The organism is Salsuginibacillus halophilus (assembly GCF_003014715.1).
GTDB lineage: Bacteria > Bacillota > Bacilli > Bacillales > Marinococcaceae > Salsuginibacillus > Salsuginibacillus halophilus.
In genome coordinates this window covers 1-57,671 of record NZ_PYAV01000015.1, presented here as the reverse complement: position 1 = coordinate 57,671, position 57,671 = coordinate 1, and the positions used below count along the sequence as shown (strand labels likewise).

At 46.6% G+C, this 57,671-nt stretch carries 53 protein-coding genes, 2 rRNA genes and 3 riboswitches (1 of these 58 running past the window's edge); of the genes, 24 read left to right on the top strand and 31 right to left on the bottom strand.

Going from position 1 to position 57,671, the window contains the following annotated elements:
* The 7 genes from B0H94_RS13140 to B0H94_RS13110 form a co-directional block, all read right to left on the bottom strand.
* A protein-coding gene (locus tag B0H94_RS13140; RefSeq protein WP_106589734.1) for an ABC transporter permease crosses the window boundary here: on the bottom strand, positions 1-742 show its start. Its footprint begins 929 nt before the window's first position; 742 of the gene's 1,671 nt are visible here — the first part of the coding sequence; its start codon is at positions 740-742; the stop codon falls past the left edge of the window.
* Positions 743-779: 37 nt separating this feature from the next.
* Entirely contained in the window at positions 780-1,913 is a 1,134-nt protein-coding gene (locus B0H94_RS13135; RefSeq protein WP_106589733.1) for an extracellular solute-binding protein, read from the bottom strand.
* 385 nt (positions 1,914-2,298) lie between these two features.
* Positions 2,299-3,354 carry an ABC transporter ATP-binding protein gene (locus tag B0H94_RS13130; protein ID WP_106589732.1) on the bottom strand — a complete coding sequence of 352 codons (1,056 nt, stop codon included), beginning with the start codon at positions 3,352-3,354 and terminating at the stop codon, positions 2,299-2,301.
* A 203-nt stretch (positions 3,355-3,557) separates the two neighbouring features.
* Entirely contained in the window at positions 3,558-3,944 is a 387-nt protein-coding gene (locus B0H94_RS13125; RefSeq protein ID WP_106589731.1) for a DUF302 domain-containing protein, read from the bottom strand.
* A gap of 84 nt (positions 3,945-4,028) precedes the next feature.
* Positions 4,029-5,294: a hypothetical protein gene (locus B0H94_RS13120; protein WP_106589730.1), complete on the bottom strand. Its 1,266-nt coding sequence runs from the start codon at positions 5,292-5,294 to the stop codon at positions 4,029-4,031.
* Positions 5,275-5,826 (bottom strand): RNA polymerase sigma factor SigX, encoded by a 552-nt coding sequence (locus tag B0H94_RS13115; RefSeq protein WP_106589729.1) that lies wholly within the window; start codon positions 5,824-5,826, stop codon positions 5,275-5,277. The genes B0H94_RS13120 and B0H94_RS13115 overlap by 20 nt, the downstream gene beginning before the upstream one ends.
* Before the next feature lie 1,028 nt (positions 5,827-6,854).
* Positions 6,855-7,001 carry a BH0509 family protein gene (locus tag B0H94_RS13110; protein WP_181315409.1) on the bottom strand — a complete coding sequence of 49 codons (147 nt, stop codon included), beginning with the start codon at positions 6,999-7,001 and terminating at the stop codon, positions 6,855-6,857.
* 262 nt (positions 7,002-7,263) lie between these two features.
* On the opposite strand from B0H94_RS13110, the gene B0H94_RS13105 reads away from it, so the two are divergent.
* Both B0H94_RS13105 and B0H94_RS13100 read left to right on the top strand, forming a co-directional pair.
* The gene (locus B0H94_RS13105; protein WP_106589728.1) at positions 7,264-7,980 is read left to right on the top strand and encodes a GerMN domain-containing protein; all 717 of its coding nucleotides are present in this window, start codon (positions 7,264-7,266) and stop codon (positions 7,978-7,980) included.
* A gap of 614 nt (positions 7,981-8,594) precedes the next feature.
* The gene (locus tag B0H94_RS13100) at positions 8,595-9,194 is read left to right on the top strand and encodes a cell wall hydrolase (protein ID WP_245894033.1); all 600 of its coding nucleotides are present in this window, start codon (positions 8,595-8,597) and stop codon (positions 9,192-9,194) included.
* A gap of 599 nt (positions 9,195-9,793) precedes the next feature.
* Here the strand turns inward: B0H94_RS13100 and wrbA are convergent.
* Positions 9,794-10,414, bottom strand: coding sequence for an NAD(P)H:quinone oxidoreductase (wrbA, locus tag B0H94_RS13095; RefSeq protein WP_106589727.1), 621 nt, complete (start codon positions 10,412-10,414; stop codon positions 9,794-9,796).
* 229 nt (positions 10,415-10,643) lie between these two features.
* On the opposite strand from wrbA, the gene trhA reads away from it, so the two are divergent.
* Both trhA and B0H94_RS13085 read left to right on the top strand, forming a co-directional pair.
* Positions 10,644-11,288, top strand: a complete 645-nt coding sequence (gene trhA / locus B0H94_RS13090; protein ID WP_106589726.1) for a PAQR family membrane homeostasis protein TrhA — start codon at positions 10,644-10,646, stop codon at positions 11,286-11,288.
* 80 nt (positions 11,289-11,368) lie between these two features.
* Entirely contained in the window at positions 11,369-11,980 is a 612-nt protein-coding gene (locus B0H94_RS13085; protein WP_106589725.1) for a nitroreductase family protein, read from the top strand.
* Between the two features lie 70 nt (positions 11,981-12,050).
* On the opposite strand, the gene B0H94_RS13080 is transcribed toward B0H94_RS13085, so the two are convergent.
* Both B0H94_RS13080 and B0H94_RS15270 read right to left on the bottom strand, forming a co-directional pair.
* Positions 12,051-12,872: a CAP domain-containing protein gene (locus tag B0H94_RS13080; RefSeq protein ID WP_146139953.1), complete on the bottom strand. Its 822-nt coding sequence runs from the start codon at positions 12,870-12,872 to the stop codon at positions 12,051-12,053.
* A 171-nt stretch (positions 12,873-13,043) separates the two neighbouring features.
* Positions 13,044-13,193, bottom strand: a complete 150-nt coding sequence (locus B0H94_RS15270; protein WP_181315408.1) for a hypothetical protein — start codon at positions 13,191-13,193, stop codon at positions 13,044-13,046.
* Positions 13,194-13,447: 254 nt separating this feature from the next.
* Between B0H94_RS15270 and B0H94_RS13075 the strand changes: the two genes are divergently transcribed.
* Positions 13,448-14,284: an STAS domain-containing protein gene (locus B0H94_RS13075; RefSeq protein ID WP_106589723.1), complete on the top strand. Its 837-nt coding sequence runs from the start codon at positions 13,448-13,450 to the stop codon at positions 14,282-14,284.
* Positions 14,285-14,321: 37 nt separating this feature from the next.
* Here B0H94_RS13075 and B0H94_RS13070 read toward each other — a convergent pair whose 3' ends face one another.
* Positions 14,322-15,002 carry a TVP38/TMEM64 family protein gene (locus tag B0H94_RS13070; RefSeq protein ID WP_106589722.1) on the bottom strand — a complete coding sequence of 227 codons (681 nt, stop codon included), beginning with the start codon at positions 15,000-15,002 and terminating at the stop codon, positions 14,322-14,324.
* A 141-nt stretch (positions 15,003-15,143) separates the two neighbouring features.
* On the opposite strand from B0H94_RS13070, the gene B0H94_RS13065 reads away from it, so the two are divergent.
* The 3 genes from B0H94_RS13065 (at position 15,144) to B0H94_RS13055 (ending at position 19,400) form a co-directional block, all read left to right on the top strand.
* The gene (locus B0H94_RS13065) at positions 15,144-16,037 is read left to right on the top strand and encodes a Cof-type HAD-IIB family hydrolase (protein ID WP_106589721.1); all 894 of its coding nucleotides are present in this window, start codon (positions 15,144-15,146) and stop codon (positions 16,035-16,037) included.
* An 82-nt stretch (positions 16,038-16,119) separates the two neighbouring features.
* A riboswitch (Lysine riboswitch) is annotated at positions 16,120-16,299 on the top strand.
* Between the two features lie 88 nt (positions 16,300-16,387).
* Positions 16,388-17,926, top strand: a complete 1,539-nt coding sequence (locus B0H94_RS13060; RefSeq protein ID WP_106589720.1) for a Na+/H+ antiporter NhaC family protein — start codon at positions 16,388-16,390, stop codon at positions 17,924-17,926.
* A gap of 38 nt (positions 17,927-17,964) precedes the next feature.
* Positions 17,965-18,066, top strand: a riboswitch (purine riboswitch).
* 59 nt (positions 18,067-18,125) lie between these two features.
* A complete protein-coding gene (locus tag B0H94_RS13055) occupies positions 18,126-19,400 on the top strand; it encodes an NCS2 family permease (protein ID WP_106589749.1) in 1,275 nt (424 codons plus the stop codon).
* Here the strand turns inward: B0H94_RS13055 and B0H94_RS13050 are convergent.
* From B0H94_RS13050 to B0H94_RS13040, 3 genes are all read right to left on the bottom strand, one after another.
* Positions 19,376-19,738: a hypothetical protein gene (locus tag B0H94_RS13050; RefSeq protein WP_106589719.1), complete on the bottom strand. Its 363-nt coding sequence runs from the start codon at positions 19,736-19,738 to the stop codon at positions 19,376-19,378. The genes B0H94_RS13055 and B0H94_RS13050 overlap by 25 nt on opposite strands.
* 106 nt (positions 19,739-19,844) lie before the next feature.
* On the bottom strand, positions 19,845-20,948 hold the full coding sequence (locus B0H94_RS13045) for an ABC transporter ATP-binding protein (RefSeq protein ID WP_106589718.1): 1,104 nt from the start codon (positions 20,946-20,948) through the stop codon (positions 19,845-19,847).
* Positions 20,949-21,065: 117 nt separating this feature from the next.
* The gene (locus B0H94_RS13040) at positions 21,066-21,941 is read right to left on the bottom strand and encodes a PucR family transcriptional regulator (protein WP_106589717.1); all 876 of its coding nucleotides are present in this window, start codon (positions 21,939-21,941) and stop codon (positions 21,066-21,068) included.
* A gap of 89 nt (positions 21,942-22,030) precedes the next feature.
* On the opposite strand from B0H94_RS13040, the gene B0H94_RS13035 reads away from it, so the two are divergent.
* Positions 22,031-22,216, top strand: a complete 186-nt coding sequence (locus B0H94_RS13035) for a hypothetical protein (RefSeq protein WP_106589716.1) — start codon at positions 22,031-22,033, stop codon at positions 22,214-22,216.
* Positions 22,217-22,258: 42 nt separating this feature from the next.
* Positions 22,259-22,753, top strand: coding sequence for a GNAT family N-acetyltransferase (locus tag B0H94_RS13030; RefSeq protein ID WP_106589715.1), 495 nt, complete (start codon positions 22,259-22,261; stop codon positions 22,751-22,753).
* A gap of 41 nt (positions 22,754-22,794) precedes the next feature.
* On the opposite strand, the gene B0H94_RS13025 is transcribed toward B0H94_RS13030, so the two are convergent.
* Positions 22,795-23,709, bottom strand: a complete 915-nt coding sequence (locus B0H94_RS13025) for a helix-turn-helix domain-containing protein (protein WP_106589714.1) — start codon at positions 23,707-23,709, stop codon at positions 22,795-22,797.
* 188 nt (positions 23,710-23,897) lie between these two features.
* Between B0H94_RS13025 and B0H94_RS15435 the strand changes: the two genes are divergently transcribed.
* A complete protein-coding gene (locus tag B0H94_RS15435; protein WP_282432549.1) occupies positions 23,898-24,029 on the top strand; it encodes a hypothetical protein in 132 nt (43 codons plus the stop codon).
* 55 nt (positions 24,030-24,084) lie between these two features.
* On the opposite strand, the gene B0H94_RS13020 is transcribed toward B0H94_RS15435, so the two are convergent.
* The 3 genes from B0H94_RS13020 to betB form a co-directional block, all read right to left on the bottom strand.
* On the bottom strand, positions 24,085-25,215 hold the full coding sequence (locus B0H94_RS13020) for a S8 family peptidase (protein ID WP_106589713.1): 1,131 nt from the start codon (positions 25,213-25,215) through the stop codon (positions 24,085-24,087).
* 683 nt (positions 25,216-25,898) lie between these two features.
* Positions 25,899-27,110, bottom strand: a complete 1,212-nt coding sequence (gene gbsB / locus B0H94_RS13015; RefSeq protein WP_106589712.1) for a choline dehydrogenase — start codon at positions 27,108-27,110, stop codon at positions 25,899-25,901.
* Between the two features lie 100 nt (positions 27,111-27,210).
* Positions 27,211-28,683, bottom strand: coding sequence for a betaine-aldehyde dehydrogenase (betB, locus tag B0H94_RS13010; RefSeq protein ID WP_427909956.1), 1,473 nt, complete (start codon positions 28,681-28,683; stop codon positions 27,211-27,213).
* Between the two features lie 267 nt (positions 28,684-28,950).
* Here betB and cudC point away from each other — a divergent pair, with 267 nt between their 5' ends.
* Both cudC and B0H94_RS13000 read left to right on the top strand, forming a co-directional pair.
* Positions 28,951-29,520, top strand: coding sequence for a choline uptake/conversion transcriptional regulator CudC (cudC, locus tag B0H94_RS13005; RefSeq protein ID WP_106589710.1), 570 nt, complete (start codon positions 28,951-28,953; stop codon positions 29,518-29,520).
* 727 nt (positions 29,521-30,247) lie between these two features.
* Positions 30,248-30,871 carry a DUF4269 domain-containing protein gene (locus B0H94_RS13000; protein ID WP_106589709.1) on the top strand — a complete coding sequence of 208 codons (624 nt, stop codon included), beginning with the start codon at positions 30,248-30,250 and terminating at the stop codon, positions 30,869-30,871.
* On the opposite strand, the gene B0H94_RS12995 is transcribed toward B0H94_RS13000, so the two are convergent.
* Positions 30,820-31,416 carry a TetR/AcrR family transcriptional regulator gene (locus B0H94_RS12995; RefSeq protein WP_106589708.1) on the bottom strand — a complete coding sequence of 199 codons (597 nt, stop codon included), beginning with the start codon at positions 31,414-31,416 and terminating at the stop codon, positions 30,820-30,822. The genes B0H94_RS13000 and B0H94_RS12995 overlap by 52 nt on opposite strands.
* Positions 31,417-31,506: 90 nt before the next feature.
* Here B0H94_RS12995 and B0H94_RS12990 point away from each other — a divergent pair, with 90 nt between their 5' ends.
* A complete protein-coding gene (locus tag B0H94_RS12990; protein ID WP_106589707.1) occupies positions 31,507-31,983 on the top strand; it encodes a hypothetical protein in 477 nt (158 codons plus the stop codon).
* A 38-nt stretch (positions 31,984-32,021) separates the two neighbouring features.
* On the opposite strand, the gene B0H94_RS15265 is transcribed toward B0H94_RS12990, so the two are convergent.
* The 3 genes from B0H94_RS15265 to B0H94_RS12980 form a co-directional block, all read right to left on the bottom strand.
* On the bottom strand, positions 32,022-32,198 hold the full coding sequence (locus B0H94_RS15265) for an SE1832 family protein (RefSeq protein ID WP_181315407.1): 177 nt from the start codon (positions 32,196-32,198) through the stop codon (positions 32,022-32,024).
* Positions 32,199-32,304: 106 nt separating this feature from the next.
* Positions 32,305-32,571 (bottom strand): hypothetical protein, encoded by a 267-nt coding sequence (locus B0H94_RS12985; RefSeq protein ID WP_106589706.1) that lies wholly within the window; start codon positions 32,569-32,571, stop codon positions 32,305-32,307.
* Positions 32,572-32,833: 262 nt separating this feature from the next.
* Positions 32,834-33,475, bottom strand: coding sequence for an HD domain-containing protein (locus B0H94_RS12980; protein WP_106589748.1), 642 nt, complete (start codon positions 33,473-33,475; stop codon positions 32,834-32,836).
* Between the two features lie 83 nt (positions 33,476-33,558).
* Between B0H94_RS12980 and B0H94_RS12975 the strand changes: the two genes are divergently transcribed.
* From B0H94_RS12975 to B0H94_RS12960, 4 genes are all read left to right on the top strand, one after another.
* Entirely contained in the window at positions 33,559-34,029 is a 471-nt protein-coding gene (locus B0H94_RS12975; RefSeq protein ID WP_106589705.1) for a hypothetical protein, read from the top strand.
* A 752-nt stretch (positions 34,030-34,781) separates the two neighbouring features.
* A complete protein-coding gene (locus tag B0H94_RS12970) occupies positions 34,782-36,398 on the top strand; it encodes a GGDEF domain-containing response regulator (protein ID WP_106589704.1) in 1,617 nt (538 codons plus the stop codon).
* 221 nt (positions 36,399-36,619) lie between these two features.
* On the top strand, positions 36,620-36,976 hold the full coding sequence (locus B0H94_RS12965; RefSeq protein ID WP_106589703.1) for a response regulator transcription factor: 357 nt from the start codon (positions 36,620-36,622) through the stop codon (positions 36,974-36,976).
* Positions 36,977-39,808 carry an ATP-binding protein gene (locus tag B0H94_RS12960; protein WP_106589702.1) on the top strand — a complete coding sequence of 944 codons (2,832 nt, stop codon included), beginning with the start codon at positions 36,977-36,979 and terminating at the stop codon, positions 39,806-39,808.
* A gap of 1,044 nt (positions 39,809-40,852) precedes the next feature.
* Here B0H94_RS12960 and B0H94_RS12955 read toward each other — a convergent pair.
* On the bottom strand, positions 40,853-41,893 hold the full coding sequence (locus B0H94_RS12955) for a ribonucleotide-diphosphate reductase subunit beta (protein WP_106589701.1): 1,041 nt from the start codon (positions 41,891-41,893) through the stop codon (positions 40,853-40,855).
* Positions 41,894-41,907: 14 nt separating this feature from the next.
* On the bottom strand, positions 41,908-44,103 hold the full coding sequence (locus B0H94_RS12950; protein ID WP_427909955.1) for a ribonucleoside-diphosphate reductase subunit alpha: 2,196 nt from the start codon (positions 44,101-44,103) through the stop codon (positions 41,908-41,910).
* A 184-nt stretch (positions 44,104-44,287) separates the two neighbouring features.
* Positions 44,288-44,467, bottom strand: a riboswitch (cobalamin riboswitch).
* A gap of 630 nt (positions 44,468-45,097) precedes the next feature.
* Between B0H94_RS12950 and B0H94_RS15040 the strand changes: the two genes are divergently transcribed.
* Together B0H94_RS15040 and B0H94_RS12940 are read left to right on the top strand one after the other, a co-directional pair.
* Positions 45,098-45,343 (top strand): hypothetical protein, encoded by a 246-nt coding sequence (locus B0H94_RS15040; RefSeq protein WP_146139952.1) that lies wholly within the window; start codon positions 45,098-45,100, stop codon positions 45,341-45,343.
* A gap of 95 nt (positions 45,344-45,438) precedes the next feature.
* A complete protein-coding gene (locus tag B0H94_RS12940; protein ID WP_106589698.1) occupies positions 45,439-46,086 on the top strand; it encodes a hypothetical protein in 648 nt (215 codons plus the stop codon).
* Positions 46,087-46,128: 42 nt separating this feature from the next.
* On the opposite strand, the gene B0H94_RS12935 is transcribed toward B0H94_RS12940, so the two are convergent.
* From B0H94_RS12935 to B0H94_RS12915, 5 genes are all read right to left on the bottom strand, one after another.
* Positions 46,129-49,461, bottom strand: a complete 3,333-nt coding sequence (locus tag B0H94_RS12935; RefSeq protein WP_106589697.1) for an efflux RND transporter permease subunit — start codon at positions 49,459-49,461, stop codon at positions 46,129-46,131.
* A 1,039-nt stretch (positions 49,462-50,500) separates the two neighbouring features.
* Positions 50,501-50,944: a MarR family winged helix-turn-helix transcriptional regulator gene (locus B0H94_RS12930; RefSeq protein WP_106589696.1), complete on the bottom strand. Its 444-nt coding sequence runs from the start codon at positions 50,942-50,944 to the stop codon at positions 50,501-50,503.
* 68 nt (positions 50,945-51,012) lie between these two features.
* Entirely contained in the window at positions 51,013-51,642 is a 630-nt protein-coding gene (locus B0H94_RS12925; protein WP_181315406.1) for a precorrin-2 dehydrogenase/sirohydrochlorin ferrochelatase family protein, read from the bottom strand.
* 73 nt (positions 51,643-51,715) lie between these two features.
* Positions 51,716-52,372 (bottom strand): peroxiredoxin, encoded by a 657-nt coding sequence (locus B0H94_RS12920; protein WP_106589694.1) that lies wholly within the window; start codon positions 52,370-52,372, stop codon positions 51,716-51,718.
* Positions 52,373-52,481: 109 nt separating this feature from the next.
* The gene (locus B0H94_RS12915; protein ID WP_245894031.1) at positions 52,482-53,903 is read right to left on the bottom strand and encodes a phospholipase D-like domain-containing protein; all 1,422 of its coding nucleotides are present in this window, start codon (positions 53,901-53,903) and stop codon (positions 52,482-52,484) included.
* Between the two features lie 260 nt (positions 53,904-54,163).
* Here B0H94_RS12915 and B0H94_RS12910 point away from each other — a divergent pair, with 260 nt between their 5' ends.
* The 4 genes from B0H94_RS12910 to phnE all read left to right on the top strand — a co-directional run bounded on the left by B0H94_RS12910 (position 54,164) and on the right by phnE (position 57,118).
* The gene (locus B0H94_RS12910; protein ID WP_106589693.1) at positions 54,164-54,388 is read left to right on the top strand and encodes a hypothetical protein; all 225 of its coding nucleotides are present in this window, start codon (positions 54,164-54,166) and stop codon (positions 54,386-54,388) included.
* A gap of 191 nt (positions 54,389-54,579) precedes the next feature.
* Complete coding sequence (locus B0H94_RS12905) at positions 54,580-55,500, top strand: PhnD/SsuA/transferrin family substrate-binding protein (protein WP_106589692.1); 921 nt, start codon at positions 54,580-54,582, stop codon at positions 55,498-55,500.
* 38 nt (positions 55,501-55,538) lie between these two features.
* Positions 55,539-56,306, top strand: coding sequence for a phosphonate ABC transporter ATP-binding protein (gene phnC, locus B0H94_RS12900; RefSeq protein ID WP_106589691.1), 768 nt, complete (start codon positions 55,539-55,541; stop codon positions 56,304-56,306).
* Positions 56,307-56,308: 2 nt separating this feature from the next.
* Entirely contained in the window at positions 56,309-57,118 is an 810-nt protein-coding gene (phnE, locus tag B0H94_RS12895) for a phosphonate ABC transporter, permease protein PhnE (protein ID WP_245894029.1), read from the top strand.
* A gap of 154 nt (positions 57,119-57,272) precedes the next feature.
* Here the strand turns inward: phnE and rrf are convergent.
* Both rrf and B0H94_RS12885 read right to left on the bottom strand, forming a co-directional pair.
* Positions 57,273-57,389, bottom strand: a 5S ribosomal RNA gene (gene rrf / locus B0H94_RS12890).
* An 83-nt stretch (positions 57,390-57,472) separates the two neighbouring features.
* Positions 57,473-57,671: ribosomal RNA gene (locus tag B0H94_RS12885) — 23S ribosomal RNA — on the bottom strand; the annotation flags it as partial.

The following is a 57,671-nucleotide window of genomic DNA, read 5'->3' as shown; positions in this document are numbered from 1 at the left end:
CTCCAAAGTCTGACAACACGTATAAAGAAACAAGGATCGCACCTGCCCCCATTGCAGGGCGAAGAAATGGAACATTCACTTTCCAAAAAATTTGTGATGTGCTCAAACCTTGCGACCTTGCCACCTCTTCATAATTGCGATTCATCTTTCGCAAAGAGGCCATCGTAATTAAAAAGACATATGGAAACGTAAAAATTGTAAGAACGAAAAAGACACCGGCAAAAGAGTAAATATCAAGTGGATACTCACCAGGATCAAAGAAGCCGGCGAGCCACCCGACCGGACCAGCCACAATTATATAAGCCGCCGCTCCCACATACGGAGGAATCACAAGCGGCACGGCAAGCAGCCACTGCCACATCCGCCGCCCCGGTAAATCGGTCCGGCTGACAAGCCATGCAAGGGACACACCTAAAACAAGGGTAGCCCCGGTAACTGCGACCATTAAGGTGCCGGTGTTCCATAAAAGATCAAGCAGGCGGCCGTCCATTAAGTTCTCCCACCGATCCGCACCGGCAAACATCGCACGCCAGATCACATAAAAGATCGGCACGCCCATTAAGAGTGCGGTAAGGAGGCCAAACCCGAGCAGCACACCACCTGGCGGACGACCATTCCAATGAGAGGTCCAAACGCCTTTGAAAGGAAGTTTCTTAAAACGACGAGAGGCCGGAGACGATTGTCCGTCTCCAGCCTGTTGTTCACCTTGATGCTTCTGTTTCTCGTGTTGCCTCCATTTCATGATCTCAACTCCGCTTCATACGTTGATTATGCTGTTTCTAGCGGATTTCCAAGTCCATATCCGAATCTTCAATCAGCTCACGTGTATCTTCCCAAACTTCGCCGAGCTCACGGAGCGGCATGTCATGGGTTTCATAATCATCAATGCTGGCTGCTTCATCATATGGTTCGATATCCGGGTTGATTGGTACTTCCAGAGAATCATAAGAGAATTCCCGCTGGTTTTCTTCCTCAAGCGCCCAGTCCATAAACACTTGCGCATTTTCCTCATTTGGTGCACCTTCAATCATACCGATGCCTGCTGCGTTCAAGACTGCACCCATTTCACCTTCGCCCTGGTCAGGATATACAATACCAACGTTGTTATTATCCGGCTCTTCAAGCTGCTGGTGATAGTAGTAATTGTTCACAAGGCCAAACGCAAATTCACCTTGTCCGACAACGTCACGAATATCACTGTGGCCGGATAGAATTGCGCCTGCATTTTCGGAAATATCACCGAGCCATTCTTTCGTTTCTTCATCGCCCCACTCTTGGCGGAGTGCAGAAACGTGAGCAATCATGCTTCCGTTCGCACCGCGTGTAATTGCAAATTCACCTTCGTATTCATCGTTTGCAAGATCTGCGATGTTATTTGGCACATCTTCTTCGTCAACGATATCTTTATTGTACATGAAAGCACGGGTTCTTGCCGAGAGGGCAACCCAGGAATCATCTTCGGCACGATATTCTTCACCGATGCTGTCGACATTTTCAGGTTCATACCCTTGTAGTAGACCTTCCATCCGCAAGAATTCAAGTGCACCAATATCATTTGAGATAAACATATCCGCCTGCACGTTTTCACTTTCTTCCTGAATCAAGTTTACTGCATTATCATCAGCGTGCAAGGCGTTAACTTCAATGCCTGTATCTTCTTCAAAGCTTTCGAGCCACTGATCTACAAACGTCTCGTTACGTGCAGAATAAACTGTAAGCTCTCCGTCATGTTCGGCTTCATCAACTGCTTCACCATCGTCATTGTCTTCATCTTCTTCTACTTCTTCGCCTTCGCTCTGAGCTTCATCGCCGCCATTTTCTTCTACACCATTTTGCTCTTCCTCACCACAAGCAGCTAATGTCACCATAACTGCAGCCATTGTTGCTGGTACCATTCGGTTAAATTTACGCATGAAAGTCGCCTCCTGAAATTTTATGTAAAGTTTTGTTGAGAACTGTTTTCAACCTGCAAATACATTGTAATGTCATTGATAATCAATGTCAACTACAAATGAGAACGATTTTCAACTAAAGTTTTAAAAAACTGCCCCGGCTTAAGTGCACCTGACTTTGCCGAAGCAGTCAAAGGGGGGGAGTCTAGGTGTGCCTCCATTTAGTTGAAGAAGGCAGTGCATTAGTTGAGAACTGTTATCAATTAACTAAATTCTATCCTAATTGATAATCAGTGTCAATGATAATGATAACCTTTTTCAATTACATCCTCAAAAAACTGCTCCGGTTGCGGCGGTCCACCGTACCGGAGCAGTTTCAATTCGCGTTTATGCAGCTGCTTACACTTTAATCGACAAGCGCAACAAGTTCAGGCGTGATATCAAACGATACGACGGCACCAACTTCTACATCCTGCTCGATCGGAGCGTATATAATCATCGGTTCAGCTTCCGCTCCGGAATTATTCAAACGGACAGAAAGCTCCTGAAACTCGCCTCCGTATGTGACGTACTCTACGTGACCAGAATACATCCCCTGCTCGGCTAAACGGCAACCTTCCGGACGAATCGATACTTTTACATCTTCAATAATTTCACTCGTTTGTTCTGGCAGTGAAACTTTACCAATATGCGTGTTGACATGCTTTAAATCCGGGCACATTTCACCATCAAGCAAGTTCGTCTTTCCGACAAATTGTGCAACAAAGCAGTTTTTCGGACAGCGGTACATTTCCTTCGGCGCTGCAATCTGCTGCACTTCACCTTCATTCATGACAACAACGCGGTCAGAAACAGCAAAAGCGTCCTTTTGATCGTGTGTAACAATGATCCCGGTTGTTTCCGCTTTGCGGAGAATATTTGTTACTTCAAAGCGCATCTTTTCACGTAAACCTGCGTCTAAGTTACTGAATGGCTCATCCATTAAGACTACGTGCGGCCGTGGTGCCAAGGCCCGTGCTAAAGCAACACGCTGCTGCTGACCACCAGAGAGCTCGTTTGGAAAGCGCGCTGCGTAATCTTCGAGCCCAACAAGCTCAAGTACTTCTTTCGCACGCTTCTTACGCTCACGCACGCGCCATTTGTTCAAACCGAACATGACGTTTTTCTCGATGTTTAAATGCGGAAACAATGCGTAATCCTGGAATACCATGCCAATGCCGCGCTTTTCCGGCGGAATTGATTTTCCGTTAGCAAAAACGACTTGATCGCCAATTTTAACTGTTCCTTCTGTCGGCTGTTCAAAACCGGCAATCATACGAAGCGTTGTCGTTTTTCCACAACCACTTGGACCGAGCAGTGTTAAAATCTCCCCTTTTTCAAGCTGAAGACTCATATCATGGACGGCGGCTTTTTGACCCTTTTCAAAGGTTTTTCCGACTTGCTGCAGCTGCAAAAAACTCATGGGTGCTAACCTCCAAACGAACATTTACGTTTATTATTTAGAATTATTATTAATAAGTGAGAATGATTTTCATTTCAGCAAGTCAAATTATAGCACGGAGGGGTGTGACCGTCAACGAAGTAAACGTGTTACTCGTGAATATTTTCTGACTTTTACATCAAAAAACTGAGGCCCGCCCCAAAAAGGCAGTCCCCAGCTTTTCATTAAGCTAATGCTTTTTTCAACGATGCTGCCATCCGGTCTTCTACCGTCTGAGCCACTTCCGCAATTTTGTCTGATTCAAAACCGTGAAACAGCGCTGTCGGACGCGGCATCGTCACGTAGGTATGATCGTTCTCTGTGTAAAGTACAACTTTACATGGCAAAAACGCAACCGCACGTGGATCTTCGTCGAGAATGGACTTTGCTTCAACAGGGTTACAAACTTCAAGCACCCGATATTTTTCATCCACAGAAATTTCTTTCTCGGTCAGCTTTTCATGAATATCAAGCTGCCAAAGCACCCCGAATTGATTCGCTTTCAATTCCTCCTCAACGCTTGCAGCAACTTCTTCTAACGGCTTTTTAGTTTGCAGTACTTCACCGATCATTTACATTCCTCCTATTTCACATTCAAAATATGCTCATACCGGTATACGTTTACCCGTTTTTAGTGCTTCCTATGCACCAATTTACTAAGATTCCGGCGGTGGGATTTCGTTTGGCGCTTCAAAAGCACGCATTCCTTCTGCCAGCACCTCATCTTCCAACCGTAAAGTGACCTCGTCATACCCATAAGCCCCGGCAGTTAACTGCACCGCCTGCATCATCACTTCTTTTTCAGCCTCAGTTAACTCGACTTCTTCCTCTGTTGTAAACCGAAACGTCACATGCTGTGCTTCAACCTCTTCAATTTCCGGCGCGGCAAACGCTGAAGGTACAGGGGCTTGGAGATCTTCATCAGCTTGTTCACCTTCGACCCAGCTCGCGGCCGCCTCTTCAATTGTAGGTGGTGCGTCTCTTCCGGCAGCAGCTGCTGTTAAGAACACTGCTTCTTCAGGGGCGTACTCATAAAGAAAGTAAGCCCCCGGCGCTGCAGCATAAATGGTTTCGACAGCACCAAAAGCACCCAGCTCCGTTGCTTCGCCCGAACCATCAATAACAGAGGCTTCATCAACGCCCATAAAACGAAGGATCTCCTGAATACTCCGGTAGAGGAGATCACTCTCACTGCTGCTTAAGCTTTGCAAATGTTCTTCTACTTGAATCGCAACCCCGTCGCTATTTTCTTGAAAAGATAAGGCTTCCAGCTGATTCGGTTCAAGACCTAAAGCATCAGCTGGAGCAGAGCCATCTGCAGCATTGATAACTTCCCAAACGTCATCCTGTTCAGAAATCGGAAAAGAAAATGGGATAACGTAGCGGGCCTCAGGATCATAAGCAGTTGTAACCCCCCACGTGTTTTCAGCCTCAACAGTTTCTGGAACTGGTTCTTGTACTTCCGGAATCTCATCTGCTTCCGGTGACGGGGCCGCTTCCGGCTCTTCTACCTGTTGTGTTTCAGATTCACTAGCACTCTCCTCATCACGGGCGAGCTCTGGCTCCTCTTCTGATTCCTGCGACGCATCCGTCTCGCCTGATCCGTCACCTTCTTCACTAACATCCGGTTCTTCCTCAATACCGGCGCCTGTGATGTCCTCGGATTGTGTTTCCTCACGCTCTCCTTCGTCTGCAATTTCATTCTGCGGACTTAGCATGACAAAAGTAGCTGACAATCCTATAAAAAGCGCAGCTGCAGCGGCCCCGGCAGCGTAGGGAAGGGCACGACGCCGCGTTTTAACCGGCTCATTCTGCCGGCGGCGTGTTAAGCTTTCATAGATCTCATCTTTGGAGCGGTGATCTTCAGGCCCCTGTACTTGTTGTAAATGTGCTTTAATTTCTTCATCTGTCCACTTCCCCATCGCTGCCGCCTCCTTCCTCTTGCTCAAGTAATTTCTGCAGCTTTTTAATCGCCCTGTGCTGGGTTGTCTTTACCTTGCTTTCACTCCATTCAAGAATTTCAGCACTTTCTTTCACGTTAAAACCTTCAATATAACGGAGAATCAAGACGTGCCGCTGTGCTTCAGAGCAGCCGTCAAGCAGGCGGTAGACACGCTCAGCATCTTCATTGGCGAGTACCACCTCTTCAGGCAGCGCCACCGGGTCCCGCACTTCTTCATTATGTACTGGACTTAATGTGCCGAGCCACTTCCGTTTTTTCCGGTTTTCTTTTCGAACCCAGTCAACGACTGCGTGCCTTGCAATGGAAAACAACCATGTTTTTTCTTTACTTTTTCCCTCAAACGTACGATAAGACCCCAGCACTTTAATGTAGACTTCCTGTACCAATTCTTCTGCAGCGCTCCGGTCTTTTAACATATGATAGATAAACTGAAACAGCGCTGCATGATACTCCTCGTACAGGCGCTCGAATTCTTCGCGCTCATCGCGCACTATCGAGCCCTCCTTCCTTGTCTATGTCGCTTTTCTACTTAAAACGTTACACCCTTAAACAAAAAGAAAGCCGCCCGAAAGTTTCGGACAGCTTACACCGCTTGTCCAGCGAGCTGTCGTTTGGCTCCGTTATTCAGCCGGCTTCCCGGACAAAAACGAACAGCCAGTACAAAACGCCGTACATGACGACAAGAAAAGAAATAAAGATAAACAATTGTTTATTCGAAAGTCGCTTCACACCCATCACCTTTTCATAAAATTAACAAATGACGCTTTCTACTTCGGTTTATTATAGCATAAGGCTTCTTTGCGCCCAAAAGCATAGAATAAAGGGCGCTAAAAAAGAGACCGGCCAGATAGGCGGTCTCTCAGACTGTCGACAAAGTACAAAACCTAACATTCATGGACAGCTTATTGCTCCGTGCTCCGCAGCCTGCCGTATTAAGAAGATAAAAACGGGATATTGAACGTGACCTTCCCTCCAAACGGACGCTTTCCCGAGGGCTTGCCTTCAGCTAACTTGTTCGAATGAAGACCATTCGAACAAGTGGATCTTCAGGCTGCGCTTGATCCTCGGGGAGTCGCCGTCTTTCGTTTCGGTCACTCTTCAATTTAAGTCTTATCAAACATTTCTTAGATATATGGCTCGTTGTATCTTTCATCAAACGTCGTTATGAAATTGAATTATGTAGATATTGCTTAATCAAATGGGTCTCTATCATTTATAACGATCAAATAACGTAAGGCTGACGAGCACCGGCGGCGACACCTATGGGAACAGTACGAGCCGAAAATCCCGTAAACAGCGGTTGTCTGCCGAAAAAGTTGAGGCGGCACAAGAGGCTAAGAAGACACGGTAAGATCAAGCGATAGCGCATATCAAACCGATATCGCACTTGTGCCCTCCGGGTGCAAGCGTCCGCCGAAAAGCAACGTCAGCCTTCACTTTTTCAAAGGTTTGTCTACACGCTGAGAGACCGCCCGTATAGGCGGCCTCTTCTTACATTCTTTACCTGCAACGCCTCGCTTTACTCTGTATGTTCATGCTCGCGATACGTTGCCTCATAAATATGCTCAACTTCAGCGTCTGTCATCACCATCAACTTCTGCTCCTGCAACCCCCGCATTCTTGAAATAAAAGTGATCATGTTCTCGCGCTCCCGACGATTCATCATTGAGCATCCATCCTTTCTGTTTGAAACAGTTTGTGTTTATTTGAATCTATTATATAACAGTTTAAACCTAGCGTCAATCATATTTTTGATTTTTTCAGAATTTTTATTGTGTTGAACAAAAAGGCGGTATGACAGTCACTTTAAGCACAAAGCCCTTTGACACGTTAGAAGAATTTTTCTAAACTTTTCTTGTAACTTCCGTTAGAAAAACTCGTCTTATGAAGTAGAACATACAAATTGTTTGGAAAGAAGGGTTCTTGTTATGAAAAAATTTCATCTTAGTACAGCCGTGATTGCCGCTTCTGCGCTCACACTGGCAGCTTGCGGTCAAGGTGGCGAAGATGCAGAAGAAAACGGTACTGCTACAAACGGCGAAGTCGAAGAAACAACCGAAGGCGCAGATGAAGAGACGGACCTGACCGACGAGGATGAAGATGAAGATGATGATGACAACGGTGAAGAAGAGACTTCTGAAGAAGGGGTCTCGGAAAATGGCGAAGCAGATACAGATGAAGAAGCTGCAGAGGAAACAGAAAGTGAAGAAGCTTACACAGAAACCGTAAAGCTTTATTACTCTGATGAAGAACTAATGAATTACTACTACGAAGAAGTGGAAATCACAGCAGACCATGAAGGTGAAGCTCCTGTGGAATCCTTGAGCGCTTGGCTCGCCGGACCACAAACGGACGGATTGGTACAGGCCCTGCCTGAAAACGTTGAAGTCCAATCTGTTGAAAGTGACGGCGAAACCGCTATTGTTTCTTTCAACGAAGCACTGCTCGAAACCCATATGGGCTCAAGTTCAGAGATGGCCCTGTTTGATCAGGTCGCTTTAATTATGGAGCAATTCGGCTATGAAAATACCCAAATTGTCATTGATGGCGAAGAACAGGAGCAGCTTTTCGGTCATATGACCGGAACAGAGGCTGTTGAGGCTCCACCTGCTGATGAATACGAATCCGCTGAAGCCATCCAGTAAATTTAGTGATTTACGAAAAAAGCGCCTTGAAACCAAGGCGTTTTTTTCGTCTCAAACTGTCGACAAACTAGAAAACCTAACATTCACGCACAGCTTACTGCTCCGAACCCCGGACTGACATATGAATTAAGATAATAACCGAATCATGAACGTGACCTTCCCTCCAGACGGACGCTTTCCCAAGGGCTTGCCTTCAGCTAACTTGTTCGAACGAAGACCATTCGAACAAGTGGATCTTCAGGCTGCGCTTGATCCTCTGGGAGTCGCCGTCTTTCGTTTCGGTCACGTTTCCATTTGTATATGGGTCGTTTGATCACTCATTAAGCGTCGTTATGAAATTGATTCATGTAAATGTTGTTTGATCAAAAGGATCTCAATCATTGATAACCATCAAATAATGCAAGGCTGACAAGCCTCGGCGGCGACGCCACCAGGAACAGCGTGAGCCGAAAAGCGATGTCAGCCTTAGCTTTTTCAAGCGTTTGCCTACACGCTGTTACGAAAAAAGCGCCTTGAAACCAAGGCGCTTTTTTATTGGAAACAACTCCCGCTCCAATAGTTTCAAAGGTTCTGCTATGATGGCTTCGAAACTTTTTATAACAGGAGGGAAACGCATGACTCGATTCATGAAAACATATGCAGCAGCGCTTAGTGCGGTCATTTGCGGAACCATCGCTTTTAGTACAAACGCCGCTGCAAACGAGAGTTACACGGTTGAAGCTGGTGATTCACTGTGGACGATCGCTGTAGATGAAGGTGTTTCTGTCCAAGATCTACAAAACTTAAATGGCTTATCCAATGACGAGATTCACCCAGGAACGCAGCTTGCCCTCCCGGAGACAATTACAAATGAGGAGCGCGATCTGCTTGCCCAGCTGGTACACGCTGAAGCTGTCGGCGAACCTTACGCCGGTAAAGTTGCTGTGGCCACTGTCGTTTTAAACCGGGTCAATGATAATGACTTCCCTGATTCGATTAGAGGAGTCGTTTATGACGTCACACCGAGCGGCCATTATGCTTTCAGCCCTGTACTTGACGACAGCATTTATGCGCAGGCTGATGCTGATTCTTATCAAGCTGTGGATGAGGCGCTCGCATTTGAAGGACAAGGCCAAGGGTCACTCTTTTTCTACAACCCGGAAACTGCCGAAAATAACTGGAATGCAACACGCACAGAAACGATTACGATCGGCAGCCACGTCTTTTCAAAATAACAATACCACCTAAAAAAGCCAGGGCATTTTCCGCCCTGGCTTCAGACTGTCGACAAAGTACACAACCTAAGATTCACGCAAAGCTTACTGCTAAGGACTCCGGGACTGCCCTACAAAACCGAATCATGAACGTGACCAACACTACCGACGGACGCTTTCCCGAGGGCTTGGCCCTCTGGGAGTCGCCGCCTTTCGTTTCAGTCACTTTTACATTTGTGAATAGTTCGTTTTATCACTCATAAAGCGTCATGATGAAATTGATTCATGTAGATGTTGCTTAATCAAAAGAATTTCTACGATTCATGACCATCAAATAACGCAAGGCTGACGAGCATCGGCGGCGACGCCACCAGGAACAGCACGAGCCGAAAATCCCGCAGGCAGTGAATTTCTGCCGAGGAAGTTGAGGCCGTGACGGGGGCTAAGAAGACACGGTGAGATCAAGCTTTAGCGTAGATCAAACCGATGTCGCACTTGTGCCCTGCGGGTGCAAGCGTCCGCCGAAAAGCGATTTCAGCCTCCGCTTTTCTTGAAAGTTTTTCTACATGCTGAAGCCAGGGCATTTTCCGCCCTGGCTTTTTATAAAATTTGTTGCTTTTTTAATCGTGCAGCTTGCTTGCCACATTGGCAACGCGCTCACCTAGCCGTTCAGCCATTGTGAATTCACGCTCATCCGGCTGATTTGAACCATCTGGCCCAGCGACCGTTGAAGGTCCATACGGTGATCCGCCGATGCCATCAGTTGTTAGCATCTCCTGATTCTCACCATAAGGCAGGCCAACAAAAATTAAGCCGAAGTGGAGAAAGTTCACAAGAGAAGTAAGGATCGTTGTTTCCTGGCCGCCGTGAATTGAGCCTGTGCTTGTAAAAACAGCCGTCGCTTTTCCTTCAAGTTCCCCGTTCATCCAAAGGCTACCCGCTGTATCTAAATACTGTTTCATCTGTGCCGGCATACTTCCGTAACGCGTCGGAATCCCCCAGATAATTGCATCTGCCCAACGCAGGTCGTCATGGGTTGCTTCTTCTACTGCTTCTTGATCTTTTTGCGATTGAGTATAAGCGTCATTTTCAGCCATAGCCGCTTTAGCATCTTCAAACTCTGGCACTTTCACCATTCGAACTTCAGTGTCAGAAAGTTTGCCCGCTCCTTTCGCGACTGCTTTTCCCATTTCATATACATGACCAAAGGCACTGTAATAAACGATTAATACTTTTGCCACTTGTGCACCTCTCCTTTATCGTATATTGCCGTAATTTTTTATCATTTATAGGTGTTCCCTTCGTATAAGCGAATTAAACACCGCACATATGCTATACTATGATTAGAAACATGAGCTTAATCGTGTAATATAGCACAGAAAATACAGTAGTTATTGTTAGCAGCTTTCTGTTCTAGCTTGCGCAAAAATTTCAAGATGAATTTACCTGTTCATTGAAAGGACGGTTTTCATGGGCGTAACCCATACCTTTTCCAAACGCGAAGAAATCGCCAACGCTATCACACATGGCATCGGTGCCTTATTCAGTGTTGCCGCTCTTGTCATTCTTGTTGTTTACGCTGCACTTGAGGCAACATCTCTTCATATCGTAACAATGTCGATCTACGGCGTTTCGATGCTGCTTTTATATGTCTCATCAACTTTGCTGCACAGCTTTCCGGCCGGCAAAGTGAAAAACTTGTTCGAGATTTTTGATCACGCCTCCATTTACTTGTTTATTGCCGGAACGTATACCCCTTTACTGTTTCACGTCATCGACGGCACACTTAGCTGGACGCTATTTGGTGTCGTTTGGGGCATTGCTGTTGTTGGAATTGTATTTAAAGCCTTTTTTGTAAAGCGATTCCTTTTCCTTTCTACGCTCTTTTACATTTTGATGGGCTGGATCATTGTGATCGCCTGGGGTCCGCTTACCGCATCAATGCCAAGCGGCGGCCTTGTTCTCTTGATTACTGGGGGGCTTTTTTATTCCCTTGGAACCATCTTTTATATGTGGCGCAGCTTTCCTTATCATCACGCTGTATGGCATATTTTTGTGCTTGCCGGCTCCTGCACCCATTTCTTTGCCATCTATCAGTACGTGTTACCGATGTAAGCAGATCATTTGAAAAAACAGCTGAGGTTATGTCATAGTCACTAACGGTACACTTTGTATGGAAAAAGGAGAGATTTCGCATGAGCGGAATAGACATTATGAAAGAACGCCGTTCCATTCGTAAGTTTGATCCTGATCACACGATGCCTGAAGAAGACTTACAGGAGATCATTGAAGCAGCAATCGAAGCACCTTCCTCTTGGAACCTACAGCATTGGAAGTTTCTTGCCATTCAGTCTGATGAAAAGAAGCAGGAAGTTCTTCCGATTGCTTATAATCAAAAGCAAGTGGCAGACGGTGACGTAACAATTGCTGTGCTTGGCGACCGCGAAGCTAATCACAATGCAGAAGCAGTTTTTCAAGCAGCTGTTGATGCAGGCGACATGACCGAAGAGATTCGGGATAAAGTCGTTGCTTCTATCCACGGTGCTTACGATAATGAAGGATTCGGGCACAATGAAGCACTCATTAACGCCTCCCTTGCAAGTATGCAGTTAATGCTTGCAGCTAAAGAAAAGGGTTACGACAGCGTACCTATGGGTGGCTTTGACGGCGCCAAGCTGCGCGAAGCCTGCAACATCCCAGAGCGCTATGAGCCTGTGATGCTGATTGCAATCGGTAAAGCAACAGGAGATGCACGTCAGTCCTTCCGCTTTTCTTGGGAAGACGCGGTCATCCGTGATAGCTTCTAATTCATAATTTTATATTATGAACTAAAAAGCCCGTCGGCTCAGAGCCGGCGGGCTTTTTACTAGTTATCTATTATTCAGCTAAGAACATTTGTGTCCAGTAGTGTTGGTAGCTTCCACCTTCAGCGTGACCGATACCGATGTGCGTGTAGCTTTCATCAAGAATGTTGGCACGGTGGCCGTCAGAGTTCATCCAGCCATCTACTACCTCTTCAGGTGTACGCTGTCCGGCTGCAATATTTTCACCAGCTGTCCGGTAGTTCACACCGTACGTTTCCAGCATATCGAACGGGCTGCCATACGTTGGGCTGTCGTGGGAAAAGTAGTTGTTATCCCGCATGTCTTCTGACTTGATTTCTGCAACATTAGCAAGCTCGTTATGAGGCTCTAGAGGCGCTAGACCTTGTGCAGCACGCTCTTCATTTGTAAGGTCAACAACTTCTTGTTCAAATGCAGACATTTCGCTTGACTCAACTTCACTATTGCCTGCCTCTTCTTCAGAAGGCGCTTCTGCCGGCTCGGCTGCTTGTGGTTCTTCCTGTTCATTTACTGCTTCTTCACTGTCTGCACCTTCATGCGATGCTTCGTCTTCAGCAGGTGTATCCTGCTCATTTACCGCTTGTTCACTGCCCGTTGTTTCATCATCTGCTTGCTCCGGCTGAGAGGATTCTTCCGGCACATGCAGGGTCTCACCTGGGTGAATGACTTCGAGGTTCCCCCACATGCCGTTGAAGCTGTCGAGCGCATCGATTGAAACATCGTATGACTCTGCAATGCTCCAGACGTTTTCTCCCGGTGCCACTGTATGCACCTCAACCTCTGTTTCTGCTGCTGCTGTATGGGCAACCGCGGTTGCAGCTACACCTACGGCTATACCTGTGATATATTTTTTCACAGTTTCCTCACCTCCATGTCTCACATTGTGCCACAAGTTGATTGAGACGTAAGGGGAGGGGAAGGGTTTACCAATATGTAAGTTTTTCCTTCAGTCTATTTTTCGATAATAGACTATTACAATATAAGAAAGGCGCCCTGTTTAGAGCGCCTTTCGCGTTTACTTTTTTAATTAGCCGTCGAGATCGCCGCCGTCTTCTTCCATGCCATCGTCGTCCATTCCGCCATTTTCTTCAAGGTCATCCATGTCTCCGCCGCAAGCAGCCAATACACTTGTTGCAAGCATTCCGGAAAGTAGTGCGTAAAGAAACTTCTTATTCATGTAATCGTCCTCCTCGAGATTAATCTTTGCTGAAGCTGTAATTACAAGATACCACGCATGAGCCTATCTTAAATCCTTCCGAATGCCATTTTTATACTTTTTGATATTGTTATCAAAATTGTGCGAACATTGGGCAGGATTCTCACAAACTTTAAAAAGAGATTTTTTAGTTTTAAGGGTTTCAGATTCGGGTAACGCCCACGAGAAAGGTTTTGACCGTAAAATTTTATTTGCCTATAAAGGAGCAGTTAACGATGACAGAAAACAACGAGATTCACTACGCGGTGGGAACTTTTATTAAAGAAAACAGCGAAACCTTGAATACAGAAACAAAAAATGAATTACATACACATGATCCCCATCTGTATAACGCATTCAGCCTACAAAACGATGACGTCCTCGGACGTAAAGGGTACGAGTTTTTCACCGCCGTCGGTAATGGATTTCAAGGAAACTGTGGAACTGAAGAGCTTCAAACTTGGGTCAAGCAAATGACCGAAAAGTTGACCTCGGCTGGCTATACATTGGATCAAGTGATTCATTTAATTCCGTATTATCGCCAGACGATCCGCACGGCAATTAAAGATGTACTGAAATCAAAGGATGCATCTATCGAAACAATATTTGAAATTCTAGGCTTTATGAACGAAGCGATTGATGAAGCTTTTATGACGATCAGCAAGACGTTTGTGAGCTCGCAGATGCAGACGCTTGATTATACAAGACAAGTACTGCAGGAGTTATCTGTACCACTTGTCCCTGTAAAAACGGATGTTGCTGTACTTCCGATTATCGGCGATATGGACCATGAGCGATCACACTATATTCAACAGCACACCCTTGACCGCGCTGCCAACATGGACTTAAATTACATCATCATTGATCTATCTGGTATGCACCGTATTAACACCGAGTTTGCTAAACACCTTTTAAACTTGCTTCAAGCATTGAAACTGCTTGGTATTCAAGTCAGTGTCTCTGGTGTACGACCTGAACTTTCTCAAACAATTGTGCACTTAGGCATTCCAATGGAGGGCATTCAAACCTACTTAACCCTTGAACAAGCCCTTGCCCACGACCCTGTACGTTAAACGAACTGGCTGAATGCGCAAAAAACCCTAAGCAGCTTCATGGCTGCTTAGGGTTTTTTTCTTCCGTAGTGTCTATCCATTCCGCCGCCCGGCCTTTTGCTTTTTTACGTACAATGACCGGAATCAAAAGCATCACGATAATGACCGAAATGCCAATGATAAAAATTGTAGGCTCTCCCTCCACGACCCCCGCACCTAAAAAGGTGAAGCCGAAAGCTCCCGGAATAATGCCAACAAGTGTTGCGGCGAGAAATGAGCGATACTTCACTTTCGATATCCCGCTTAAATAACTGACGATGTCAAAGTTAAGCACCGGTATCAAGCGCAAAAACAAAATGTAATAAAACCCGTTTTTCTCAAGCTGCCGCTGTACCACCGCCATACGCCCGGTCCACTTCGCGCGAACGATCCGAAACCCGGCCAAACGCGAAATCCAAAAAGCAATGGTAGAACCAGTCACAGAGCCAATATATGTGAGCGGTACTGCCCATAAACCAAATGCGAGACCGCCAGCCATCGCATACAATGACGAAGGAAAGAGTACGAGCGGACGAAGCGCATAAAACAATATATACAACAAAGGCGCCCACCAGCCAAACGACAAAAACCAAGCCTGTACATCTTCAGGATGCCATTCTATATCTCCTCCTTGCAGGTACCAAAATCCCCCTGCAAGAAAGCCGCCTAATAATAAAAGCGGACCCCACTTTTTCAACATCCGCTCACCTCCTCCGGCGTTTTCATTTCTCCTTTATTATGAGGGATGTCCACATTTTTCACAAAAATTCACGGCACGGTCATCTGCGTATGTACTTAATATATGATACAGTAAAGTATATCCAAAAAAGCAGGTGATGAAATGGAGAGCATTGCAATTGATATGGACGGCACACTGCTGTCCTCCGACAATAAAATCAGCCAAACAAACGCTGAAGCACTAAAAAAATGGCAGGCAGACGGACGCCGGTTTATTATTGCAACCGGACGAGGCTTGAATGATGCTAAGCGGCTACTCGCTGAAGCCGGGGTCGAAAGTGATGGCTTTGTCTGCGCTAATGGCGGGATTATCGGCACAAGTAACGAAATTCTGCACCGCTTTACGATGAATCAAAAACTCGCCTACGATGTTGCCAGCTGGCTTAGCGACAATAACTATTACTATCACATGTTCACAGAAGAAGGCATTTTCACAACAACTGAGGCTTACCATATCTTTTTAAAAGAAATGGAGCATTTTGCCAAAACATATGAAGACCCGGAAGCTGTTAAAAAAAGCATTCAAAACCAGGCAGATATGCATATAAAAAACTTGGGTTTAAAGGAAATTCCGAACCCCTCCACCATTATTGAATCTGACATGACGGTTTATAAGTTTCTCGTCGTTTCTTTGTTTTCTGACAAGCTAGAAACGATTTCTACGGTTTGGGATGAACACGGCGGCGTGCTTATCACCTCTTCCGGCAAAGAGAACATTGAAATTATGGCGCCTGAAGCAGAAAAAGGCACCGGATTAAAACGGCTCTTGCCAACGTTAAACACCTCTATTGAGGAAACGGTCGTCATTGGCGACAGCTACAACGATTTATCAATGTTTCAAGCAGCCGGTACAAGTGTTGCGATGGGTAACGCCAATCCTGATGTAAAAGAAGCTGCAGATTATGTCACTGCCCACCATGATGAAGATGGCGTTGCCCAAGCCATTGAAGCAATACTCGCCGGACAGACACCTTCGCAGGAAACTTCTACAACCTAAAATTCTTCTCTTTTCTTAAGTGAAAGAATTTGATACAATCCTTTTCGTGTGACAAAAGAATTCGACCGCCTCACCGCTAGACAAGTGAGGCAGAGGCGCGGGCCGCATCAGTATGCAGATGAATGAACGGAGAGATTCTCATTTGCAAAAAGGGCGTACCGCCGAAGCTTTGCTGACTCACTCCGGAGAAAGCGGGCTGGAAAAATGGCTGAACAAGTCTTTTTCTGTCACAGCGTTACAGCTGTGGAGGGCTGCTGGTCACTGTTCGGAAAGTGCGTTCGGTTGAAAGTGACAGGCTCTGCCTGTCACTTTTTTTATTGTTGAAACAAAGCGTAGAAAGGAGATTCATCATGGAAGAACCGAATTTTTGGTCTGTCATTCCCCCGTTAATCGCGCTCGGTTTAATTCTTTTAACCCGCCGGGTGCTGCTCTCTCTTGGTGCCGGAATTATCGCAGCAGCGTTTATTGTACACGACGGTAATCCAGCGGCAGCCATAAGCGACATTGCTTTAACAATTACCGGCTTTTTCTATACAGACGGTGCGTTAAATACATGGGAGCTTTATATTTTATTGTTTTTATTTATGCTTGGGATTATGACTGCGCTCATCACTTACACCGGCGGGAGTAGAGCCTTTGGAGAATGGGCGCTGCGCCGCGTGAAAACACGGGCCGGCGCTCAAGCTGCAACCCTCTTGTTTGGTATCATTGTCTTTATTGATGATTACTTTAACAGCTTAACTGTCGGGCAGGTAAGCCGGCCTGCAACGGATCGTTTCCGCGTTTCACGGGCGAAGCTTGCCTATATTGTAGATTCAGCTGCCGCGCCAATTTGTGTTCTTGCGCCGCTTTCGAGCTGGGGCGCTTATATTATCACAATCATCGCCGGCATTTTAGCTGATGAAGGTATTACCGCTTACTCTGGGTTTGAAGCATTCATTTACATGATTCCGATGAACTTTTATGCCTTAACCGCAATTCTTTTTGCATTTCTTGTCATTGTTTGGCGCGTCAATATCGGTCCGATGAAAACGCATGAAACACGTGCCTTAAATACCGGCGAACTTTTAAACCCTGCCCGGGGCGCAGTACCTGGCGGCGGCCAGACAGAAGCTGTGCACACAGGCCGCGTAAGGGATTTAGTTGTGCCTATTATTGTTTTAATTGGAAGCACCGTTTTCTTCATGCTTTGGACTGGTGCCCAAGCCGCCGGCAGTGGTGCAGGGATTCTCGATATGTTTGCAGATACTGATGTCGCAACGTCTCTCTTATACGGTGGTGCCATTGGCGTGCTAACTGCGGTTGGCCTCACATTGACGTACAAACCAGCAGGCCGTGAGCTTGCACGCACAACGGGTGCCGGTATCCAATCGATGCTGCCGGCTGTCTACATTCTGCTGTTTGCTTGGACGATTGCCGCCTTTATTGATGCCCTTGGTACAGGTGAATATTTGGCAGGTGTCGTTGATGGTGCCATTGCACCAATGTGGCTCCCGGCTGTCCTCTTTGTTGTTGCCGGCTTTATGGCCTTTTCAACCGGCACAAGCTGGGGTTCATTCGGCCTCCTGCTTCCGATCGCAGGCGAAATGGCTGCAGTCATCGATCCATCCATGATGCTTGTCATGCTCGCCTCTGTGTTGGCCGGTTCAATCTTTGGTGACCACTGTTCGCCGATTTCAGATACAACAATTCTCTCAAGTACTGGTGCAGGCAGCCACCATATCGATCACGTCTTAACGCAGCTGCCTTACGCTTTGATCGTTGCCGCGACATCCATTGCAGGCTTCATTTTAACCGGGGCCACCGGAAGCACTGCCATTGGCTTAACAGCTTCTCTCGGCCTCGCAATTGTGATCGCCTGGCTCCTGCGTGGAACTCGGGAAAGCTAAACGGTTGCATTCAGCTTAAATTTGCGGTATAACACGATAGGAACAACTATGACACAGCTCGTATAACTTGGACAATAAGGGTCCGAGGTATCTATCAGGAACCGTAACATCCCCTGGCTACGAGCTTTCTGCTGAACATGGCGGAAAGCTTGTAGCTTTTTTTCTTTCCGCCTTCAGTAAACAGGAAAGGAGCAGGGTTATGTTTCAAAAACTTTTTCAGCTGCAAGAAAACGAAACCACCATCCGCCAGGAGCTTACAGCTGGGCTCACTGCGTTTTTCACAGTCGCCTACATTTTAGCGGTCAACCCCGCCATTTTATCCGATGCCGGCATCCCATACGGCTTTGCCTTGATGGCGACAATTCTTGCCACCGTCTTCGGCTGTGTCATTATTGCCTTTTGGGGAAACGCCCCACTCATCCTCACCCCAGGGATGGGCATTAACGCCTTTTTCGCTTATACGTTAGTTGAAAGCTTAGGCTTAACGTGGCAGCAAGGCCTTGCCGTCGTCATTTTAAGCGGCATCTTGTTTATGATCGCTGCCTTCACACCGATCGCACCGATGCTGGCTGCTGCCGTACCAGATTCCTTAAAAAAAGGGATCACCGCCGGGGTCGGGATCTTTTTAACCTTTATCGGCCTGCAGATGGGCGGGTTAGTTACCGGTGATGCGGAAACATTTGTGACGCTCGGCTCACTCGCCGACCCAGCTGCTCTTGTAACACTCAGTGGCCTCGTCGTTATGCTGATCCTCGTCGTCCGCGGCGTCCGGGGCGGATTCTTGATCGGCCTTATGATCACCGGGGCAGCAGCTTTATTCGTACTCCCGTCTGGAAGCGGTGACGCCGGGACTGCCTCTTTCAACGGATACTTTTCCGTGTTGAGTTCTGCTGACTTTTCCGCAGCGTGGCAGATTCCATTCTGGACCGCGGTATTTTCAATGACGATGCTCTTAATCTTTGAAACACTCGGCCTGCTTGCCGGGCTGCTGCCGAAAAATAAATCAATGACGAAAGCTTATCAATCTAGCTCGGTCACCGCACTATCCTGCGGCGTCTTTGGCACATCTCCCACGATTCCTGTGGTGGAGAGTGCCTCCGGTATGGCAGCCGGCGGACGCACCGGCCTTACGCCGCTTGTCGTCGCAGTCCTGTTTGGCGCCTCCATCGTTTTCGCCCCGGTGATTGCTATGATTCCAAATGCAGCGATTGCGCCGATATTAATTATCGTTGGCGGCTTAATGGCCCAGCAGGTTGTCCACATCCCGCTCGATGACCCAGCGGAATGGTTTCCAGCTTATTTCACCGTCGGCTTGATCCCGCTCACATACTCCATCGCCGACGGTATTGCCTTCGGATTTATCGCCTACCCGATTTTAAAAATGGCGATGGGCCGGATGCGCACCGTATCGCCGGCCATGTATGTCATCGCTTTATTATTCTTAGCCAATTACGTTCTGCTGCTTGCTGTATAAAAAAGTACACCGGCCTCATCTGGCTGGTGTACTTTTTTGTGCCACGATGACTTGTAATGGCCTTGGAGTCGGCGCAGATACTCGACCGCTCTCTTCTCATGCTCGACCGCTCTCTTCTCATGCTCAACCGCTCTCTTCTCACGCTCGACCGCTCTCTTCTCACGCTCGACCGCTCTCTTCTCATGCTCAACCGCTCTCTTCTCATGCTCGACCGCTCTCTTCTCACGCTCGACCGCTCTCTTCTCATGCTCAACCGCTCTCTTCTCATGCTCGACCGCTCTCTTCTCACGCTCAACCGCTCTCTTCTCACGCTCAACCGCTCTCTCCGCTCGCTCCATCTGTTCGTTCGTACGAGGCGATATGCAGCTGATCGCTAAACGACATCAACCGCCCTGCAACTGCAGGACGGTTGATTGATATATGGTGAAGGGGGAACACCTATGGTTAGCCTTTGATCCGCTGCTCTGTGGCCGGGTCAAAGAAATGAGCTTTGTTTAAGTCAAAGCCGAGCTCAATTTGATCACCTTGATAGATGTTGCTTCTTGGATTGACGATTGCTACGATGTTCTGCTCTGCAATTTTCGTATACAAAACAAGCTCAGAACCTGTCAACTCTGCTAGATCGATCGAAACATCTGCTTTAGCCTCCGGCATTGTATCCAAAAATACCTGCTCGTCATGCAGATCTTCCGGGCGGATGCCAAGAATGATTTCTGCCCCGCTTTCGTAACCACTGTCGCGCAGCGCTTTTAACTTACCTTCAGGAATCTTTAACGACCGCTCACCAATTTTAAATAAGTCATTTTCTAATTGACCTGTTAAAAAGTTCATCGATGGTGAACCAATAAACCCGCCGACAAACACATTTTCAGGATAGGTATAGACTTCACGCGGCGCTCCGATCTGCTGAATCACACCGTCTTTCATAATGACAATGCGCGAAGCCATCGTCATTGCCTCGGTCTGGTCGTGCGTCACATAAACTGTTGTCGTTTTTAGCTGCTGGTGCAGTTTAATAATTTCTGAGCGCATCTGCACACGTAGCTTTGCATCAAGGTTGGAAAGCGGCTCATCCATTAAGAAGACTTTTGGATTTCTTACAATTGCGCGGCCGAGCGCTACCCGCTGACGCTGACCACCGGATAAAGCTTTCGGTTTGCGGTCTAGTAAATCGCGCAAGCCTAGAATATCGCTTGCTTCCTCTACCCGCTTTTTAATATCTTCTTTTGGAAACTTCCGCAGCTTCAAGCCGAAGGCCATGTTATCAAATACATTCATATGAGGATAAAGGGCATAGTTTTGAAACACCATCGCGATGTCACGATCTTTTGGTGACACATCGTTCATCCGCTTATCATCAATATAAAAGTCTCCATCTGAAATCCCTTCAAGCCCTGCAATCATCCGCAATGTTGTTGATTTTCCGCACCCGGATGGACCGACAAAAACAATAAATTCTTCGTCCTCAATATTTAAATTAAAATCCGATACGGCAGTTACATCACCATCGAAGATTTTATAGACATGATCCAGCTTTAACTCTGCCATTTGAGCGCCTCCTTATGTATCTTTCATCTCTGTTACATTTATTGTAGGCGCTTTCATAAATAAATTCGATCAACAAATGTCACAAAATTCATAACTTAATGTTGAACAATGTGCACATTAACTGTCTCTATGTTCAGCAGCAATGGTCATATAAGCTGCCGATGCTTCTGCAAACGAACGTAAATCCACACCTGTCGCTGCTTGGTACCGCTCAAGCCGGTGCTGCAGTGTATTACGGTGTACGTGTAGCTGTTTCGCGGCTGACGAAGCATTCATTTGACATGTTAAATACACAGCAATGGTCTGCTTTAACTCTTCATCAACCGGATCAGTGAAAATACTTGCTGCAAGCTGCTGCATCGGTTTCGGCGCTTGTTGAAACAAGGCATGCGTCGCTGCTTCTGGAACTGTAATAACACGCTCCTGCCGGGGTAAAGAATGTAACAGCCGGCGTTCATCGGTTGATGCGTGTTGTGGAAATACATCTGGTTGATGCACACGTCCAAGCAGCGCTGTCATATCAATCAAAAAATCGACCTGCAACGCCTCTACTGCTGCTTGTACGTCTGCTTTTACTACATGCTCACCTTCTTCACCTTCTAGCACAACCACGCCGCTCACGTCATCAAACCATACAACAGCTGCAGGAGCTTCACTCAATGTTCGCAGCGCTTCTTGCATGGCGAAGTAATCATCTACAGCTTGTTTAATAGCAAAGTGCACAAATCGATATGACTTCTTCATTTCATCCGCAGTTTGAAATAACCTTCGATACCAGCGATGGTCCGCTTCTTCCGGATAAAGCCGGTACGGGGGAACAGGTGAAAGAAATGCCTGGAGTACAGACTTCTCTCGTTCAGGAAGCGCTTCTTTTAAAATGCCAAACACATGCTGTGTATTATCCATAAACCATTCATAAACTGTTATATCATCTACCGCTGCCGGGTCTGCAGCATAAGCTGTTCTGTACAACTCTCGTAAATGCGCTGTCATTTATTTCCCTCCTCGGGCTTGATCTTCACTTTGCTTAAGGATAGCATGGGGATCAAAGATGCGACAAAACGAGCAAAGGAGGATTACTGGTGGCGAACCGCTTTCACTGCTGCGCTACGTGTATTCATTTTGGTACAGATAAAACAGCCGATGGTATGAAATATCACTGCATCCGCCTCGGCTATGAAACGAAGCCGACGTATCAATTTAACTGTTGGGAGCCAAAACCGACAGTTAAGAAACTAATGGAAAAAGAAAATCAAGCGGGAGAATAAGTATTTATAACTCTGTGTGTGACCCAGAGATGGAGGGTTTTGATGACAGCTGATTTTCATGAGTCGACCGTCAAGCTCGTTTCGTATGATCAAAAATACGAAGCGGCTTTGAAACAATTTTATTTACCTGAAGAACAATCTTTATTCAGCCGCCTGCCTTTAGATAAAATTCACGAGCCGACACAGCCTGCTAAAACGATCCACGTGATCATTCTTGAAAACAATGTGCCTGTTGGTTATTTTGCTTTAGAGCATGGTGAGAAACGAAAAACGTACACGGAGAGCCAAGCCGCCTGCCTGCTCACCTCTTTTTCAATCGACTATAAACATCAAGGAAAAGGCTTGGCTAAGAAAGGGCTGCAACTGCTTCCAGACTATATAAATACAAACCTTCCTGCAATTAATGAAGTTGTATTAGGGGTCAATCAAAAAAACGAACCTGCGATTAACCTTTATCTCAATGCAGGGTTTGTAGATAACAACGAAGTTTATGAAGGCCCAAAAGGCCCCCAGCAAATTTTACATCTCAAAGTTTAATTACTTTGAGATGTATGAGAATTTATATGACTATCATCATCCTACTCACATGTGTTTATGTACTCACTTTTCAAGTTCTTTACTCTTTCTATATACATCTTTTTATCAAGGAACTCAAAAAACAACAGTGCTTTTTCGTAACACGACTTAATCTCTTTAAAAGTTCCTTTTGTATGCTCTAAGCACTGTCCTCGATAATAATACAGCTGTCCCGCGAGTGCAGCACTCTCGTATTTTTTAGATAGTCTCAAACCTTCATTTACCCTAGCTAAAGCAGCTTCGTGATTTCCGAGGTCATACAACACATTTACTTGATTGTATAAAATGCGAATTTGATAAATTCTAAGATCACGGCCTGGATGCTTTAATGTATCCTGCGGAATCTCTTCAAGGGATTTTTCAAAATATGAAAGGCTCTCTTCAAATTTTTGCTCTTCTGCCAGTAAAATTGCAATTGAGCTTAAAACTTTTGAGTTCAAACCTTCAAAGCGTTCTGCAGTTACACTTGACTTATAAGCAAGGTCTTTTAAATGATCAATACATTCATCAGCTTTCTTCTTACCTAAAAAGTACGCTGCATGCCAATAGGCTCTTTCTAAAAACAATGTATACCAAGACTCGTCCATCTTGCGGCTGCGGCTCTGCAATTCTTGTTTTGTGAGCCTGACAAGTGCTTCATACTGATGATCTGCCATCAGCTCCTCAATATAATTGACAGTCGTTTCGACATACTCTGGATTATCAAATTGAAGAATATTTAAAAAGTGATCAATCGTCACATTTAAGGCTCCAGCCAGATACTGCAGTGTCTCAAGGTTCGGGGTATATATACCTTTTTCAATTTTACTTAGGGCAGCTTGTGACAAATTGATTGTGGCTAAACTCTGTTGGGTTAATCGTCTTTTTTCACGTAAGCGGCGGACTTCGGCCCCCAGGGCAGTTTTTGCTTGATCCATGCATCTTCCTCCTTTGATCAGGCGGTGGTTATAACAAATGTAATATTTTTTTCGTCAGGCTTTCAATTAGAAACCTATGAAGGCTTGTACGTCAGTTCATCACACGAACGGCCGGATTATAAACATTGGTAAACAACTTTTCATTTGTTAGAATTTTTATACATTTCAAATAGGAAGGCGGTATTTATATGAAAAAGCTTTTTATTTTTGCGTTTATGTTAGGTGCTATTGGAGCATTTGGTGCATCGATGCCACAGGCGGATTTAGCCGATGATCCAACATTTGAAACTTCTTCCTCAGATCTACCACTCGAAGGTTAGATTTATTTATGTAGAACCCCGACGCAGCTTAACTGCGGCGGGGTTTTATCATGTCTTAATATTCAAGAATACCCTCTAGATCAACCAAGCCGTTACCGTAGTAAAAAGCACTTCCGAGTGGTTCAGCATTATCATTCAGTTGATTTCTTATGTCGTCGTTGGATAACGAAGGGTCGTCATCAAGCATCAGTGCAGCAGCTCCAGCCACATGTGGAGAGGCCATTGAAGTCCCATTAAGAGATTCATAAGTGTTTCCAGGGTATGTGCTATTAATATTTACGCCCGGGGCCATAATTTCCAAGCTGTCGCCCACGCTTGAGAAGCTCGCGCGCTGATCGTTTTCATCCGTTGCACCAACTGCCATCACCGAATCATAGGCTGCTGGGTACCCAATCGTACTTCCGCCGAACCAGCTTTCACCTGAGTTTCCGGCTGCAGCGATATTCATAACACCTGCAGCTTCTGCATTATCACTCGCCTCTTCTAAAGCCTGTGACCCGAAATCGCCGCCTAAACTCATATTAATGACATCCATATCATTTGTGATCGCCCATTCAATACCCTGGGCAATACCGCTCAACGTCCCGCCACCGTCAGCACCGAGCACTTTCACCGCATGCAGATCAACGTCCGGCGCCATTCCGAGTAAGCCTGTCCCATTGTCGAGAGCAGCTACTGTTCCGGCGACATGAGTGCCGTGACCGTTCTCGTCATTCATTGGATCCGGCTCGCCCGATACGAAACTTTCCCCACCAACCACGTTCAAATCATGATGACTGCCGTCGATCCCGGTGTCCAGCACAGCCACATCCACGTTGTCACCTGTGATTCCGGTGTTATGGATATCCGGTCCATCCAAGTGATCTACACCCCATGGGGCAGGTGTACCGGCTTTTTCATATTCAGCATCCTCTTCAATAAAGGCAATGTTCGGGTTATTGCTCAAGCCTTCTACAGCTTGATCAGGCAGCGTTACGTGTAGTACATTCATATATTCATATTCGTGGTGTACTTCACCATCCTGTGCTTGAACAGCTTGTACCTCTCCGTTACCTACATTCTGGTCGAAACCGATCAAATAATCATTCCGATCAACACCTTCAGCTTGTACAGCCGATCCAGCCACCATAAATGCACCTGCAGCCGCCGCAAAACCTGTGGTCACTTTCAGCCATCCTGTTTTCATTTCATCACCCTCCTCAAAAGTATACCTTTATTTTACGAATTATTAGAATTTTATCAATTTTGTTATATGACTGTAATAAGAGGAGATCGTTTATCATCGCTAAAGAGCCTATAGATACATCTGCTCCCGGAAATTTTATAATATTTGTCATAAGTTCAACGAAAGAGAATAAAGCTCGTTTACTTCATCCAGTATATGCAAGGTATTTAACAAAGAAGTAAAGTTAAAGAATTTTTGAGACAGATGTATTTCTTGTCACAACCTCATAGTTTCAGTTTTCGAGGTTTAATCTGTAGGCAGTATTATACCATCGATATTTTTGCAGAAGATTGTGGATTTGTTCCTAATTTTGTTGATAACCGTTGCAAGTTTGTTAATTTCTCAACCACTTTTGTGTACAACTACGCTATTTCTGTTGATAGTTTTCCCCTTTAGAAAAATAACTGTTTTGTTCTTGTTGATAAGTGCTTCACCTCTCGCTATTTGCGCTCCATTTTTAGTGATCGGAGCTCCACCTTTCGCTATTCCGCTCCATTTTTAGTGATCCGCGCTCCATTTCTCGATATTCCGCTCCATTTTTAGTGATCCGCGCTCCACCTTTCCGCTGAATCTAAAAAATCCCTGCCGGCGCTCACCGGCAGGGTCCATATTTATATATATTTAAGGGGGAGAGTTGATTCAGATTAAACGATGGTGCTAGGGATTAAGTTGAATGTGCGCTCGTATAGCCACTTGTAGTCGGCGAGCTTAAGGTCGCGCGGGTTACCTTCCGTTTGTGGATCTTCAAGGGCAACTTGTGCCAGACGATCGAGAAGATCAGTGCTTACACCTTGCTCCTGAAGTGTTGGAATGTCGAGGTCTTCGACGAGCTCATACATCCATGCAACAGCTTCTTTTGCTGCTTCTTCTGTTGTCATACCAGCAGTGTCGATACCAAATGCCTGCGCAACGCGGGCAAAGCGCTCAGGTGCACCTTTCCAGTTGTACTCCATAACAGGACCCATCATTGCGGCAACACACTGACCGTGCGCAACCGGCACGATGCCGCCGAGCGTCTGGCTCATTGCGTGCGCAGCACCTGCTGATTCACTGCCGTAGGACAAGCCGGCGAGCATTGCAGCTTGTGCCATGCCGTAGCGGGCTTCAAGGTCGCTTCCGTCAGCGTACGCACGACGGATATATTTCGCTGCATATTCCATCGCAAGTAGCGCAACCGCATCTGTCACAGGCTGAGCAAACTTCATGGTGTAGCACTCAACTGCGTGGGAAATGACATCAATACCTGTCATCGCAGTAACATGCGGAGGCATGCTTACGTGCAGCTCAGGGTCGATAATCGTTAAGTGTGCAGCGATTAACGGACCGCCTGTGTTGAACTTAATTTCACGGTCTTCATCTGTGATAACAGCCCACTGTGTAACTTCAGAACCGGTACCTGCAGTTGTCGGGATCGTAGCAAGTGTTGGGATCCGGTTTTCCATCGGCTTTTTACCTTCAGCTGCTTCATACTCAAGGACACTGCCTTCGTGTACCGTTTCAAGACCGATGGCTTTCGCTGTGTCCATGGAGCTTCCGCCGCCGACAGCGACAAGGCCGTTACAACCTTCGCTTTCAAACAAGCTGGAACCTTCACCAATCAAACGTACCGGTGGGTTTGGCTCAACTTTGTTAAAGAGCACATAATCAACACCGGATGCTTTTAACGTTTCTTCTACCGGCTTTGTTACACCTGCATTGTAGATGCCCGGGTCAGTAACGAGAAGTACTTTATCTGTGTTTAGTGCTTTTAGCTCTTCACCTAGGTTCTTAATTGCGCCAATCCCGTGCTTAATTGCTGTTGGTACCTCAAATGTATGATATCCAAGCATCGATTCTACTTTCATGTTCATGCTCATCATCAATTCCTCCTTTGATTCAAATAAAATGTATTGTGATTTGTGACCGGCAGAAACGAAGGGACCAGCTCCGCTTCTACCTTGATGACATTTTTTAAACTTAACCGAACCAGCCTACAGGTTCTGGGTTGGTATTGCGATAAACGTGTTTCACTTCGGTGTACTCTTCAAGGCCGGTTTTTCCTAGCTCACGACCGATACCAGACTGCTTGTATCCGCCCCACGGCGCTTGTGCAAAGTATGGGTGGAAGTCATTAATCCAGACCGTACCCATGCGGAGACGAGCCGCTGTATCTTGGGCTTTACCGATGTCTTGAGTAAACACGGCACCAGCAAGACCGTAAATGGTGTCGTTTGCTTTTTCTACTGCCTCATCGGCCCCATTAAATTTCTCAATGGTTAAGACCGGGCCGAACACTTCTTCTTGTACAATCCGCATGTCGGATGTGCACTCTGTAAAGATCGTCGGTAGATAGAAGAAACCGTTTTGCAGCTCCGCATCGGCTGGACGGGATCCGCCAGTGACAAGTTTTGCACCTTCTTCCTTACCGATTTCAACATACTTTTCAACTTTATCCCGGTGCTCAGCGGAAATGAGTGGACCACTCATTGTATCTTCTTTAAATCCGTCACCGAGTTTCATGTTCTCAGCACGTTTCACAAGCTCCTCAACGACGGCATCGTGAATGCTTTCTTCAACGAGCAGACGCGCACCTGCCGAGCATACTTGACCGGCGTGGAAGAACACAGCGTTCATTGCTTGATCTACAGCTGTTTCAAAATCCGCATCAGCAAATACAATGTTCGGGTTCTTACCGCCGAGCTCAAGCGCGAGGTTTTTCATATTCACACTTGCGGCCTGCATGATTTTCTTCCCAGTTTCAATTCCGCCGGTGAAAGAAATCAAATCCACATCGGTGTTCTCTGCAAGCTCAGCACCTGCATCTGCACCCTTACCGAGTACAAGGTTGGCAACGCCTGCCGGCACACCGGCTTCTTCCATCAGCTTAAATACCTTCACTGTCGTAAGCGGTGTGATTTCACTTGGCTTCATAATCAATGTGTTTCCAGCTGCAAGCGCCGGTGCCAGCTTCCAGGATGCCTGTAGAAGTGGATAGTTCCACGGTGTGATTTGTCCACACACACCAACAGGTTCGCGGACAACTTTACTTTCAGAATCAGGAATCGGAGAAGGAATCACTTCGCCGCCATCTTTATCAGCAATGCCGCCGAAATAAAGAAAGACGTTTGCGATGTCGTCCATATCCGCCCGGCTTTCCTCAACAGTTTTACCTGAATCCCACGTTTCAAGTTGTGCTAACTCTTCACGATCGCGACGGATCAATCGACCGATTTCAGAAACGATTTCACCACGCTCATTTGCGGGTGTGTTTTTCCAAGTTCCTTCATCAAATGCACGCCGGGCTGCAGCAATCGCTGTCTTAGCTTCTTCTCTTCCGGCTTCCGCGGCTGTTGCAATCACTTCCTGATTATATGGATTAATGATCTCCCGCGTTTCCTTTGATTGGGCTTCCTGCCAAACGCCATCAATATATAGCTGCTGATGCGCCAAGCTCATCCCCTCCTCTTGTTTAATTTATTTTGTTAAAAAGTTATTTAACGTTTTGAACAATTATTATTCTGCCTTACTTTTCAGGAGGTGTCAACTGTTTATCATATTAAATTATTTTTTAACAAAGTTAATTTACTGTTTTGTCAGGCTTTGAATAGCTAAAAATTTATTTTTTTCTTTGACATCCCCGGATTTTCCGATAACATATACATATATTAATAAATACTGAACGATTTAAATTCATCTAATATAAAAGGAGGATAAATGATGGCCGGAGATCCTAATGCAGAGGCTAGACAATCCATCGAGAATGCGAAAGACCTTGTTGTCGACTCCTTGGCTGAAACGATGGACTTGTACGGTATTACGCGGAGTGCGGGCACACTGTATGGCACGATGTATTTTGAAGGTGATATGACCTTAGATGAAATGAGAGAAGAACTCGGCATGAGTAAGCCGAGTATGAGCACCGGCGTTAAGAAGCTGCAGGAGTTTAATGTAGTTAAGAAAACGTTCCGCCGCGGCCAACGCAAGCATACGTATGTTGCTGAACGTGACTTCTTCCGGTTTTTCTCTAACTTTTTCAGCCACAAATGGGAAAGAGAAGTTCACCTTAACTTAGAGTCGATCCGTGAGGCTCAACAGCAGGTGAACGAAGTTTTAAATGATGAGGCAATTGACGAAGATGTAAAAAAAGAAGCCGAAGAGATGCACCAAATCCTCGAAGACTCCAAGCCGTACTACTACTGGCTGAACCGGTTAGCTGCCATGGTCCGCAGCGGCGAAATTTTCGATGTCATTCCCTTTGAAAAACCAAATTCTGAACGTGATACGTAAATGAAGCCCCTGCTCATTAATGTGCAGGGGCTCACTTGTGGACAAACTTTTAAAAATATAGGCTGACGTCGCTTTTCGGCGGACGCTTGCACCCGGAGGGCACACGTGCGACATCGGTTTAATCCACGCTCACGCTTGATCGCACCGTGTCTTCTCAGTCCCCGTCACGGCCTCAACTTCCTCGGCAGCAGACCACTGCCAGTGCGTTATTCTGCGTAGGCGTCGCCGCCGATGCTTGTCAGCCTAGCATCTTTTAAGGGTGATGAATGGTAGAGATCACTTTGATCAAGCAATAGCTACATGAATCAGTTTCGTCATGATACTGCATGAACGATCAAGCGAACCATACACAAAAGACAAATGTAAAAGTGACCGAAACGAAAGACGGCGACTCCCAGAGGATTCAGCGCAGGCTGAAGATCCACTTGTTCGAATGGTTCATTCGAACAAGTTAGCTGAAGCCAAGCCCTCGGGAAAGCGTCCGCTTTCGTTTCGGTTACGTTTATGATTCGGTTTTTATCCTATCTTAAGGGACAACCCCTTACTTGTGGATAAAATGACAACTTATGAACATCGCGGAAACGACAGCTTACTTATGTACAAGCGCTCTCCACAGAAAAAGACACAACCTGTGGAGTTTTCACATCCAGGGAACAAGACAGTGCTGCCTTTCTCAATGATCCGATGCTAAAATGTTTATAAAAGAAATCGTGTAAAGGAGCCTTAAATGCTTTTGACACCTGACTTTGCCAGCCAGTTACAAATGATGCAGTTTGGGACTCTTCGACAGCAGCAAGCTGCGGCTGTCTGTAAAGCTTACGACCTCCCCCGCCGGCTCGCATCTTTTCAACCGATCATGACCGGTACGATCCCGCTTGGGATTGAGCACGACGCGAGCGATATCGACATCGCCTGCTCCACAAAAGCACCTACGACCGCGATCCGCACGCTTCATGAGGCTGGGCTCACCTCGTATATCACAAAGGTAAAAACGCGCCCGCAAGACGCAGCTCCGGCAGTTGTGATTACAATGCAGCTCGCACAGGAGATCGTAGAGTGTTACATATCCACCACCCCGTCCGTTATACAACCGTCTTATCGGCATATGCTCATTGAAGCACGGCTGCTTGAGATTGGCGACCCAAGTGTCACAGCTCAAATTAAGACGCTTAAACAGCGCGGCTTTAAAACTGAGCCGGCATTTGCCCGCTGCTTCTTTCTTCCCGGTGATCCGTACATTACGCTTTATGCGATGTCATTTTGGAGCGGCCTACAGCTCTTGAAATGGCATGACCACATTCAACGGCTCATGTTTTTTAAATATTTTCGAATCTCATCTTCAATCACTTGATCATGATACAAATCAGGATAAATGACAGACTCAAACACTAAGCCGTGCATAAAGATCGTTAACGAACGAGCGCTCTCTTCAATATCATTGAAAGGATTTGCGAAGCCACGCTCTGACAGCTCACGTAAGATTTTCTTCGCAAAATTGTAATTTACATCCCGGAACGCCGTTTTTGTGCCCTGGTAGGCTGGATTCATCGTCGCCATGATCGAAAACTTCAACCAAATGTCGTTTTCGATCCGTTCCTCTTCTGAATTCACTTGTACGATCTGCTTAATCATACCCACCGCATATTCAAATCCTCCTTTATCTGCCTGCGCCGCTTCCTCCATCCGTTGTTGAAACCTATAATAGATGACATCCATAGCAAAAATATAAATATCCTGCTGCTTCGGAAATATATGCTGTACCGAACCTAAAGATAAACCGGCCTCTTTGGCAATTTCTCTTAATGTTGTTTTTTCAAAGCCATGTTGATAAATGATGCGAAACATGGCTTCAATGATTTGATCTTTCCTTTCTTCATAATCTACGCGTTTTGGCATGAGATAACTCCTTGCTTTTTTAAGTCATTTGTATTAATATTTATTTAAGTCAACTGACTTAAATAAGAGAGCGCGAGGTGGGAATTTCATATGGACAGCTTGTTTCTCCAATATATGTTTGTCTTTTTCGTCAGTATGGTTCCCTTCCTTGAAGTATTTTTAACAGTCCCTACAGCCATTATTGTTTTTGACTTCCCCCCTGTAATTGTCTCTGTCGTCGCAATTGCCGGGAATACTTTAAGTGTTCTTCTGTTTATATTTTTCGGAACTGAAATTAACAAATTCTTCAGCACATTATATAACAAACTCCGCAAGAGAGACAGTATTCCAAAAGAAGTTAACCCTCGCGTTAAACAAGCGCTTGATCGCTTTGGGGCAACGTGGGTATGCTTTTTATCTTCAATTTTGTTCAGCAGTCAAGTAGGTGCCGGGACAATGACAACGCTTGGCTCTTCACGGAAACAAGTATTTATCTGGACCAATCTAGGTGTGGCTGCACTCGCTATTACGATGGCATTATTATCTATCACCGCTGAACGGCTTGTTATTGAAATGGTTGATTTATAAGTGTAAAAAACCGCTGCCCGGAATCCGGACAGCGGTTTTTATGCTTCTTGTAACTGCAGGCGCAGGCTGCTCAATTCATCTTCAATAATTTCAAGCTCACGTACCGGGCCGGCCACATTGCCACCGACAGATTCAAGCTTATCCAAGTCGCCTTGGATGCGAGCATAATCAGCTTTTAAATTTGTCATTTTCGCCTCAATTTCCGCTTTAGTCATGCCACTTACCTCCTTATACAACCCTTTGTTGCAAGGATAGCATATAAGAAAATCTGCTGTCACGAAGGGGCTCAGCCTTCAGCATTAGCTGAATTTGCTTCATCCTTCAACCGTTACGACGTGCAAACCAGCCGGTGCCAAGACCAACTGAAAAGAGTAGTATGTAAATTAAAGTCACTGTAAATAAGAAGTCAGGCTCCATACCACCAAGCGGGACGTAAAAAGCACCTGGAAGATAGATCAATAAAAATAGGCCGGCGTAAACGAATACACGTTTCATATCTTTCGCTGCTGCGTTAAGACCAGCAAAGGTGCCAAAGAAAACAGCAGCAAGCGGATAAAAGCCGTAATAAATGACAAGAATTTCGGCCATGTTCGCTCTCCTTCAAAAGTTCGATTTAGAGAAATTTACGTTTTTTAGGATGCCGCTTTCGGGTAACACTCTCATTACAACATACAAAGGAGGTGCTCATCTAATGGGTAAAAGCGGCGAAAATCGTAACGAGCGCGTGAATGAAGAGTACGGCCGTCAAGGCAAGTACGCAAAGCGCAACAAAGAAGTTCACGCTAAAAACGAAAATAAGAAGGATAAATAATCCCCCTCCGGTGCTGCCCCCACAGCATCGGAGTTTTACTTACTGACGACCGTCCCATTCCTCCTCAAACCGCTGTAAAAATTGTAACATATAATCATGCCGAGCTTCAGCCCACCTGCGGCCCGTTGTTGTATTCATCTGGTCTTTCAAATGAAGGAGTTTATCATAAAAATGCTGGAGGACGCTCACTTCCCGATTTCGATAATCTTCAGCTGATACCGGACTTTCCACCACCGCATCCGGCACGTGCATCGGCCGGCCGTGTGCACCGCCGAACATGAATGTCCGGGCAATCCCAAGCGCCCCAATCGCATCCAGTCGATCCGCATCCTGCACAACTTTTCCTTCAAGTGTCGTCATCGGTTCCTGAAAGCCGCCCCGAAAAGATACGTGATTGATGATGCCCATGATTCGATCAATGTCGTCCTGCCCCAAGTCGTTTGTTTCAAGCCAGCTTTGCACCTGCTTCACACCGGCACTTGTTTCATCGTAAAATTTATCATCAGCCAAATCGTGCAGCCAGGAAGCGAGCTCAACGATTTCAATATTTGCACCTTCTGCTTCAGCCAGTGGTTTCGCATTTGTGACGACGCGCTCGGTATGATAAGGATCATGACCGGTCGCATCAGTCGCAAAAAACTGCCACACCCAATTGCGGGCAGCTTCGTTTATATCGTGCATATTAACACCCCGGCTACCATTATACACGAACGACGCGGTATGATACGGTAAACGTAAATGCGAATGAAGATGGAGGATGTCAGATGTCAAAGCCGATTCACCTTTACTTATCCCGTTATGATGAACATTTGCAGTACTTGCGGGCGAACAATCAGGAAAGCCCGAGTTGGCGTGAGCTCCGTGAAGAAGAACTGCCTGGGTTTCTGCAGGTGCAGGATTCAGAGGTTCATATTCAGGAAAATGCCATTGTGCGCGATTGGAATGAAACCGGTGGCTTAGAGCCGGGCTCAGCCGTGCGGACGGATGTAACGCTTGCTAATGGGACGCGCTTGTCGATGACCGGCTATTATATCCGCGACGAGCAGGACTGGTTTCCTACCGAAAATGCACCAATCCATCTAGATGAAACGTGCGGCTTCTGCGACGGCATTTTAAAAGGCCTCGGCAGTAACAGCAAGCGGAAAGAAGAATACTGCATGCTGCCTTTCCTTGAGAAAAAGCATTTATTTGAGCAAGTGTTGAAACGGCACCACGATACGTTTTACAACAGCTAAAATAAGCAACCGGGCGTCGGCGCCTGGTTGTTTATTTTTGCATGAAGTGTTGATATGGAACGCCGGCGGATGCCGGTGCAGCGTGTAGACAAACTTTTAAGAAAAGCGGAGGCTGATGTCGCTTTTCGGCGGACGCTTGCACCCGGAGGGCACAAGTGCGACATCGGTTTGATCTGCGCTGCCGCTTGATCTCACCGTGTCTTCTTAGCCTCTTGTACCTCCTCAACTTCCTCGGCAGACAACCGCTGCCTGCGGGATTTTCGGCTCGCGCTGTTCCTGGTGGCGCCGCCGCCGGCGCTCGAAAAGCCGCTCTTTATTTCATACTTGGGCTAGGTGTCTGGCACGCCTTTTTGTGCCTGACACCTAAAATATTGATCCTTTGCGGAAGTGAATCGTTAGCTGAAGCCAAGCCCTCGAGAAAGCGTCCGTCTTGGGTGAAGGTCACGTTCATGATCCGGTTTTTCTCTTAATAAGGCAGCCAGCGGCGGTTGAAGCAGTAAGTTGTGAGTTAATGTTAAGTTTTGTACTTTGTCTACAGTCTGCGCCGGCGGGTGCCGGCGAACAATTGGAATGAAAGATTCAAGGAGGGGATACGGCGGGATTACTGCTGTATAGAAGTAATTGATATGCGGTTTACATAGTAAAAATGTTTTTGTCTTGAGTAGGAAAGATCAGGTAACATAGTAATTAGGAAAAACGACTTTGACGAATAGGGAACAAACGTAAACGGGACATAGAAGGTGTGACGAAAGATGGAGAAATACCAGAAGATGATTTATGACCGCATCCGTAAAACAATGCGGCAGTGGAATGAAGAAGACAGAGTCAGCGAAAAGGCGCTGTACCGTTTCTTCCATAATATTAAGGGAACCGCCGGCACCATAGGTATGCTGGAAGTACATAACATTGCAGCAGTCCAGCTGGACAGCCTGGAAGAAGATAGCTTCTCTTTATGGAATAAAGAAGAATGGCTCCGAGCCATCGCCCCACTGCTTCCTTATGTTGATGATCCGGATCAAAAAGAGACGCTACTAGAAGAGGTCGGCGGCGTCCAAGAACCCGAGGAAGATACGCCGATGCTTCTAATTATTGATGATGATATGGACTTTGTCACGTACTTAAAAGACCTCGTCGAAAGCAATGGTTATCAAGCGCTTGTAGCCATGAATGGTGAGAGAGGCGTCGAGCTTTATTATGAGATGAACCCGCGCATGCTTATTCTCGATTACTACCTCCCGGATATAAACGGGGTGGAAATCCTTCAACAGATCATGGACAAAGCCAAGCATGATTTTACACCGGTCGTCATGCTGAGCGGGAAAGCAGAGACAGAAGCTAAAATCCGCTCCTATGAATTGGGTGCTTCTGACTTTATTAGCAAACCGATCAACCACCGTTTATTTTTTCCCTTTATTAAAAACAGGCTGGAAGCACAGGAGCGGATTTGGGCATCTTCAATGCAGGATGAATTGACTGGAGCGAAAAACCGAAAGTTTCTCTACGGCGAACTCGAAGCACTCACCGATAAGCTGAGACGGGGATATACCGCGGTATTAACCTTAATTCTATGCGACCTGGACCACTTCAAGAAAATCAACGATACCTATGGACACACGGCCGGAGATGAGGCGCTGCGACATTTCGTCAAAGTCGTGACGTCGTTTACCCGGCCGGGTGATACGACGGCACGCTACGGTGGCGAAGAATTTGCCCTCGTCCTTCCCGAGTCGGACGAAGCAAATGCACTCCGGATAATAGAGCGTATCCAGCAAGCGCTAAAGGAAGATCCCGTGCCCGGATATCCGGATATCGAACTCTACTTTTCTGCCGGGATCCGTCCGGTGATCAAAGGCAAAACTTCTCCAGAGCAACTGCTCGAAGATGCGGACCGGGCCCTCTATGCAGCGAAACATCAAGGCAGAGACCGGGCGGTGGTATACCACGATGAGCTGAAGGCGGTAAAAGATACTGCGATGCTGCACGTGATCATTGTCGACGATGACAATGTCGTCCGGGAAATGTTGGAGCAGTTCATGAAGCACCGTCAAGAAGTAGCTGGACACCCGGCTCGCTTTCACAGATATCCCGACGGCCAGGCATTTATCGAAGACGACTGGTACCAGGAAGGAGATTATTACTTTCTGCTGCTTGATGGGATGATGCCGCGGATGGATGGATTAGAAGTATTGCAGCACCTGCGCACACACTATTCGACCGATCGCGTTCTGATTTCGATGCTAACGGCAAGAACAGAAGAGAAAGATATCGCCCGCGCGTTGCAGCTCGGGGCCGATGACTATATGGCGAAACCATTCCGCGTCCGGGAAGTTTTTGCGCGCATGGAACGCCTTGTGGAGAGAGTATTTTAACGCTGGCTTAGCCGCTCAAAATTACAGGACCGTTAACTTGTTTTATCGTATAACCATACGACCGGTGTGATCCGAGACGTCAAAGCGGACCCAAAGCAGCTGCAACATAAGAATAAGCGTACCCACAGACCCTGCGCACGCTCGCAGCACTCGATTCGAAACACCTGATCCCGATGCTGACAGCGTTGAAGCAGTCCGGAACAATAGAAGGGAGAACAAGCATGAGCCATATTTTAATAGCAGATGATGAAGAGATTCTCCGAATGTTGATTGTAGACACATTAGAGGATCTCGGGCACGATATAGAAGAAGCGGAAGACGGTAGCGAAGCGTTGGAGAAGCTGCAGGAGCAGTCGTTCGATCTCGTTGTGCTCGATCACATGATGCCGGAGCGGACAGGGTTGGAGGTGCTCCAATCCCTCCCGGATCACATCAAAGAAGAAACATTGATTATCATGCTGACGGCGAAAGCGCAGGATGCAGACCGCGAAGCCGCACTGCAGGCAGGTGCACGCTACTTTGTGGCGAAGCCGTTCAGTCCGGCAGAACTAGAAGCTCTCGTAAAGGACGTGCTGTAAATGAAACTGCGTCCACAGACCCAGAGCATCCGATCAGAGTTTCTCTGGAAATCTAGCTTTTATATTGCCGTCATTGCTATTATTAGTATCATCATAGGGCTGGTTATCTTCAATAATCAGAAAGAGCAGGTAGAGACTAGAGAAGAAATGGTAGAGAAGGTGCAAGTGATAGAAGATCTACAATCTTCGATCAGTCTCCTTTTTTATTATGGGAGAGGATACCTTGCTTTTCAAAATGAAGAGGATTTATCCCGGGTAGACGAAAAAGTGGAGGCCGTTCAATTTCACCTGAACGAGTACAGAGCTTTGGAACTAGAATCTGATGAGGAGTTGTTCATCGAGGAACTAGATAGCTTTGTTACCAACTTTTCAGAAACTATATTTCCAGAGAGCGTAGCGTTTGTTCAAGAAGATGACTACGAAGGTCTTAGAACGCTTTCTCAAACCGGAACTACAGAATCAATAGATGAGTTTATCGCGGAAAGCGGGGAACTACAGAGCGAAGCATCGCAAAATATGAAGCAGCAGTATGAAAGTGCAGTGTCTGATGCAAACAGAAATATTATGCTCGGTGCTGGCCTGACCATGCTCGTATTTTTTGTTATGTTAATAGGATCACAAAGACTTTTAAGCAGACTAGTTGACCCCATTGAAGAACTGACCAGTGCTTCAGATGAGCTTGCGAGAGGAAATATCGTAAATATTAACGCATCCGATAGACAGGATGAAGTTGGTTCACTTGCAAGGTCTTTTGAACATATGGCTACATCCATCCAGGAAAATGAAGAAGAATTGCAGGCGCAAAATGAAGAACTGCAGGCGCAACAAGAAATGTTAGAAGATGCGCTTGATCAAACGCAAAAGGAAAAAATTAAAATTGACCGCTACAGTCAACTCAATCAGACGATGTCTACAAAACTGGACAAGGGCCTCTTTCTGACATCGATTTTTCACTATGTGAATGAGCTGTATCCGAACGACCGCAGCATCCTCTACCTGCTGGATGAAGATGACTACCGTTCTACGGGTATGACAGATACAGGCATCAATCAATGGAAGTTGGCTGATAAATCTGTCTGGATTCATCGGTTGACCGAGGAGCCGCATATACACATAAAAAGAGAAGCATCCAATGAAGAAAAAGGAATAGCAGAAGGAACTGTAGAAGCACACGATTATTATACAGCAGTTCGGAATTCCAACGGGCGCGTATTTGCCCTATTCGCATGCACGCGGTTCGGCCGCCCCTACACAGAAGAAGAGATGGAAGAGATTGAGTCGCTAATGAACCACGTCGCCCTCGGTCTAGAGCGCTCCGTGGTGTACGAAGAAATCAGCCGGGCGAGAAAGCTGAGCCAGGACATTCTCGATAACGTAAATGAAGCAATTCAATTTATCGACATTCATGGAAGTATGCTGCAGAGTAACCGTGCGATGGAAAGACTACTTGGTTTACGGGTGCAGGGAGATCTAGTTTCACAAGAAAAGTGGATGGAGCAGACGATTGATAAAGCAAAAGAAGAACAGGAACTAGAGGCCTTTTACCAAGCAATGCTTGACCAGAAGACAACAGACACCCTATCGCAGCAGTTCGAACTTAAAGACGGCAGCCAGGTAATCACGGTTTACGGTACCGCTGTGTTCGATGAAGAAGAACGGATCGGCACAGTGTTTGTTTATCGCGATATGACGCGTGAGCACGAGCTGGATAAAATGAAATCCGAGCTCGTCAGCACCGTGAGTCACGAGCTGAGGACGCCACTCTCCAGTGTGCTCGGCTTCACGGAGCTGCTGATAACGAAGGATTTGAAGCCGGAGCGTCAGAAGCGCTACTTAACCACGATTCATAAAGAGGCAAAACGGCTGACGAATCTAATTAACGATTTTCTCGATCTCCAGCGCATGGAAGCCGGCAGTCAGCCGTATGAAATGGAGGATTTGTCTATGGACACCATTGCTATGGATGTGATTTACCAATTTAAAAACGAAGCGCAGCACCGGTTGTCGTTTATTGATCAGTCCTACTCCGCGAAAGTCGAAGGTGACAAGGAACGTCTGTATCAGGTGTTGACGAATCTGGTCAGCAACGCCGTCAAATTTTCACCTGAAGGAGGAGAAGTGACGATCCACTTTACTAATACCGGCAAAGATCTGCTCGTGGCCGTGGAGGACGAAGGGCTCGGCATTCCGCCGGAAGCAAAAGACTCGCTCTTTAACAAATTCCAGCGGATTGATAACAGCGACCGTAGAAATATCGGCGGCACCGGCCTCGGTCTTGCGATCTGCAGAGAAATTGTCGAACGTCACGGCGGAAAGATCTGGGTAGAGTCAGAGGTCGGTAATGGATCTACCTTCTTCTTCCGGCTGCCACTCCAGTATCAGCAACCGGTACGTACAGTGACCACGCCGGAAGGATATCCACAGGGAGCTTCTGTCGTCATTGTAGAAGATGACACGAGCCTAGCCCTGCTTCTGTCAGAGGAGCTCCGCTCTCATGGATTCCGCGTGATCCATCATTTAAATCCGGATCATGCTTACCGCGACATTGTGCGCACCATACCGGCAGCGGTCGTGGTGGATCTGATGCTTGGGGAAACAACAAGCGGTTGGGATCTCGTCCATCGGCTGAAAGAGGAGGAAACAACGAGGGATCTCCCGATCATTATCTCCTCTGCGCTCGACCGTTCAGATGATAAAGTCCAAAAGTACGGTATTGATCAATATTTGACGAAGCCATACCCGCCACAGGATCTATCTGCCGCACTTCTTAAGTGCATCCAAGAAAACCGGGGAGCCGGAAGTGGCGCTATCCTCTTTCCGGACAAGGAATGATAAGTAAAACTGAGCATGTAAGAAAAAATCCCGTCAGAGTTAAGCCTGACGGGATTTTTGTGCGCTTTAAGAAGAGAAAGCCACTATTATGATAAATAATTGAGCAAAAGAAGAGCAACATTGGCGTAAACGCAGATTTTCATGGCACACACACGAGTCAACCAAGCCCAAACCTGCAATTCAATTAATGATAAGGAACGCCGGCGCAGCGTGTAGACCAAACTTTTAAGAAAAGCGGAGGCTGATGTTGCTTTTCGGCGGACGCTTGCCTCGGGTACCTCCTCAACTTCCTCGGCAGACAACCGCTGCCTGCGGGATTTTCGGCTCGCGCTGTTCCTGGTGGCGCCGCCGCCGGCGCTCGAAAAGCCGCTCTTTATTTCATACTTGGGCTAGGTGTCTGGCACGCCTTTTTGTGCCTGACACCTAAAAATATTGATCCTTTGCGGAAGTGAATCGTTAGCTGAAGCCAAGCCCTCGAGAAAGCGTCCGTCTTGGGTGAAGGTCACGTTCATGATCCGGTTTTTCTCTTAATAAGGCAGCAGCGGCGGTTGAAGCAGTAAGTTGTGAGTTAATGTTAAGTTTTGTACTTTGTCTACAGTCTGCGCCGGCGGGTGCCGGCGAACAATTGGAATGAAAGATTCAAGGGGATGCGCTGCGGGCGCATCCCCTTTCCGGTCAAGTATTATAGTTGAGTTCAGACGTGCCGTTATTATCTCAATCGGGCAGTAATTACTTTAGACGCACAGTAAACTCTCCAGTCGCGCAGTAATCACACTCAGTCGCGCAGTAAACTCTCCAATCGCGCAGTAATCACCCTCAGTCGCGCAGTAAACTCTCCAGTCGCGCAGTAATCACCCTCAGTCGCGCAGTAAACTCTCCAATTGCGCAGTAAACTCTCCAGTCGCGCAGTAAACTCTCCAATCGCGCAGTAAACTCTCCAATCGCGCAGTAAACTCTCCAATCGCGCAGTAAACTCTCCAATCGCACAGTAAACTCTCCAATCGCGCAGTTACCACCCTCAGTCGCGCAGAATCCGTGAAAAGGCTACAGCTCGTCGAAGCCGTTGTCGTCGGTGACTTTGGCGTATTGGCGGGATTTCTGCTCAAAGAAGTCGCTTTTGGAGGCGTTCACGTCTTGGTAGGCTTTGATCCATTTCATTGGATTTTTCGTGTAGCCTGGGTACGGTTCTTCAGCGCCGAGTTCTTTGGCGCGTTTGTTCGCCATAAATTTAATGTAAGCTTCTAAATCATCCATTGAGATGCCTTCGATCCGACCGCCTAAGACGTGGTGCGCCCATTTAATTTCTAAGCGCGCGCCTTCGTGAAAGGCATCGCGTACGAACGTCCGGTTTGCTTCTGTATCGAGCTCTGGATTTTCACGCAACAGTTCGTGAAAGATGTTAGCAAACAGGCGGACGTGGAGCTGTTCGTCGCGGTTAATGTAGTTGATCATGGTGGATGTGGAGACCATCTTTTGGTGCCGGGCCATGTTGTAGAAAAAGGCAAAGCCGGAATAAAAGTTGAGGCCTTCTAAAATGACATCGTACACGATCGATTCTAAAAAGGTTTGCGGCGTCGGGTTGGTGACGAAGTTGTCGTAGCCGCGGGCAATGTATTCATTGCGCTCTTTTAAAACTTCGTCGGTTTTCCAGTATTCAAAGACTTCGTCCTGCTCTTCTTTTGGCACTAGGCTCGATAGTACGTACGAGTAGCTTTGGTTGTGCACCACTTCCTGAAACGAGAGCACCGTCATTAATGCCGCTAAGCTGGAGTCGGTTAAATATTCGGCGGCCCGGGCGGAATAATCGGTCTGCACCGAGTCTAAAAATGCGAGCAGGCCAATGATCTTTTTAAAAGCTGTTTTTTCATCTTCTGAAAGCTGCGGGTACTGCTTTTGATCGCCGGCCATATTAATTTCAAACGGGGTCCAGAAGTTTGCAAGCATATTTTTGTAAAGGGGATACGCCCAGGAGAAACGGACATCATCCCAGTTCAAGACGTTGGATGATGCGCCGTTAACAATACCTGTTGAAGCGTTTGGCGCCTCTGGGTCATAAAGTTTACGCGTTTGTAATGCATCACTCATGGTTAGCCTCCTTATCAGCTTGAACAGCTTTCACAGTCTTCAATATCAATTGAGGTGGAACGGACATAATAGGTTGTTTTCAAGCCGTTTTTCCACGCGTCCATGTGTAGATCAAGCAGTTCTTTTGCTTTAATGTCATTTGTGACATACATATTAAACGAAATGCCTTGATCTATATGGCGCTGCCGCCGGCCGTTCTGGGCAATGCTCCAGTGCTGGTCGATGAGGTGTGCTGCTTTGTAGTACCAGTAGGTTGCCGGGCTTAAATCCGGAGCGGTTACCGGAATCTTATAGTCTTTTTTCTCTTCGGCATACATTCGTTTAAACACCGGGTCAATCGACGCCGTCGAACCGGCAAGGAGTGATGTGGAAGCATTCGGGGCAACAGCCATCATATACCCGTTACGCACACCGTACGCTTTGACGTCACCGGCGAGCTCCTGCCACGCAGAAGACGTGTAGCCGCGCTTTTCAAAATAACTACCATTCTCCCAGTCCGATCCGGAAAACAACGGGTATGCTCCGCGCTCTTTTGCCAGCTCGCAACTCGCCTGCACCGCTTCATACGCAATCGCTTCATACAGCTCATCTGCGTATGCCACCGCCGCGTCGCTTTCCCAGCTGATCCCTTTTAACGCCAGTAAGTGGTGCCAGCCGAACGTGCCCAGTCCGACAGCACGGTAACGCTCATTCGTCTTTTCTGCCTGCGGAATACCGAGTTCATTTGCATCAATGACCCGGTCGAGCAGCCGCATCTGTACCGGGACGACCTGCTTTAAGACCTCGTCCTCCATAACGCGGGCTAAGTTAAGGGAGCTCAAGTTACAAACGACGTAGTCGCCCGCCTCTTTTTTCGCAATAATTTCATTGCCATCGAGGTACTCTTCTTTCCACACCGTTGGGCTCATATTCTGCATAATTTCGGTACACAGGTTAGAGGCATACACCATGCCGGCGTGAGCATTGGCATTCATCCGATTAACGGTATCGCGGTAAAACATGTACGGTGTGCCGGTTTCGATTTGACTCACCATGATCCGCTTCATAATTTCAATTGCAGGCACCGTTTCTTTTGTAAGCCGCGGCTCGCTGGCACATGCTTCGTACCGCTTACGGAAGGTGCCCGCCCCCGGCGCCTCATCATACGCATCTTCTAAGGAGAAACCCATGACTTCACGGACTTCGTGCGGGTCAAATAAGTACCAGTCTTCGCGCGCCTCCACTTTTTCCATAAACAAATCCGGCAGACAAACTCCGGTGAATAAATCGTGGGTCCGCTGGCGCTCATCACCATTGTTTAACTTCGCATCTAAAAAGGAGAAAATATCACGGTGCCATACGTCTAAATACACCGCAATCGCACCTTGACGCTGGCCGAGCTGATCCACACTCACCGCCGTGTTGTTCAGCTGCTTCATCCACGGCATCACCCCGGATGAGACATTTTCGAAACCTTTAATAGACGATCCTTTCGCCCGAATTTTGCCGAGATAAATCCCAAGACCTCCACCGTCTTTACTGACACGAGCGGCCGTCGTATTCGTCTCGTAAATTCCAGCGAGACTGTCTTCCACCGTATCAATAAAACAACTTGAAAACTGCCCGTGCCGCTTGCCGGCGTTTGCAAATGTCGGCGTCGCAACGGTCATGTACTGTTTGGATAAAGCCCAGTATGCCTCCCGAATTCGGGTCATCCGCACATCTTTTGGCTCTTTTGCAAGCAGCTTCATCGCAATGACCAGATAACGCTCTTGCGGGAGCTCACACGGAATGTTGTTGTTCGTCCGGGCTACATACCGGTCCGCAAGCGTCTTTAAACCGATATAAGAAAAGTAAAAATCCCGCTCCGGCTCAAGGATTAAAGCGAGCTCGCTCCGCTCCTCCGCCGAATATTCATTCAGCAGCGCTTCATCGTAAATACGTGCGTTCACGCGCTCGACGACATTCGCCGCAAAATTTGCATAGCCGCGGCCGGCGGTTGCTTCAAACTCATACCAGGCAGTCAGATGTAAAGCGGCCGCAACATACGTCCAGTCCGGTTCTTCTTCAGAGATGCGTCCGAGGGCATCCTGCACCGCCCGATTCCGGCCTTCTTCCGTTGTCATATCATCAGCAAAGTGTTCAAGCCACGCCTGCCACGGCGCCTGCAGCTTTCGGTTTTGCAGTTTCTCCTCTACCGCTGCTGCGGTTTGATTTAATGTTTGTTCCACTCCACCCAACTCCTTTATTCGTTTTACGCCGGGCGAACGTAAAAAAGCTCCCGCACGTTTGCGGGAGCTGAAAAATCGAAAACAACACATCAGGTGGCTACACGCCTTGAGTATATGGCGTACACTCATCATCTGCACCGGCAGCCGCCGGCGGTGTTGTTTCCAAATCCCATCCCCCGGAGATTAGAAACGCTAGATTCAGGCAGGTCTCCTGACTCGTGCGCCGTCGCTGCCGGCCCTTCCCGCGCTACACGCGCAGTGGTTGTGCCGGAGCGTTCGCACTTACAGTTGCGGGGACAGTTCCAGGTTTGCACTGGATTCCCTTTTAAGCCTTATTGCAGGCACCTGAAGAGCTCGCTTTTATACACTAGATATTGTTTGACTTTTTACCGTCTGTTCTATATCTAGTTTTTTGTGCTTTATTCATTGTAAAAGAGATGACGCTCCTTTCGCAAGGAATAAATTTCGCAACGGCTAAAAAGTATGCGCCAGCTTGATGGAACGCGGTCCACTTTCCGCGATCCGCGGCCCAAATCCGTGTCAGACCGCTCCACTTTTGATGATGCGCGGTCCAGTTTCGGTGATGTGCGTTCCATGTGGTGTTGCTCCGGCCCATCGCCGTGTCGGACCGCTCCAGTTTTCATGATTCGCGCTCCAGTTTCGGTGATTCGCGTTCCATGTGGCGTTGCTCCGGCCCATCGCCGTGTCGGACCGCTCCAGTTTTCATGATTCGCGGTCCAGTTTCGGTGATTCGCGTTCCATGTGGCGTTGCTCCGGTCCACGCCGTGTCGGACCGCTCCAGTTTTCATGATTCGCGCTCCAGTTTCGGTGATTCGCGTTCCATGTGGCGTTGCTCCGGCCCGAATCCGTGTCGGACCGCTCCAGTTTCGAGAATTCGAATCCCGTTTCCAACGAGTTTCTCAGGTTTGACGGCTATGCCCCTGCGGGAAATATCATGTTACAACACATTGATACATCAACGGAGGGATCTTTCGTGAAAAAGTTTATGATGACACTTGGAATTTCAGCGCTTGCAGGGTTAACAGCTTGCGGCACAACGGGGGATGGAGACCAGCAGATGCCTGAAGAAGGTGACGTAGGCGAGGATGAAGTAGAAGATGTCGGAGGCGGCGAAGATGAATCTGAAGCTGAAACTGAAGAAGTAGAACTCGATGAAGAAGGCGATCCTGAAGATGAAGATGAGGATCAAGATGACGCTGAAGACGATGAAGATGAATAATTAACATTGTGCACCGGCGCCGCAACGAAAAAGGTTGCAGGGCGCCGGTGCTTTTTCGTAAAGTAGAGCCAGACCTTAACGAGAGGATGGCATCCATGCGTCACTGCTTAAGCATAAGTTTCGCTTTTGTACTTACACTGATGATGATCGGCTGCAATGAAGCTGACTCTGAATTACTTCCGGACACCGTGCCTGATGAGCCGAGTGTTGAAGAACCAACTGTTGAAGAAGAAACTTCAAATGACGAAGAAGACACTGCCCCTGAGTCCAACCTCCATCCGGAAGCTGAAGCGATTCTTGATTCACAAGAAAATGAAGAAATGACAGAAACACCGGATGAATCGGCAGAGCATGAGGCTGAGACTGTGGTACAGGAGGACTTTCGCGAAGAAGCCACTTCAGGTTTACGCAAACTTGAAATCCACATCCAAATTGAAAACGACGCAGACTTTGTGCTCGATTATGATGCTCATGACGACCCGGAGACGACCGCTGCTTTGATTCCAGATGGCGAAGATCCAAACTTGCTTGACGACAGTGCAGCTGAAGCCGCATACCTCGATATGACGGATAATCTACACCTTCCGGACGAAGAAACGAGCGACTGGGAGACAGAGCCGATCATTACGAGCTTAATTGAGGCACTCGAGTTGAACAAAGACGAAGTGAACGCTGTGTCTTTCGCCGTCGAAACGAACACCGGCCGCTCGCTCTCCTTTCACGAAAACATAAAGGAACGTTAAAACCCGCTGTGGGCGCATCCACAGCGGGTTTTAACTAGCAGTTTATTTTGAGGAATCATCATCTCGTTCGTTACCGTTCTGTTTGTAGCGGCGGACGACTTCTTCAAGTAGGTCAACCAGCTCAGATTCTTTTGAATCACTGTTTTCTTTAGATTGCTCTTCAGTTTTCTCTTCCATTGGCCCTTCAATTTCCTCTTCAGAAGGCATTTCTTCAGATGCTTCTTGTTCCACAATTTCCTCTTCATCAATCGATTCAGCTTTTGCCTGCTCCAGCTCCCACGCAGAAATTAGCTGCCCATCCGGTGTGACATACTTTTTGTTCATCCGGCGGGTCGTTGGATCAAAGAAGCTGTACACAACCGGGATGACGAACAAGGTAAGGAGTGTACTGCTGATTAAGCCCCCGATTACGACAATGCCGAGCGGTTCCTGCAGCTCTGTACCTTCACCAATCCCGATCGCAAGTGGTGTAACACCGAGAATCGTCGTTAGTGCGGTGATCAAGATTGGACGCGTCCGGTCTTTCACCGCGGTAACGATCGCTTCTACTGTGTTTTGGCCGGCAGCTTTACGCTGATTCGTATAATCCACAAGCACAATCGAGTTGTTCACAACAATACCGGCGAGCACAATCAGTCCGATAAAGGCCATCACATCAAATGGCGTCTGTGTCACACTGAGTGCAATCATAACCCCGATAAACACCAGTGGAACAGTGAACATAATGACGAATGGGTACTTCAATGAATCAAACTGTGCACTCATTACAAGGTAGATCAATAACAGACCGAGTGCGAAAGCGAACACTAAGTTTTCCATCGCTTCTTCTAACAGTTCCTGGTCCCCGCCGAAAGTGACAGTTGCTTCGTCATCAATGTCGACATCATCGAGTACATCTTCAACGAGTGTGGAAGCTTCCCCTAAGTTCATGTCACTTGAATAAACAACATCAAAGTCAACGGCGTCTTCCATATCCCGGCGATCACGAGAAGCCGGACCTTCCCCTTCTTCAATTTCTGCAATGTCTTCTAGCGTGACGAAACCGTCTTCCCCTTGAATACTTAAGTTTTCAAAGGCTTCAATGCTGTCAGTCACACCGTCGTAGGAGACGATAACTTGATACACGTCTGTACTGTTCGGCTGTAAGGTGGTGGCTGTTTCACCTAGGGTCGCTGCAGTGACTGCCTCGGCAATTTGACCAGGAGCCAGGCCTGCATCGCGCGCTTCCTCTTCATCCACCTGCACTTGCAGCTCTCGTGTCGTCTCCTCGATACTTGGACGAATATCACGTAAGTCAGATTCATCCTCCAAGTCTTCAGTGATCTCGTCTGTCGTTTCTTCTAACCTGTCACGATCCGGATCACTAATGGTAAACTGCAGCGTATTTGCTTCTCCACCAAGGCCAGCTTGTGCAGGATCAGACACTTCAATATCAGCATCCTCATCAACATCAGCCAAGTCGTCTTCAATACGTTCTGCAAATTCAAATGTTGTTTCATCACGGTCCGGCCCAGGTACCATCGATACGATAATTTCTGCTTGATGGCTGTCGCCACCGCCGCCTAAGGCCTGCCCTTCACTACCAGAACCTGTGATACTCATATAATCCTCAATTTCATCATGCGTATCCAGTTCTTCTTCAAGCTGTTCTACAGTTTCAGCTGTACGATCAAGGATTGTTCCTTGTTCAAGCTCAACGTCCACCATAAACATGCCTTCATCTGAATCCGGAATAAAGTCTACACCAACTGTTGTCATACCAGCTGCGCCCCCGATGAATAAAAGGAGGGTTACGAGCAGGACGCCAATACGTTTGCGTAGCGCAAAACGGACGCCGGATTCCATCGTTCGAACAAAGCGGGACTCTTGACGCTCGGCCTCAAGGTTCTCAGCCGGTGCTTTCAGCATGCGGCTTGCCAGCATCGGTACGACTGTTAAGGCAACAAGCAGCGAGGCCGCCAAACTGAAGGAGACCGCAAGTGCAAACGGCATAAATAAGTCTCCGACAAGCCCTGTAATAAACAAGATCGGCAGAAATACCGAGATCGTCGTTAACGTTGAGGCGGTAATCGCACCGCCGACTTCTTTTGCACCTTCTGCGGCAGCTTCTTTCGGCGCTTTTTTCATCGATAAGTGCCTGTAAATGTTCTCGATTACAACGATCGAGTTATCAACAAGCATACCGATTCCAAGCGCCAAACCTCCCAGTGTCATAATGTTTAACGATATATCAGCAAAAAACAATAATGTGAAGGTGACAATAATTGAAAATGGTATTGCGACACCGATAATTAACGGTGTTTTTAAATTACGCAAGAAGGAGAACAACACGACCATGGCAAGGATACCACCACTAATCAATGCCAGCATCACACTGTCGATCGCTTCCTCAATAAATTCACCTTCATCATACAGCGTGATACTGCTTAAATGATCATAACGGTCTTCATTTAAAAGTTCATCCATTTCTTCTTGGACGTCTTGCGAGACTTGCGTGGTATTCGCCTCTGACTCTTCCATGACCGATAATTCCATTGCCGGCTCTTGATTCGCACGTGTAATAATGTTTTGATCTTCCGGGCCGAGTTCAACATCAGCAAGATCTGCCACCGTAAGCTCCTCACCGTCTTCAGGATTTACGGTAACCACCACGTCTTCGAGCGCTTCAACAGAATCAAGTTCACTTAACACCCTGGTGCTTATATTCAATTCTTCTTCTTCATCTTCGATAATGCCGCCGGGGGCTGTAATGTTATGACCTTGAATGGCTCCGATCACAGTTTCTTGATCTACTCCGGCATCATCAAGTTCTGCTTGATCAAGGGCAACATCTACTTGCTCGGACAGTCCGCCTTCTTCCGTTACATCAGCGACCCCGTCCACACGTGATAACTCACGCTGCAGATCACTAACATCATCTTGAAAATCAACAATATCATCGCCGCCGGCAGTCACCGCCATTTGAATAGATCCCATCATTGTTGGATCAAAACGTAAAAATGAAGGATCATCCGCCTGATCAGGCAGCTGCACAGCGTTTATGTCGGATATGATGTCATTTTCTACATCACCGATATCTGTGTCCCAGGAAAACTCCAGCAAAATGAGCGAGGTTCCTTCCGATGATTGTGAGGTAATATTATTTAACCCTGAAACTGTAGCGAGCTCCGACTCAAGGGGCTCTGTCACTTCTTCTACAACTTCTTCCGGTCCAGCGCCTTGATAGTTTGTTACAACGGCTGCTGCCGGAGCTTCAATATCCGGAAATAACTGCATCGGCAGGCGCGTTAATGATACCGCACCTAACACGATAAACAATACCATGATCACAATCGTAAACGTCGGACGTCGTATTGAAAAATTGGATAGTTTCACACAAGCACGGCCTTTCTATGAAGGAAATATTACGTATTAACTGTTAAGCATCTTAACAGTTATGTTATTCCCGGTCAATTCATCCACAAACCTCTCACAGGCGAAAAACGATGTGTTCATGAAATTGTTACATCATACAAAAAAGCTGCCTTATAAAGACAGCTTCAGCATGTAGACAAACTTTTAAGAAAAACGAAGGCTGACGTCGTTTTTCGGCGGACGGCCTCAACTTCCTCTGCAGACAACTGCTGCCTTCGGGATTTTCTCACTCGTTGTTCTCCGTAGACATCGCCGCCGATGATCGTCAGCCTTGCGTTATTTGATGGTTATGATTTGCAGAAATGTTTTTTATCAAGCGATATCTACATGAATGAATGTCATCACTCGTCATAAGAGGATAAAATCGAACAATGAACGTAACCTTCACTCTCAGACGGACGCTTTCCCGAGGGCTTGGCTTCAGCTAACTTGTTCGATTTGATTGGCAATCGAACAAGTGGATCTTCAGCCTGCGCTTGATCCTTTGGGAGTCGCCGTCTTTTGTTTCGGTTACTTTAAAACTTCCATATTGTAGATAATTTCCTATTTATATTGTTGGTTTCATTGCTCATGAGGTGTCATTACAAAATCGGTTCACATAGGCGAAAACACGAAAATCTTTAGCTCATTCTTTAAACAAGACAAGGGGGTTGTTAACCCTCAATACGACAGTAACGTAGGTACCTTAAAGCGCGATTGCCTTTGCGCACGAAACGTTCTAGGCTGTACCCATATTGTATTTACGCACAGATCTCTTAAACACACTAGGAATAGCAGCAGTCGCCCCCCTGAAATGAGCGGTTTTTCACGGGCAAGCTGATACGCTATCCGGCGGCAAAGCAGATACGGTTCAATCAAGCGGAAGCGCTGATTGAGTCGATGTCTTACTTGTGCCATTGGTGAAAGCGAGTATATTTCCCATGCCTATCATTTAAATCATATCTTATGGGGCAGCCCCTAAAAAGGTAAAAGAAAAACTTGATACCCGACAAGTTCATGCTTATTCACTATTTTTTTCGTTAATCACTCGTTCTAGTTTATACAATGTATCTCGCACTTGGCTCAACTCTTCCACCGGCAGCTCTGAGAAGTATTTTTCAACAACCGTTTCTTCAATCTTTCGAAATTCCTGCTGCAGCATCAACCCGCGCTCGCCGAGTTCTAAATAAACTTCACGACGGTTTTCTTCATTCACCGAACGGGTTAAGAGGTCAGCTTCTTCAAGCTTTGTGATTGTTTGACTCACCGCACTTTTCGTAATATCGAAGTGCTCAGCCAATTCGGTTACCGTCGGCTTGTAATCTTGATACATTAAATGCATAACAGCCTCCTGCCGTTTCGTTAAGCTGATTTCGCTAATGTCTCCAAAGTTGCGGAGAAGCTCTTTTTGAATACGTTCAAATGATTGAGTAAGCTCGTAAAAAACAGTTTTATGTGCGTTCATTCATTGTTACCACCTTCGTTCGACGTTGAATTCATCATATCACACGAATGAAAGCGGACAAATGAAATTCACCTTCGATACTTTGCCAGTTGTTCTTGAAAAGCTTGGTCAGCTCCTTGTCGATCTCCAGAAAGGACTCTGGCTTCCACCTCTTCCTCGAGAAGCCAAGCAAGGAGTTCGCTCTGCTTATCAGGAGCAACATACTTCTTTAAGAACGCCCGGGATTCACGCAGAAACTCTACATAATCTTCATACATGGACGGGTATTGTTTCTCCCAGGAATTGATAATCTTTTGAGCCAGCTTTGGACTCGCGCCGTCTGTGCTCACTGTCATTAACAGCCTGCCTCGCTGAAACATACCAGGCGTTATAAAATCACCAGCTCCACCGTCATCCGCTATATTTACCCAAGTAGTTTCAGGGCAGTCTTCATGAATATGTTGCCGTGTGTTTGGATCATTCACTGCAATAAACACGAGCTCATACCCGGTACCATCCCCAGATTGGTAATGTCTCTGGATCGAGCTCAATTCTCCGGCAGAACAAAGTTGCTCAAGCGCCGGTGTTAACATCGGCGATACTACAGTAATCGCAGCTCCTGCTTGGCGCAGCCGCATAATTTTACGCTCTGCTGTCGGCCCGCCTCCAACGACAAGAACCGATTTCTTGGTAAGCTTCACATGGATCGGATACCACATAACCCCCATCCTTCGCTTAAAAATATAATAAGTCAAACAAAAAACCCGGCAGTAACGCGCCGGGTAAGGTGGATTACAACTGCTTTTTACTCAAATACCAATCGGTCACTTCGATCGAATCATCATTTAGGCGCTCTTCAGCTTCCTGCTGCGTTTTTGGCGGCGGAACAACGACTTTCTGCCCCGGCTCCCAATCAGCAGGTGTCGGTACTTGCTCTTCATCCGTTGTTTTCAACGCCTGCACAAGCCGCTCAATTTCAGCAAAGTTACGACCGGTCGTCAGTGGATAATAAATGATCGCTCGAATCTTCTGCTTGTCATCAATCACAAACACAGCCCGGTTTGTTTCTGTCTGGCTTTCATTCGGGTGAATCATACCGTATTTTTCAGCTACTTGACGGCTCGAGTCAGCAATTATCGGGTACTCAATACGGATACCGCTTTTTTCATGAATGTTTCTTACCCAGGCAATATGGGACTGAACACTATCAACACTTAAACCAAGGAGTTCCACATTTTGTTCCTTAAGGCGTGGATAAATTTCTTGAAACCGGATCAATTCAGTTGTGCATACCGGCGTGAAGTCCGCTGGATGAGAAAATAACACGAGCCATTTGCCAGCATAATCGCTTAACGCTACTTGCCCTTGGGTTGTGTTCACCTCAAATGCTGGAGCATCATCGCCGATGCGCGGCAGGCTTACTGGTGTTTGTGTTTGTGCTTCACTCATAAAAAATGCCTCCTATTTTTATTCAACTTTAATCCTTAGTAAACTTCTATGATTAATTATTATTATATACATTAATCTCCAATGAAGCAACCGTTTTTTGAAAAATCTCCTAATACGTTGTTAGACCCGAAATCTTCTGTAACCCATAAGCAAGTCGTTTCCACCAGCGGTGCGGGTTTTCGTACGCTCCATATGCCAATGTATATTTCTGACCGTCGTTAAGCCACATTTCCTCAAACCATTCCCGGACTTCAACCGCTGCCTCAGCATCTACATCGCTTTCGATATATACATTTGTATCTAAGTTATTATTTCTTAAGTTACGACTTGAAAAGTTTGCCGAACCAGCAAGCATTTTCGCTTTGTCATCGGAAAATACCGCCAACATTTTCGGGTGAAATTGTTCATCTGCTGTGTTATACCAGCGAATATTTACTGCACCTTCACTATCTTCAAGCAGCTCTTCTGCAACCGGACGATTGGGCATACCAAAGACTTCAACTCCAAAGGCATTTTCATTTGGATCAAGAATTAAGCGCACATTAACACCACGCTCTGCCGCATTCTCGATTTCATCAATAAGGTTTCGTTCAGATAAAAAGAACATCCCTAGCCACAGGTCGTCACCTTCTTCCGCTCCTTGCAGCATCTCTTTTGCCTGTTCAAAGTTTTCGCCTTCAGTTAATACTTGTAAATCATACGGACCTTCATCTGCAGGTTCAGCCTGCATATCCTCCTGAATATCCGGGCCGCCGGAAAAGTCCAGTACAGCTTGGGCGGATGAAACTAAATCATTAATCGCCTCACCTTGGATTTCAAAGCCTGCGTTTGAATAGTAAGCACCGGCGTCCTCCCAGTTTGCTGAGGTAACAAAACCACGCTGTTCTGTTGCAATCACTTTCCGATGATTCGCTTTCCCGTTCATTAATTTTAAATAGGAACGAACAGTCATATCAGGGGCGTCATCACCAAACGGATTCTCTATCCATCCTTCTCCTTCCTGACCGAACCATTGCAGAAACGTTCGCCAAATTCCTGAATAGAGCGGATTTGAATCGCGCAGCGGGTCAAGTTCTGTAATGACAGTCTCAATACCTGCTTCTTCAAGGCGCTGCAGCTGCGTTGATTCATGGGAATGATAAGATGTATTAATCGGGTCAGTTAACACAATGATATCTATGTCTTCGTTTTCTTCATGCTTTTCAATTAATGCTTCTGTCAAAGCACCACTAATCGGCGGTTCATCTTCAGCTCCTTTGTCGTTGTACAAAAACAAATCAACTAATACAAACTCTTCAGCTTCCGATACCGCTTCAAGAATACGCGTAAAAATTTCTTCCTCAAAATCTTCATTCCCGTCCTCATCCATCGAGCTGCGGTTATAAATAAAATCCACATCATCTACGCTATGCACTTCTCCTTCATAAGAGACACCTTCTGGAAGCGGCTTAAACATCCCGTAAAGCGTGACGATAATTAAGACGGAAAATATGAGTATGAGTGCTGAACGAACCGGATATCTTCGTATCAAAATGCGTCTCTCCTTCCACTGACATATCGCTCAACAACCTATTCCCGAAGAAACGAGCGCCTACCCTGAAAATTTCATGGCTTTGCAACGCTGCACACCAAAAACCTGAATATAAAATCCAGCTTGCCATGCTAATTTTTGAACGAAAATTTCAAATTTCTATGTTTTCTCTCTTAAAAATCGGGTATTCTCTCTATAAGCTTGCAAATATAGACAACGTTTACGGATATTTATAACTATAACAAAGAAGGTGTAAACTTATGAGTACAGAAACCCGAACAAACTACTTAGAATGTGAAAACAAGCTGTTTCTTCCCGGACAAGCCGTAACCTTCAAAGACAAACCATGCACCATTATCGCCGAATATAACTTAAGCGTAACCATTGAATTTTTAGGCTACCCATACAAAGGTGAAGAAGAAGCTTTTCCCCATCCCCGTACCGTTGTCAAAAAGGAAAAAGTTAAAATTAGCACGCCGGCATAAACGAACATAAGCATCATCACCAGCCTGTCTTCATGCATTTTGAAGGCAGGCTTTTTTTTTGATGACTTTCTCGAAAAGCTGCTTTTGTAAATGCGAGTTTACAATTTTAAAGAAAATTAACATAACAATCATTACGAGTTTACATTACTTCGATACGATATGGTTAGATTTCAAAATTGAGGAGGTCCAAAATGAAGACACCATGGATGTATGCAGGAGTAACTGCTGCTTTAGTTGGAATGGCACTTACAGGTTGCGGCAGTGAAGCAGATGAAGGTAGTGCTATAGAACAGGATGCAAGCGCAGCGGCTGAAACTGCCGATGGACAAGAAGACTGGCCGGAAACCATCCGCTTTGCGGTAACAGGAATCGACGGGATGGAAGAACTACAGCGCAGATATGAAGAATTTCAAGATGTCATTGAAGAGCATACCGGTGTAGATTTTGAGTTTTTCGCCTTATCCAACCGGACAGTAGCCTCTACAGCGATGGAAGCTGATCAGGTCGACATGGTTTTATCAGGACCTTCAGAATATGCCCAAACAAAAGGCGCTGCCCCCGGTGTTGAGCCTTTAGCTGCGATAGAACGGGACGCTTATCACAGCGTGTTTGTTGTTCACGAAGACAGTGAATTTGAAGAACTTGAAGACTTGCGCGGAGAATCTATTGCAATGAAAGAAGCAGGATCTACTTCCGGTCACATCGGCCCAAGTGCCATTTTAATAGATGAAGGATTAGACGACGATATCGAAGTTGAGCTCTTGGGCGATGCTCGTATTGAAGCTTTCAAATCCGGGGAAACTACCGCACTCGCCGATGGTGTGCGTGCTTATGATCGGATTGTAGAAGAAGACGGAGAAGACGCTTACCGCATCATTCATGAAGGACCGCCACTGCCACAAGATCCTTTCGTAGCCTCTCCGGAATTGCCGGAAAGCTTCAAGGAAACTTTCACAGAAATTCTTCATGAACATGAAGATGAAATTTTAGACGCCATTTTAGATCATGAAGAAAATGACAAGTACGATGGGGCAAAAATTGTTGACATTGAAGATGAAGACTATGATTTAATGCGGGAAACTTACGATACACTCGGAATTGAACTGCAATAAATTTCTTTAGGAAACTTGATTTAGGAAAGGAGATCCGCATGCGCTCACTTCAAGTTAAAAACTTATCTAAAGTTTATCCGAATGGAAATCAGGCGCTCAACAATATTAACTTTACTGTAAATCCTGGAGAAGCCGTTATTTTATTGGGACATAACGGCTCCGGTAAATCTACTCTTTTTCGAAGCATGATTAATTTTGAAACACCTACAACAGGGGAAGTATTGATCGGCGGGCAATCTACCACTTCTTTGAGCCGAAGACAACTGCGGCCGATACGCCAAAAGGTCGGTATGGTATTTCAAAACTTTAACCTTGTGCATAATTTAAGTGTATTTCAAAATGTTTTATTTGGCGCACTTGGCACCTCTAAAACCATTCAAACATTTAACTGGATTGCACCTAAAGAACTTAGATTTAAAGCCATGGAAGCACTTGACCGCGTCGGACTCTCTGAATTTGCGAAACGCCGGGCTGATGAATTATCCGGTGGACAACAGCAGCGCGTTGCCATAGCACGGATGCTCATGCAGGATCCTGAACTTGTCCTTGCAGATGAACCTATTGCAAGCTTGGACCCAAAAGCCGGACGCGAGGTGATGGATTTACTATGGGACATTGTACATGAACGCGGCCTCACTGTTGTCTCTATTCTTCATCAAATGGACATTGCAAAAGAGTACGGCGAACGAATCCTCGCCTTAAAAGACGGTGAGCTCGTTATTGATCAGGATATCCACACTCTAAACGAACGAGCGTTAAATGATTTATACCATCAACCTACAACAAAACAGAGAGCAGGCGCTTAAATATGAACAACTGGAATGAACAACGCCTGTCAGACCATATGCCGAAGCGGATGAAGCGCCCACCGACCGGGGCATGGATTCTTTTCATCATAGCAGCTGGCTTTATGATTTCAGGTTTAATCAATGCAAACCTTAGTTTCACAAGGCTTTACGAAGGCTTGTTTAATATGGGAAACTTTGTCGCCCTGGCCTTTCCACCGGATTTTGCAAACCTGCAAAGCATATTCAGCGCCTTGGTAGAAACGTTTGAAATCGCTCTTGTCGGTACGGCTTTCGGGGTTATGCTTAGTTTACCCATTGCGCTCCTTGCTTCTTCAAACACTACACCTTATGCACCTGTTCGTACGATTACACGCAGTATCGTTTCAGCAATGCGGACAATTCCAGACTTAATCTGGGCACTTATTTTTGTCATTGCCGTAGGACTTGGACCGCTTGCAGGGATTTTAACAATTGTTGTTGATACGATTGGTTTTTGTGCCCGCTTTTTCTCTGAAAGAATAGAGGAAATCAAAAAAGGGCCGTCTCAAGCGCTTCAAGCAACAGGAGCCTCCAACTTCGGGGTGATCAGCGGTGCCATTTTACCCGCCGGTTTTCCTTCATTTGTTGGGACGAGCTTATTTGCCTTTGAAAAAGCCATTCGCTCCGCTGTCATTCTAGGCCTAGTTGGCGCCGGCGGCATTGGTGTTGAATTAAACACAGCCATGTCTTTACGTATGTTTGATGAAGCACTTATGATTATCATTTTAATTCTTATTGTCGTTCTAACTGTTGAACAAATATCCTCCCGCATTAGAAAAAAGGTGATTTAGCCTTTTTTATAAAGAAAGAGAAAATCGCTTAGACCCCCTTCCCCCTTTGTTGTATAAATCAATTTGGTTCCCGGGCAGTACGAAACGACTGCTCGGGATTTTTTTAATAAAACATGAAAAAAGCCCTCCGGCTGATTAGCCGGAGGGCTGGTTTGCTTGGCGACGTCCTACGCTCACAAAGGGTTGCCCCTTCATTACCATCGGCGCTGAAGAACTTAACTTCCGTGTTCGGCATGGGAACGGGTGTGACCTCTTCGCCGTCATCACCAAGCTGATTGAGCGTCATTCGCTCAAAACTGGATAACCGACAACTGCTTCCACAATGATCTGCGTCTTGGTTCGTAATTGTGTCTATAGGATAAGCCCTCGATCGATTAGTATCGGTCAGCTCCATGTGTCGCCACACGTCCACTTCCGACCTATCAACCTCGTCATCTTCGAGGGATCTTACTCACTTGACGTGATGGGAAATTTCATCTCGAGGGGGGCTTCATGCTTAGATGCTTTCAGCACTTATCCCGGCCGCACGTAGCTACCCAGCGATGCTCCTGGC

Coding starts and splice junctions, on each gene's coding strand:
- B0H94_RS13135 (WP_106589733.1), bottom strand. CDS start 1,913: ATGCGTAAATTTAACCGAATGGTACCAGCAACAATGGCTGCAGTTATG.
- B0H94_RS13130 (WP_106589732.1), bottom strand. CDS start 3,354: ATGAGTTTTTTGCAGCTGCAGCAAGTCGGAAAAACCTTTGAAAAGGGT.
- B0H94_RS13125 (WP_106589731.1), bottom strand. CDS start 3,944: ATGATCGGTGAAGTACTGCAAACTAAAAAGCCGTTAGAAGAAGTTGCT.
- B0H94_RS13120 (WP_106589730.1), bottom strand. CDS start 5,294: ATGGGGAAGTGGACAGATGAAGAAATTAAAGCACATTTACAACAAGTA.
- B0H94_RS13110 (WP_181315409.1), bottom strand. CDS start 7,001: ATGATGAATCGTCGGGAGCGCGAGAACATGATCACTTTTATTTCAAGA.
- B0H94_RS13105 (WP_106589728.1), top strand. CDS start 7,264: ATGAAAAAATTTCATCTTAGTACAGCCGTGATTGCCGCTTCTGCGCTC.
- B0H94_RS13100 (WP_245894033.1), top strand. CDS start 8,595: ATGACTCGATTCATGAAAACATATGCAGCAGCGCTTAGTGCGGTCATT.
- trhA (WP_106589726.1), top strand. CDS start 10,644: ATGGGCGTAACCCATACCTTTTCCAAACGCGAAGAAATCGCCAACGCT.
- B0H94_RS13085 (WP_106589725.1), top strand. CDS start 11,369: ATGAGCGGAATAGACATTATGAAAGAACGCCGTTCCATTCGTAAGTTT.
- B0H94_RS15270 (WP_181315408.1), bottom strand. CDS start 13,193: ATGAATAAGAAGTTTCTTTACGCACTACTTTCCGGAATGCTTGCAACA.
- B0H94_RS13075 (WP_106589723.1), top strand. CDS start 13,448: ATGACAGAAAACAACGAGATTCACTACGCGGTGGGAACTTTTATTAAA.
- B0H94_RS13070 (WP_106589722.1), bottom strand. CDS start 15,002: ATGTTGAAAAAGTGGGGTCCGCTTTTATTATTAGGCGGCTTTCTTGCA.
- B0H94_RS13065 (WP_106589721.1), top strand. CDS start 15,144: ATGGAGAGCATTGCAATTGATATGGACGGCACACTGCTGTCCTCCGAC.
- B0H94_RS13060 (WP_106589720.1), top strand. CDS start 16,388: ATGGAAGAACCGAATTTTTGGTCTGTCATTCCCCCGTTAATCGCGCTC.
- B0H94_RS13055 (WP_106589749.1), top strand. CDS start 18,126: ATGTTTCAAAAACTTTTTCAGCTGCAAGAAAACGAAACCACCATCCGC.
- B0H94_RS13050 (WP_106589719.1), bottom strand. CDS start 19,738: ATGGAGCGAGCGGAGAGAGCGGTTGAGCGTGAGAAGAGAGCGGTTGAG.
- B0H94_RS13045 (WP_106589718.1), bottom strand. CDS start 20,948: ATGGCAGAGTTAAAGCTGGATCATGTCTATAAAATCTTCGATGGTGAT.
- B0H94_RS13040 (WP_106589717.1), bottom strand. CDS start 21,941: ATGACAGCGCATTTACGAGAGTTGTACAGAACAGCTTATGCTGCAGAC.
- B0H94_RS13030 (WP_106589715.1), top strand. CDS start 22,259: ATGACAGCTGATTTTCATGAGTCGACCGTCAAGCTCGTTTCGTATGAT.
- B0H94_RS13025 (WP_106589714.1), bottom strand. CDS start 23,709: ATGGATCAAGCAAAAACTGCCCTGGGGGCCGAAGTCCGCCGCTTACGT.
- B0H94_RS15435 (WP_282432549.1), top strand. CDS start 23,898: ATGAAAAAGCTTTTTATTTTTGCGTTTATGTTAGGTGCTATTGGAGCA.
- B0H94_RS13020 (WP_106589713.1), bottom strand. CDS start 25,215: ATGAAAACAGGATGGCTGAAAGTGACCACAGGTTTTGCGGCGGCTGCA.
- gbsB (WP_106589712.1), bottom strand. CDS start 27,110: ATGAGCATGAACATGAAAGTAGAATCGATGCTTGGATATCATACATTT.
- cudC (WP_106589710.1), top strand. CDS start 28,951: ATGGCCGGAGATCCTAATGCAGAGGCTAGACAATCCATCGAGAATGCG.
- B0H94_RS13000 (WP_106589709.1), top strand. CDS start 30,248: ATGCTTTTGACACCTGACTTTGCCAGCCAGTTACAAATGATGCAGTTT.
- B0H94_RS12995 (WP_106589708.1), bottom strand. CDS start 31,416: ATGCCAAAACGCGTAGATTATGAAGAAAGGAAAGATCAAATCATTGAA.
- B0H94_RS12990 (WP_106589707.1), top strand. CDS start 31,507: ATGGACAGCTTGTTTCTCCAATATATGTTTGTCTTTTTCGTCAGTATG.
- B0H94_RS15265 (WP_181315407.1), bottom strand. CDS start 32,198: ATGACTAAAGCGGAAATTGAGGCGAAAATGACAAATTTAAAAGCTGAT.
- B0H94_RS12985 (WP_106589706.1), bottom strand. CDS start 32,571: ATGGCCGAAATTCTTGTCATTTATTACGGCTTTTATCCGCTTGCTGCT.
- B0H94_RS12980 (WP_106589748.1), bottom strand. CDS start 33,475: ATGCACGATATAAACGAAGCTGCCCGCAATTGGGTGTGGCAGTTTTTT.
- B0H94_RS12975 (WP_106589705.1), top strand. CDS start 33,559: ATGTCAAAGCCGATTCACCTTTACTTATCCCGTTATGATGAACATTTG.
- B0H94_RS12970 (WP_106589704.1), top strand. CDS start 34,782: ATGGAGAAATACCAGAAGATGATTTATGACCGCATCCGTAAAACAATG.
- B0H94_RS12965 (WP_106589703.1), top strand. CDS start 36,620: ATGAGCCATATTTTAATAGCAGATGATGAAGAGATTCTCCGAATGTTG.
- B0H94_RS12960 (WP_106589702.1), top strand. CDS start 36,977: ATGAAACTGCGTCCACAGACCCAGAGCATCCGATCAGAGTTTCTCTGG.
- B0H94_RS12955 (WP_106589701.1), bottom strand. CDS start 41,893: ATGAGTGATGCATTACAAACGCGTAAACTTTATGACCCAGAGGCGCCA.
- B0H94_RS12940 (WP_106589698.1), top strand. CDS start 45,439: ATGCGTCACTGCTTAAGCATAAGTTTCGCTTTTGTACTTACACTGATG.
- B0H94_RS12930 (WP_106589696.1), bottom strand. CDS start 50,944: ATGAACGCACATAAAACTGTTTTTTACGAGCTTACTCAATCATTTGAA.
- B0H94_RS12925 (WP_181315406.1), bottom strand. CDS start 51,642: ATGTGGTATCCGATCCATGTGAAGCTTACCAAGAAATCGGTTCTTGTC.
- B0H94_RS12920 (WP_106589694.1), bottom strand. CDS start 52,372: ATGAGTGAAGCACAAACACAAACACCAGTAAGCCTGCCGCGCATCGGC.
- B0H94_RS12910 (WP_106589693.1), top strand. CDS start 54,164: ATGAGTACAGAAACCCGAACAAACTACTTAGAATGTGAAAACAAGCTG.
- B0H94_RS12905 (WP_106589692.1), top strand. CDS start 54,580: ATGAAGACACCATGGATGTATGCAGGAGTAACTGCTGCTTTAGTTGGA.
- phnC (WP_106589691.1), top strand. CDS start 55,539: ATGCGCTCACTTCAAGTTAAAAACTTATCTAAAGTTTATCCGAATGGA.
- phnE (WP_245894029.1), top strand. CDS start 56,309: ATGAACAACTGGAATGAACAACGCCTGTCAGACCATATGCCGAAGCGG.